The 50,950-nt window shown below is 60.5% G+C and carries 48 protein-coding genes (1 of these 48 only partly in view); 17 read left to right on the top strand and 31 right to left on the bottom strand.

Annotated elements, in window-relative coordinates; translation table 11 throughout:
- The first annotated feature begins 285 nt into the window (after positions 1-285).
- Positions 286-1,362, top strand: a complete 1,077-nt coding sequence (locus ACRZ94_RS14955) for a DUF2793 domain-containing protein (RefSeq protein WP_480654699.1) — start codon at positions 286-288, stop codon at positions 1,360-1,362.
- 90 nt (positions 1,363-1,452) lie between these two features.
- Here the strand turns inward: ACRZ94_RS14955 and ACRZ94_RS14950 are convergent, their stop codons facing one another.
- The 11 genes from ACRZ94_RS14950 to ACRZ94_RS14900 all read right to left on the bottom strand — a co-directional run bounded on the left by ACRZ94_RS14950 (position 1,453) and on the right by ACRZ94_RS14900 (position 10,435).
- Entirely contained in the window at positions 1,453-2,553 is a 1,101-nt protein-coding gene (locus tag ACRZ94_RS14950) for an alpha-hydroxy acid oxidase (RefSeq protein WP_480797694.1), read from the bottom strand.
- A complete protein-coding gene (gene comE, locus ACRZ94_RS14945) occupies positions 2,553-3,107 on the bottom strand; it encodes a sulfopyruvate decarboxylase subunit beta (protein ID WP_480797693.1) in 555 nt (184 codons plus the stop codon). Before comE ends, ACRZ94_RS14950 begins: the two co-directional genes overlap by 1 nt.
- Positions 3,104-3,610: a sulfopyruvate decarboxylase subunit alpha gene (gene comD / locus ACRZ94_RS14940; protein ID WP_480654693.1), complete on the bottom strand. Its 507-nt coding sequence runs from the start codon at positions 3,608-3,610 to the stop codon at positions 3,104-3,106. Before comD ends, comE begins: the two co-directional genes overlap by 4 nt.
- 47 nt (positions 3,611-3,657) lie before the next feature.
- Positions 3,658-4,068 carry a universal stress protein gene (locus tag ACRZ94_RS14935; RefSeq protein WP_480797692.1) on the bottom strand — a complete coding sequence of 137 codons (411 nt, stop codon included), beginning with the start codon at positions 4,066-4,068 and terminating at the stop codon, positions 3,658-3,660.
- Positions 4,069-4,091: 23 nt separating this feature from the next.
- Complete coding sequence (locus ACRZ94_RS14930; RefSeq protein ID WP_480797691.1) at positions 4,092-5,072, bottom strand: zinc-dependent alcohol dehydrogenase; 981 nt, start codon at positions 5,070-5,072, stop codon at positions 4,092-4,094.
- Positions 5,069-5,830: an SDR family NAD(P)-dependent oxidoreductase gene (locus tag ACRZ94_RS14925; protein WP_480797690.1), complete on the bottom strand. Its 762-nt coding sequence runs from the start codon at positions 5,828-5,830 to the stop codon at positions 5,069-5,071. Before ACRZ94_RS14925 ends, ACRZ94_RS14930 begins: the two co-directional genes overlap by 4 nt.
- Positions 5,823-7,130, bottom strand: coding sequence for a histidinol dehydrogenase (gene hisD / locus ACRZ94_RS14920; RefSeq protein ID WP_480797689.1), 1,308 nt, complete (start codon positions 7,128-7,130; stop codon positions 5,823-5,825). Before hisD ends, ACRZ94_RS14925 begins: the two co-directional genes overlap by 8 nt.
- Positions 7,131-7,142: 12 nt before the next feature.
- Positions 7,143-8,471 (bottom strand): TRAP transporter large permease, encoded by a 1,329-nt coding sequence (locus tag ACRZ94_RS14915; RefSeq protein WP_480654683.1) that lies wholly within the window; start codon positions 8,469-8,471, stop codon positions 7,143-7,145.
- 11 nt (positions 8,472-8,482) lie between these two features.
- On the bottom strand, positions 8,483-8,995 hold the full coding sequence (locus ACRZ94_RS14910; RefSeq protein WP_480654681.1) for a TRAP transporter small permease: 513 nt from the start codon (positions 8,993-8,995) through the stop codon (positions 8,483-8,485).
- Between the two features lie 84 nt (positions 8,996-9,079).
- The gene (locus ACRZ94_RS14905; RefSeq protein WP_480654679.1) at positions 9,080-10,225 is read right to left on the bottom strand and encodes a TRAP transporter substrate-binding protein; all 1,146 of its coding nucleotides are present in this window, start codon (positions 10,223-10,225) and stop codon (positions 9,080-9,082) included.
- Between the two features lie 24 nt (positions 10,226-10,249).
- Positions 10,250-10,435 carry a hypothetical protein gene (locus ACRZ94_RS14900; RefSeq protein ID WP_480654677.1) on the bottom strand — a complete coding sequence of 62 codons (186 nt, stop codon included), beginning with the start codon at positions 10,433-10,435 and terminating at the stop codon, positions 10,250-10,252.
- Between the two features lie 138 nt (positions 10,436-10,573).
- Here ACRZ94_RS14900 and ACRZ94_RS14895 point away from each other — a divergent pair, with 138 nt between their 5' ends.
- Positions 10,574-11,599, top strand: a complete 1,026-nt coding sequence (locus ACRZ94_RS14895) for a LacI family DNA-binding transcriptional regulator (RefSeq protein ID WP_480797688.1) — start codon at positions 10,574-10,576, stop codon at positions 11,597-11,599.
- Here the strand turns inward: ACRZ94_RS14895 and ACRZ94_RS14890 are convergent.
- Both ACRZ94_RS14890 and ACRZ94_RS14885 read right to left on the bottom strand, forming a co-directional pair.
- Positions 11,596-12,567, bottom strand: a complete 972-nt coding sequence (locus ACRZ94_RS14890) for a LysR family transcriptional regulator (protein WP_480797687.1) — start codon at positions 12,565-12,567, stop codon at positions 11,596-11,598. The two genes, ACRZ94_RS14895 and ACRZ94_RS14890, sit on opposite strands and share 4 nt — an antisense overlap.
- A 91-nt stretch (positions 12,568-12,658) precedes the next feature.
- Positions 12,659-15,094: a GcvT family protein gene (locus ACRZ94_RS14885; protein ID WP_480797686.1), complete on the bottom strand. Its 2,436-nt coding sequence runs from the start codon at positions 15,092-15,094 to the stop codon at positions 12,659-12,661.
- A 184-nt stretch (positions 15,095-15,278) separates the two neighbouring features.
- On the opposite strand from ACRZ94_RS14885, the gene ACRZ94_RS14880 reads away from it, so the two are divergent.
- Both ACRZ94_RS14880 and ACRZ94_RS14875 read left to right on the top strand, forming a co-directional pair.
- Positions 15,279-16,799 (top strand): trimethylamine methyltransferase family protein, encoded by a 1,521-nt coding sequence (locus ACRZ94_RS14880; RefSeq protein WP_480797685.1) that lies wholly within the window; start codon positions 15,279-15,281, stop codon positions 16,797-16,799.
- A gap of 69 nt (positions 16,800-16,868) precedes the next feature.
- Complete coding sequence (locus ACRZ94_RS14875; RefSeq protein ID WP_480797684.1) at positions 16,869-17,837, top strand: agmatinase; 969 nt, start codon at positions 16,869-16,871, stop codon at positions 17,835-17,837.
- Here the strand turns inward: ACRZ94_RS14875 and ACRZ94_RS14870 are convergent.
- The 4 genes from ACRZ94_RS14870 to ACRZ94_RS14855 form a co-directional block, all read right to left on the bottom strand.
- Positions 17,834-18,808: an arginase family protein gene (locus tag ACRZ94_RS14870; protein ID WP_480797683.1), complete on the bottom strand. Its 975-nt coding sequence runs from the start codon at positions 18,806-18,808 to the stop codon at positions 17,834-17,836. The genes ACRZ94_RS14875 and ACRZ94_RS14870 overlap by 4 nt on opposite strands.
- A 50-nt stretch (positions 18,809-18,858) precedes the next feature.
- Positions 18,859-20,448 (bottom strand): ABC transporter permease, encoded by a 1,590-nt coding sequence (locus tag ACRZ94_RS14865; protein WP_480654664.1) that lies wholly within the window; start codon positions 20,446-20,448, stop codon positions 18,859-18,861.
- Complete coding sequence (locus ACRZ94_RS14860; protein WP_480654662.1) at positions 20,441-21,478, bottom strand: quaternary amine ABC transporter ATP-binding protein; 1,038 nt, start codon at positions 21,476-21,478, stop codon at positions 20,441-20,443. Before ACRZ94_RS14860 ends, ACRZ94_RS14865 begins: the two co-directional genes overlap by 8 nt.
- Before the next feature lie 82 nt (positions 21,479-21,560).
- Positions 21,561-22,511, bottom strand: a complete 951-nt coding sequence (locus tag ACRZ94_RS14855) for an ABC transporter substrate-binding protein (RefSeq protein WP_480797682.1) — start codon at positions 22,509-22,511, stop codon at positions 21,561-21,563.
- Between the two features lie 548 nt (positions 22,512-23,059).
- Between ACRZ94_RS14855 and ACRZ94_RS14850 the strand changes: the two genes are divergently transcribed.
- From ACRZ94_RS14850 to ACRZ94_RS14825, 6 genes are all read left to right on the top strand, one after another.
- Positions 23,060-24,364 (top strand): extracellular solute-binding protein, encoded by a 1,305-nt coding sequence (locus ACRZ94_RS14850; protein ID WP_480797681.1) that lies wholly within the window; start codon positions 23,060-23,062, stop codon positions 24,362-24,364.
- 72 nt (positions 24,365-24,436) lie between these two features.
- A complete protein-coding gene (locus ACRZ94_RS14845) occupies positions 24,437-25,318 on the top strand; it encodes an ABC transporter permease subunit (RefSeq protein ID WP_480654656.1) in 882 nt (293 codons plus the stop codon).
- Positions 25,319-25,329: 11 nt separating this feature from the next.
- Entirely contained in the window at positions 25,330-26,223 is an 894-nt protein-coding gene (locus ACRZ94_RS14840; protein ID WP_480654654.1) for an ABC transporter permease subunit, read from the top strand.
- Between the two features lie 11 nt (positions 26,224-26,234).
- Positions 26,235-27,281, top strand: coding sequence for an ABC transporter ATP-binding protein (locus ACRZ94_RS14835; RefSeq protein WP_480797680.1), 1,047 nt, complete (start codon positions 26,235-26,237; stop codon positions 27,279-27,281).
- Positions 27,281-28,300, top strand: coding sequence for an endonuclease/exonuclease/phosphatase family protein (locus tag ACRZ94_RS14830; RefSeq protein WP_480797697.1), 1,020 nt, complete (start codon positions 27,281-27,283; stop codon positions 28,298-28,300). The genes ACRZ94_RS14835 and ACRZ94_RS14830 overlap by 1 nt, the downstream gene beginning before the upstream one ends.
- A gap of 187 nt (positions 28,301-28,487) precedes the next feature.
- Positions 28,488-30,545, top strand: coding sequence for an adenylate/guanylate cyclase domain-containing protein (locus ACRZ94_RS14825; RefSeq protein ID WP_480797679.1), 2,058 nt, complete (start codon positions 28,488-28,490; stop codon positions 30,543-30,545).
- Between the two features lie 59 nt (positions 30,546-30,604).
- Here the strand turns inward: ACRZ94_RS14825 and ACRZ94_RS14820 are convergent, their stop codons facing one another.
- The 5 genes from ACRZ94_RS14820 to ACRZ94_RS14800 all read right to left on the bottom strand — a co-directional run bounded on the left by ACRZ94_RS14820 (position 30,605) and on the right by ACRZ94_RS14800 (position 34,908).
- A complete protein-coding gene (locus ACRZ94_RS14820) occupies positions 30,605-31,519 on the bottom strand; it encodes a carbon-nitrogen hydrolase family protein (protein WP_480797678.1) in 915 nt (304 codons plus the stop codon).
- Positions 31,520-31,580: 61 nt separating this feature from the next.
- Positions 31,581-31,994 carry a GFA family protein gene (locus tag ACRZ94_RS14815; RefSeq protein ID WP_480654647.1) on the bottom strand — a complete coding sequence of 138 codons (414 nt, stop codon included), beginning with the start codon at positions 31,992-31,994 and terminating at the stop codon, positions 31,581-31,583.
- A 31-nt stretch (positions 31,995-32,025) separates the two neighbouring features.
- The gene (locus ACRZ94_RS14810; protein ID WP_480654645.1) at positions 32,026-32,736 is read right to left on the bottom strand and encodes a glutathione S-transferase family protein; all 711 of its coding nucleotides are present in this window, start codon (positions 32,734-32,736) and stop codon (positions 32,026-32,028) included.
- Positions 32,733-33,914 carry a CaiB/BaiF CoA transferase family protein gene (locus ACRZ94_RS14805; protein WP_480797677.1) on the bottom strand — a complete coding sequence of 394 codons (1,182 nt, stop codon included), beginning with the start codon at positions 33,912-33,914 and terminating at the stop codon, positions 32,733-32,735. Before ACRZ94_RS14805 ends, ACRZ94_RS14810 begins: the two co-directional genes overlap by 4 nt.
- Before the next feature lie 88 nt (positions 33,915-34,002).
- The gene (locus ACRZ94_RS14800) at positions 34,003-34,908 is read right to left on the bottom strand and encodes a LysR substrate-binding domain-containing protein (RefSeq protein ID WP_480797676.1); all 906 of its coding nucleotides are present in this window, start codon (positions 34,906-34,908) and stop codon (positions 34,003-34,005) included.
- A gap of 64 nt (positions 34,909-34,972) precedes the next feature.
- On the opposite strand from ACRZ94_RS14800, the gene ACRZ94_RS14795 reads away from it, so the two are divergent.
- A complete protein-coding gene (locus tag ACRZ94_RS14795; RefSeq protein WP_480654639.1) occupies positions 34,973-35,707 on the top strand; it encodes an MBL fold metallo-hydrolase in 735 nt (244 codons plus the stop codon).
- An 11-nt stretch (positions 35,708-35,718) separates the two neighbouring features.
- Here the strand turns inward: ACRZ94_RS14795 and ACRZ94_RS14790 are convergent, their stop codons facing one another.
- The 3 genes from ACRZ94_RS14790 to ACRZ94_RS14780 form a co-directional block, all read right to left on the bottom strand.
- Positions 35,719-37,332, bottom strand: a complete 1,614-nt coding sequence (locus tag ACRZ94_RS14790) for an SIR2 family NAD-dependent protein deacylase (protein WP_480654637.1) — start codon at positions 37,330-37,332, stop codon at positions 35,719-35,721.
- Between the two features lie 63 nt (positions 37,333-37,395).
- Positions 37,396-38,241, bottom strand: a complete 846-nt coding sequence (locus ACRZ94_RS14785; protein WP_480654635.1) for a macro domain-containing protein — start codon at positions 38,239-38,241, stop codon at positions 37,396-37,398.
- Positions 38,242-38,375: 134 nt separating this feature from the next.
- Positions 38,376-38,993, bottom strand: a complete 618-nt coding sequence (locus ACRZ94_RS14780; protein WP_480654633.1) for a TetR/AcrR family transcriptional regulator — start codon at positions 38,991-38,993, stop codon at positions 38,376-38,378.
- Positions 38,994-39,095: 102 nt separating this feature from the next.
- On the opposite strand from ACRZ94_RS14780, the gene ACRZ94_RS14775 reads away from it, so the two are divergent.
- The 6 genes from ACRZ94_RS14775 (at position 39,096) to ACRZ94_RS14750 (ending at position 45,759) form a co-directional block, all read left to right on the top strand.
- Positions 39,096-40,244: an efflux RND transporter periplasmic adaptor subunit gene (locus tag ACRZ94_RS14775; RefSeq protein ID WP_480797675.1), complete on the top strand. Its 1,149-nt coding sequence runs from the start codon at positions 39,096-39,098 to the stop codon at positions 40,242-40,244.
- Positions 40,245-40,247: 3 nt separating this feature from the next.
- Positions 40,248-43,376: an efflux RND transporter permease subunit gene (locus ACRZ94_RS14770; RefSeq protein ID WP_480797674.1), complete on the top strand. Its 3,129-nt coding sequence runs from the start codon at positions 40,248-40,250 to the stop codon at positions 43,374-43,376.
- Positions 43,373-43,792, top strand: coding sequence for a DUF2141 domain-containing protein (locus ACRZ94_RS14765; protein WP_480797673.1), 420 nt, complete (start codon positions 43,373-43,375; stop codon positions 43,790-43,792). Before ACRZ94_RS14770 ends, ACRZ94_RS14765 begins: the two co-directional genes overlap by 4 nt.
- Positions 43,793-43,798: 6 nt before the next feature.
- Positions 43,799-44,647, top strand: coding sequence for an ABC transporter six-transmembrane domain-containing protein (locus ACRZ94_RS14760; RefSeq protein ID WP_480797672.1), 849 nt, complete (start codon positions 43,799-43,801; stop codon positions 44,645-44,647).
- Positions 44,648-44,746: 99 nt separating this feature from the next.
- Positions 44,747-45,178, top strand: a complete 432-nt coding sequence (locus ACRZ94_RS14755) for a hypothetical protein (RefSeq protein ID WP_480797671.1) — start codon at positions 44,747-44,749, stop codon at positions 45,176-45,178.
- 110 nt (positions 45,179-45,288) lie between these two features.
- Complete coding sequence (locus ACRZ94_RS14750) at positions 45,289-45,759, top strand: Dps family protein (RefSeq protein ID WP_480654622.1); 471 nt, start codon at positions 45,289-45,291, stop codon at positions 45,757-45,759.
- 12 nt (positions 45,760-45,771) lie between these two features.
- Here ACRZ94_RS14750 and ACRZ94_RS14745 read toward each other — a convergent pair whose 3' ends face one another.
- The 6 genes from ACRZ94_RS14745 to fni all read right to left on the bottom strand — a co-directional run.
- On the bottom strand, positions 45,772-46,026 hold the full coding sequence (locus ACRZ94_RS14745; protein WP_480654620.1) for a DUF1289 domain-containing protein: 255 nt from the start codon (positions 46,024-46,026) through the stop codon (positions 45,772-45,774).
- Positions 46,027-46,164: 138 nt separating this feature from the next.
- A complete protein-coding gene (gene mvaD / locus ACRZ94_RS14740) occupies positions 46,165-47,160 on the bottom strand; it encodes a diphosphomevalonate decarboxylase (RefSeq protein ID WP_480797670.1) in 996 nt (331 codons plus the stop codon).
- Positions 47,153-48,055 (bottom strand): mevalonate kinase family protein, encoded by a 903-nt coding sequence (locus ACRZ94_RS14735; RefSeq protein WP_480797669.1) that lies wholly within the window; start codon positions 48,053-48,055, stop codon positions 47,153-47,155. The genes mvaD and ACRZ94_RS14735 overlap by 8 nt, the downstream gene beginning before the upstream one ends.
- Positions 48,052-49,170 carry a mevalonate kinase family protein gene (locus tag ACRZ94_RS14730; protein WP_480654616.1) on the bottom strand — a complete coding sequence of 373 codons (1,119 nt, stop codon included), beginning with the start codon at positions 49,168-49,170 and terminating at the stop codon, positions 48,052-48,054. The genes ACRZ94_RS14735 and ACRZ94_RS14730 overlap by 4 nt, the downstream gene beginning before the upstream one ends.
- Complete coding sequence (locus tag ACRZ94_RS14725) at positions 49,154-50,320, bottom strand: hydroxymethylglutaryl-CoA synthase (RefSeq protein ID WP_480797668.1); 1,167 nt, start codon at positions 50,318-50,320, stop codon at positions 49,154-49,156. The genes ACRZ94_RS14730 and ACRZ94_RS14725 overlap by 17 nt, the downstream gene beginning before the upstream one ends.
- Positions 50,314-50,950: the 3' portion of a type 2 isopentenyl-diphosphate Delta-isomerase gene (fni, locus tag ACRZ94_RS14720; RefSeq protein ID WP_480654612.1), read on the bottom strand. The gene runs 434 nt beyond the window's last position; 637 of the gene's 1,071 nt are visible here — the last part of the coding sequence; its start codon lies beyond the right edge, outside the window; its stop codon occupies positions 50,314-50,316. Before fni ends, ACRZ94_RS14725 begins: the two co-directional genes overlap by 7 nt.

Below are 50,950 nucleotides of genomic sequence, written 5' to 3'. Positions count from 1 at the left end.
AGAGCGTTTCGGGTTTTACCTGAATCACTCTGTGACACGAATGTCCCGAGAACGCCGCAGGCGTGGCAGGGTATTCGTGTCTCAAGTTAAATCCGAAACGCTTTAGCAGATCATCCAAACACTTAAATCCAAGCCGGGGTGCGATGCGCTCCGGCTTTTTTTGTTGCCTGCAAAGGTTATCAATTGGTGTGCGTGGGGTTCGTTTCGGTCAGAGGGTGTAAACACACGGCACCGCACTGTGGCGCGCAATCAAATTGCCGACTCGACAGCCTTAGGAGGACGCCCGTGTCACAGACTTCACCCCGATTGAACCTTCCGTTCCTGCAGCCCTCGCAAGCCCAGAAACACGTCACACACAACGAAGCCTTGCGGCAGCTGGACCTGATCACGCAATTGACGGTGGCCTCAACAGACGCCTCCACGCCCCCTGCGGTCCCGGATCAGGGTGAGGTGCACGCGCTGGGTGCCGCCGCCACAGGCGATTGGAGCGGACAGGCCGGAATGCTGGCGGCCTGGCTCGACAATGCCTGGCACTTTGTCTCACCCGGCATTGGCTGGCGCGCCTGGGATGAAAGCGCGGGACAGATCAAAATCTGGGATGGCAGCGCCTGGGTCGACGCGCCGGTTCCGATGCAAAACCTCGACGGTTTGGGGATTGAGACCAGCTATGACAGTACCAACCGTTTGTCGGTGCGGTCCCCTGCAACATTGCTCAGCCATGAGGGCGCGGGCCATCAGCTCAAGATCAACAAGGCTGATGCGGGCGACACCGCCTCCCTTTTGTTCCAGTCCAACTGGACAGGCCACGCCGAGATGGGGTTGGCAGGCAGTACCGGGTTTTCGATCAAGGTCTCACCCGACGGCGCCACATGGACGGACGCGCTCAGCTTTGATCCTGCGTCCGGGATCGCCAGCGGCGCCGCCATTCAGACCAGCGCAGACGACACGACAGCCGGCCGCCTGATGCGCGCGGATTACGGCTATGGCCCGGGCAATCTGCTGGGCGCAGTGGCTGAAACCAGTGGTGTACCGACCGGGGCAGTTATTGAACGCGGGTCAAACGCAAACGGCGATTATGTGCGCTTTGCGGACGGCACCCAGATCTGCACTATCGCCCTTCCCGCCACGGCCTGCACGAATGCCCAAGGCGCTCTGTTCGCCAGCGACGCGGCAGTTTGGGATTTTCCAATGGCCTTCGCCCCCGGAACAACCGTTGCGCTCGGCGGAAGTGGCGGTGCAAGCACCCGGTTCATGGGGTTTGATGCGCCGACCGGCACTCAGGTCGGCTACACGGTCCTGTCCACTGCAAATGATGCAACTGAATTGGCAGCGACGGCCACGGCCATCGGGCGCTGGTACTAAACGGCCAAAGTGCCCGGGTCACAGCCCGGGCTTTCCCAAACGCGAACACAAGCGCAACTTGCCCATGGGCATGCAGGGCACGCGGTTGGATCAGGGTTTCAGTTCGTTGATCGACGTCACCCCGATCTGGGCCATTGTGATGCTGAGCTCTTGGCTGAACACATCCCAAAGCTGCTGCAGACCCGCCTCGCCCGCTGCGGCCATGGCAAACTGCAGAACCCGGCCAAAGAACACAAAGTCTGCACCCGCAGTCAGGGCCTTGGCGACATCTTCTCCGCTTAGCAATCCGCTATCGTAAAACAATGGATACGCATGGCCCACGGCAGAGCGGATCTGGCGCAAGGCATCAAACGCCGCCGGGGCGCTGTCCAATTGCCGCGCGCCGTGGCTTGAGACCTGAACGGCATCCGCCCCAGCCTCTTTGGCGGCCAGTGCATCCTCAGAGTTCAGAATCCCCTTCACAACCAGCGTCCCATCCCAACGATCGCGAAGCTGCGCCAGCGTATCCCATGTTGCCTTTGCCCGGCTTTCCGTGCGGTCAAAGTCGTAGCCATCCATCAGAAAATTGCCCATCTGCGGCTTTCCGGCCTTCAAGGTCGCCAGAGACCATCTGGGATGCAGCGCGAAATCCACGAACTGACGCGGCCCGATACGGAAGGGCATCTTGAACCCGTGGCGCAGCTCTCGCGGGCGGCGGCCGACCTCGGGGACATCGACGGTCAGAACCAAGGTCTCGTACCCCGCCGCGCGCGCCCGGTCGACCAGCTTGAGCGTCCCCGCACCGTCCCCGCTGAAGTATAGCTGGAACCAGGCGTTGCCCTCGGCCTGCTCGATGATCTGCTCCATGGGGGTCGAGGCTACGGTCGACACCCCCAGCGGCACCCCATGGCGCGCGGCCAGACGCGCCAGCATCAGATCGGCGCCTGGCGCAGACAGGTTGCACATGCCCATCGGCGCGATGCCAAAGGGTCGCTGCGCGGGTTTGCCAAAAACCTGCGTTGCCAGTGACCGGGTGCTTACATCCCGCAACACACGCGGCTGCAACGTCATCGCATCCAGCGCGGCGCGATTGCGGGCCGCCCCGACCTCGCGCCCGGCGGCCCCGTCAATATAATCGAACACCATCCACGGAAGACGCCGCTGCGCCAGACGGCGGGCATCTTCGGCGCTGTGGATGGTGTTGGCCGGCATCAGCCCTCGACGGCTTTCATGAACCGGTCGCGGATCGCCACAGGGTCCATCGTGATCGGCGGCATCTTGGCATTGCCGCTTTCGCATTTGCTGACGATGATGGTCATCTGCTTGGCGTCCAGCGCCTCTTGCAGCACGCGGCCGGTGTCTTCGGCCTGGCATTCGATCACCCGCTCGCACCCTGCTGCCTCAGCCATTTTCGCCAGCGAGGTCTTTTGTCCGGCATAGGTCGGCTGATCCCCGGTTGAGCCATAAGAGCCATTATCCACGATCAGCAGGATGTAGTTGTCCGCCACGTTGTTCGCGATGGTCGGCAGTGTGCCCAGATTGGTCAGGATCGAACCATCCCCGTCGATCACGATCACCGGTTTGGGTTGCGACAGCGCCAGCCCCAGTCCGATGCTTGAGGCCAACCCCATGGTGCCCAGCATATAGAAATTGCTGGGCTGGTCGTCGATGGCGTGCAGTTCCTGGCTGGGGATGCCGATATTGCAGACCACCAGTTGGTCCCGCAGGATCGGGGCGATTTCTTTCAGAATCTCAGAACGGATCATTGGTCGCCATAGCCTCCCCAGAAATTGGCATCGGTCAGAATGGCGACCGGCTTGTTGCACATGAAGGTGTATTTCAGGATCGCATCCAGTTCCTCGACATCCTGCTGGTGGTGGAAGTGGTAGGTCGGGATGTTCAGTTGCGCCAGCAGCGCCTTGGTATGCACGGCCATTTCCACCTGACAGGCGATGGGTTCGCGCAGCTCTCCGCGATACGAGATCAGCATGGGCAGCGGCATCCGGTAGTACTGGATCAGCGTGGCCAGCGTGTTGATCGTTACCCCGATGGCGGTGTTCTGCATGATGATGGCGGGGCGCTTGCCGCCCATCCAGGCACCTGCGCACAGGCCCATACCTTCGTCTTCCTTGTTCGAGGGGATGTGGTAGATGCCCTCGCGCCGGTCAATCTCATCAATGACCCCGGCCAGTTGCTTGCACGGGACGGTGGTGACAAACGAAATACCGTTTGCCACCAGATCGTCGGTGATCCTTGTGTCTATATTCATCTGCGGTCTGTCAGTCCTGTTTGGGGCGCAAGGCGCGCGATTGGCGGTTAGATTTGGCGATGGACATGCACGGCACATCTGGCGTGGCGAACCACGCGCGATGCGGTCGAGCCCAGGAAATAGTCGCTCAGCCCCGGTTTGTGTGAACCGATGACGATGCAGTCGAACCCGTTTTCGTTGGCGTAGTCGATGATGGTACGGGCGGTGTGCCCCTTGACGATTTCGGGCGAGACGCCCTCAAGCCCTTCGGTCTTTTCGCGCAGCAGCATCGAAGCCGCGCGAAAGCCGTCAGCAACCATATCCTTGTCGAGATAGGCACTGACCGAGCCCTGCGGCATCTCATAGACATGCAGGGCTATGATCTCGGCTCCGGCGGCGGACAAGGCACGGGCCACTTCCAGCGTGTGCCCGGAAATGCCGTGATCCAAGGCCATGGGAACCAGAATTTTCTTATACATACATCCCTCCGTTTCTGCCGGGCCTAGCCCCAGGGGGCGAGGATGACTTTCGGGGCCGCCACATCCCCCTTGCGCAGGTCGCGAAACGCCTGTGATCCTGCCGAGAGGGGGCGTTCCTCGATCCAGTCGAGCGCACCCAGACGGCCGTCAAAAATCGCCTGAGCAGTTTGGCGGAAATCCTTGGCCGTATAAGTATAGGTGCCGATAAACGTGATCTCCTGCAAGGTCATACGGCGAATATCCAGCCCTCCGGCGTCTTCGCCCAGCCCGACATGCACGATCACGCCCCCCGGCTGCACCAGGTCTGAGGCGGTGGTGCGCGTCGCTGAATACCCCACCGCGTCGATCACCAGAGGAAAGTGATCCTGAACCGCACTGACCACGTGAAACGCACCTGTATCTTGCAGATAGGCCCGCCGCAGGTCGCTGGGCTCGGTGATCACGACCTCTGTGACCCCCATCGCGGATAAGGCCAGCGCGGCGGCAACCCCGATGGCCCCGCCGCCGATCACCAGCGCCCGGCGATCCATTGACGGGTGCAGAGCCTCAAGGCCCAATCGCACGGCGTGCCAGCCCACGGCCAGCGGTTCCGCCAGGGCGGCTTTGGCGAAACTCACATGGTTCGGCACCTCAACCAGATTGGTTTCAGGCATGGCGACATATTGGGCAAAGGCCCCTTCGCGCGGCGGCATCGAGATGATCTGGCGCGTCGGGCACAGGTTCTCGCGCCCTGCCAGACAGGCCGCACATGTGCCACAGGTGACCAGCGGATTGATCGTCACCCGCACCCCGTCGCGCGGGCCTCCGACGATGATCCCGGCCGCCTCATGCCCCAGAATAAGCGGGGCTGGGCGGCGCGCGTCGTGGCCCAGAAAGGCGTGCATGTCCGAGCCGCAAATGCCAACGGCCTCGACCCGGATCAGATGCTCACCGTCGCGCGGGTGGGTGTCGGGCACATCCCGAAACGCCACTTGTTCCACAGCTTCATAAACCAGCGCCTTCATTTCGCCGTGAACCCCCCGTCAACCATCAGCACCTGCCCGGTGACATAATCCGAGGCACTTGAGCACAAAAACAGGATCGGCCCGTCAATGTCTTCCAGCCGCCCGTTTCGCTGGATACAGGTCTGGGCGGCGTTGCGGGCCGCGCGGTCGGGGTCATCGAATACGGCTTGCGTCAGCTCGGTCGGAAAGAACCCCGGCCCGATGGCGTTGGCGGTGATGCCGTGAGGGGACCACGCTTCGGCCATGGCGCGGGTCAGTTGGCCTATGCCTGCCTTTGTCGCGCCATAGGCGATGCCACCGGGAAAGGCGCGCGTGGTTTGCAGGGATGCGAAATTCACGATCCGCCCCCAGCCACGCTGCTTCATCGCGGGCACCATCGCCTGGCTCAGGAAGAACGGCGCGCTGAGGTTCAGCGCCACGGTCGCATCCCACCCTTCGGCCGAAACATCATCCGCCGCCTCGCGGGTGTTTATGCCCGCCGCATGAACAAGAATGTCCGGCGGGCCGAATTTGGCCCCAACCCGCGCGACAAGCGCATCCATGCCGGACCGATCCGCAACATCGGCGATGACGGTATCGGCCGCCTCTCCCAGTTCGTCCTGCAGGTCGGCCAAAGCCGCGGCGCGGCGGGCCACGCCGATCACGCGCGCACCAGCAGCGGCCAGCGTCACAGCCACCCGACGACCCAGACCAGAACTGGCCCCGGTGATACAGGCCACCCGCCCCGTCAGGTCAAAAAGCTGTCTGGGGTCATCCATCTGCGGTCAGGTCGAACTGTTCGTCGGGGAAATACTTGGCCAGACGCACATCGGCGGCGCGGGCATGCCCCTCCATCCCTTCCAGCCGTGAAATCCGCGCGGTCGCCACGGCAATGGATTTTGAGCCTTCGCGCGTGGCACGCTGCCAGGTGACGATCTTCATGTATTTATGCACGCTCAGCCCGCCCGTATAGCTGGCCGCGCCCGAGGTCGGCAGTACGTGGTTGGTGCCGGTGGCCTTGTCGCCATAGGATACGGTCGTCTCTTCGCCCAGAAACAACGAACCATAGCAGGTCAGCCGGTCCAGCCACCAATCCAGATCATCGGCCTGAACAGTCAGATGTTCGGGGGCGTATTCGTCGGAACAGGCGGCCATTTCTTCGCGGTCGGAACACACGATAACCTCGGCATAGTCCCGCCACGCGGCGGCGGCGTTTTCGCGGTTCAGCTCGGGCAGATCGTCGATCAGCGATGGCACCAGCTCCATCACCTTTTGCGCCAGCGCGCGATCATCCGTCACCAGCCAGACGGGCGAGTTGTAGCCATGCTCGGCCTGACTGACCAGATCGGTGGCCACCACATGCGCGTCGGCGCTGCTGTCGGCCAGGATCAGACTGTCGGTCGGGCCTGCGATCATGTCGATGCCGACCTTGCCGTAGAGAATGCGCTTGGCCTCGGCCACGAACTGATTGCCGGGGCCGACAAGGATGTTTGCACGCGGCAAACCAAACAAGCCATAGGTCATCGCCGCCACGCCCTGAACACCACCCATGGCCAGAATGCTGTCAGCGCCGCAGATATGCGCGGCATAGACAATTGCGGGCGCGACCCCCTCGCCCGGTCGGGGCGGAGAACAGGCGGTGATGTGGCGGCACCCGGCCACCTTGGCCGTCGTCACAGTCATGATCGCGCTGGCGATATGGCTGTAGCGCCCGCCGGGCACATAGCATCCCGCCGCATCCACCGGGATCGCCTTTTGACCGGCGACAAAGCCCGGCACGATCTCCATCTGAACATCCGACACGGTGGCCTTCTGCGTTTCGGCAAAGCGGCGCACGTTGTCATGAGCAAAGCGGATGTCTTCCTTCAGCTTCTCGGGCACCAGCGCGATAGCGGCGTCGATCTCGTCCTGGGTCATCAGGACGTTGCCCTCGAACTTGTCGAACTTGGCGGCATATTCCAGCGCCTTGGCATCGCCTCCTGCCTCAATATCGGCCAGGATGGTCTTGACCGTATCATGCACCTCAGTGGCATGAGATTGCGCCGTCAAAGTCGCCTTTTTGAGATAGTCACGGGGCATAGTCAGCAGGTCCTATTGGTAGATTTCAGGAAGCAAAGTGGTCGACACCGCAGGCACATAGGCGATCAGGATCACCACGATCAGCATGGTCAGAACAAAGGGCACGGCGCGGGCCGCGATCTTGAGGATGGACTCGCCCGTGATGCCCGAGACGACGAACAGGTTCAGCCCCAGCGGCGGGGTGATAAAGCCCACACCCAACGCGGTGATCATCATGATGCAGAACTGGATCTCATTCATGCCGATGTTGTCCGCCAGCGGTTTCAGGATCGGAGCAAGGATCACGATATTCGGTGTCGTCTCCATGACACAACCCGCGGCGATCAGGATGCCGATCATCAGCAGGATCAGCAGATACGGATCATCGGTCATCGAAGTCACGGCAGTCACAAAACCCTGCGGCACGCCCATGATCGCCAGCGCCTCGGCCAGCGGGGCCGAAAAGGCGATGATCGGCAGGATCACCCCGTTCACCTTGGCCGAACTCACCAGCATCGACGGGAAATCAGCCAGTGTCAGCGTGCGCAGGATGAAGCCCATGATGATGGTGACGACCACGGCGGTCGCGCCCGCCTCGGTCGGCGTCAGGCGGCCCGAGAAGATGCCGTAGAAGATGATCCCCGGCACGATGAACGCATACCAGCCGGATTTCAGCGCTTTGCCCAGATTGGCCAGCCATTCGCCCATCGTCATCATGCCACCGCCCTCATAGGCGTAGATGCGGTTCATGATAATGTTGGTCACAAGGATCGAGATCAGAATGGCCAGACCGGGGATCAGCGCGGCCAGAAACAGCGTGGATGCCGAAATCCCCAGCACAAGACCGATGATGATATAGGCGATCGAGGGCGGGATCAGGATGCCGGTACAGGCCCCGGCGGCCACCAGCGCACAGGCATAGGGGCGGGGATAGCCGCTTTCGACCAGTCGGTTGATGGTCATCCGACCCACAGCAGCCGCGCCCGCGGCGTCCGAACCCGAGATCGCGGCGAACATGCCACAGACCAGAACCGTAGCCGATCCGAAACCGCCCTTGGCAAAACAGGTCAGCGCCTCGGCCACGTCCAGAAACTTGCGCGACAGGCCAGTGCGGACCAGAACGTCGCCCGTCAGGATGAACAGCGGCACGGCGGTCAGGGCAAAGGCGTCGATACCAGTGAACAGGCTTTCGCCCACAAGGCTCAGCGGCAGGTCGCCGGACATGACCAGCATGACGATGGCCGCTGTGCCGATGGCGGCCCAGACGGGCACGGCCAGCGCAATCAGGCCAACGAACAGGATGACAGGCAGGTAGAAATCCCAACCCAGTTCAACAGTTTGATTGAGGGAACCCCAAAGCATCGTGATCTCCCTCAGTCAAACAGCTTGTCGCCTTCGAAGACGGGCTTGCCCTCCCTCAGGCATTTCAGATCGCGCATCAGGGACTGGATCAGCCGCCAGATCATCAACGCAAAACCGGTGGGCACGGCCATCAGGAACCAGACCTTTGACACCCGCAACCCATCCGTGACCGATCCGAACTTGGCCGAGACATGCACCGCCTCATAGGACCAGTAGAGCGCAATGACCGCCACACCGAACATCACCAGATCGCCAAAGATATACAGCAGCGCCTTGGGGCGCGGCCCGAGGTAGTGCATGATCACGTCGATGCGAATATGGGCGCGTTCCTTGACCGCCGCCGCAGCGCCGATCCACGCAAGGTAGATAAAGGAATAGCGGACGATCTCTTCGCCCCAGATCGACGAGAATGCAAAAATCTCGCGCCGAAGGACCTCGATGGCCATGGTGATGACCAGCATCACGTAGAACACCAGCAGCAGCCAGCGCTCGGCATTGCGGTCTATGTTTTGAAGTAGGGTCATCTGTTCCCTCGGCGTGCGGGCAGTCAGGCGCGCCTTCTGGTCCGGGCGTTTACCGGCCTGACTGCATGAGGTTGTGGCGGGCGATCAGGCGTCGTGGACGTAGTATTTGCCCTGCGTACCTGCGGCCTCGACCAGTTTTTCGAACGCATCCATCGATCCGGCGAGTTCGGTCTTGAACGGATCCCATTCGGCGTTCTGATAGCCACCGACGCTTTCCCATTCGGCCAGTTGATCGGAACTGAGCGAATGGAACTCGACCCCTGCCTTGTTCAGCTCGGCCATCGCATAGGCGCGGGCCGACGGCACTTTGGCCAGGTTCTGATGGCTGGTCATTTCCGCACCCCACATGATGCCTTCCTGCACATCGGCGGGCATCGAGTTGAACCACTCCAGGTTACAGGAATAGACCTGACTGTCCGGCACCGCCTGCGTGAAGGTCACGTGGCTGAGGATGTCCTTGAAGCCGAACACAAACAGCGCGCCCACCGAGGGATCGAGCGCATCCGCCACACCCTGCTTGATGGCCGAGGGCGTCTCACCCCAGGCAACCGGCGTCGGGTTCGCGCCCGCCATACGGTAATATTGCTGCAACATCTTGGAACCCGGAACGCGGAATTTCACACCGCTCATGTCGGCTGGCGTAATAATGGCGTTGCCGCCCTGACGCACCGCAACCACGCGCGGGTCGATCACCACATAGAACAGCGCCTTGAACCCGGCGGCCTCGACCTTGGGGTGCACTTCGTTCTTCCATGTGTCGGAGGTCACAAGATTAGTGAATTTCTGGTTCGAGCCGCACAGATACGGCATGTTGATCAGGTCAACGGTCGACGCAAAGGGCGCGAAATTCGACAGCGAATGCTGAGCCGCCTGAATGGTGCCGCCCTGAACCTTTTGCACCAGCGATCCGCCCGCACCCAGCTGACCACCCGGCGCCAGTTTCACATAGACTTTGCCGTTCGTGGCGTTCTGGATGTTTTCCTTCAGGTCCAGCTGCATGATCGGATAGCTGCGCGACGCGCCCAGCACATAGGCCGTGGCGATGGTCATCACGTGGTCGGCGGCCTTTTCACGCTCGCTTTCTTCCTTGGCGGTCTGCGCTGCGGCCTCGGACGACCACAACACGCCCCCCGCCCCGGCAACCAACGCCGCCGTAAATGCACCCGTAGCGCTGAGTTTCAGAAAGTTGCGGCGCTCTGCCGAGGCCAGTTCAGTTCTGTCGTCATTCATTGATTGCCCTCCCAAGCAAAAAAGTCAGCTGTCGCTTTCTGCGTCGCGGTCAGCCTCCTTTTTCAGAATTGCGACAACGAACAGGATCGACGCCGCGAACAGGACCAACATTTCTCCGACATCGCCAAGAAACGCGCCGCCCGCAAAAGCCCCCATTGCAACATTCGCAAAGTAGATCACGAAGACGATGATGGATGCGGTCAGAAACATTTTCCCGGACTCTCCCAAGATTCGGTCCAAGGTCATTTGTAAGCGCTTACATGCAAAATGCAAGCGCTTACATATTTGCTTTCATAAAGCCCCCATTGCGTCTACACTTATAGGCAAATGCAAATGGCAGGTTTGAGAATGTCAAAACTTCGAACGGCACCGACGCTGGATGATGTTGCCAAAATGGCCGGAGTTTCGACCGCAACCGTGTCGCGCTGTCTGAACTCTCCTGACCGGGTGGTCGAAGCGACGCGCCAGCGGGTTCAGTCTGCTGTGGATGCGCTGGGGTATATGCCCAACTTTGCCGCGCGGGTGATGGCGGCCAAACGCAGCCTGACCATCGGGGCCATCATCCCAACCATGGAAAACGCGATCTTTGCCCGTGGTCTGCAGGCGTTTCAGGAAGAGTTGCACGCACACGGATACACGCTGCTGGTCTCAAGCTCGGCCTACAAACCCGAGATCGAGGAAGAACAAATCCGAACCCTCATCGCGCGCGGGGCGGACGCGTTGCTGCTGATCGGCCATGACCGCGACCCGCAGATTTATCAGGAGCTTGAGCGCCGGAAAATCCCCGCCCTGATCGCGTGGTCGTTTCTGCCGGATGCGCAATTGCCGTCGGTCGGGTTTGACAACCGCGCCGCCATGGCTGAGCTGGCAGATCGTGTGATCGGGCTGGGGCACCGACGGATCGGGGTGATCTCGGGCATTCGCGAGGGCAATGATCGCGCGCGGCTGCGGATCAAAGGGATTGAGGATGCGATCTTTCGCCAAGGCATGTCGCCATCGGACCTGACAATCATCGAAACGCCCTATGAAATCGAAAACGGCACTGCGGCGTTTGACACATTGATGTCGCAGGGCGTTCGGCCCACCGCGATTCTGTGCGGCAACGATGTTCTAGCCGTGGGGGCCCTGCATCGGGCGCGCGAACTGGGGCTGAACGTGCCGCGGGATGTGTCGATCACCGGGTTCGATGATATTGAGCTGGCACGCATTGCCTTACCCGCCCTGACAACCGTTCACGTTCCGCATCGGGAAATGGGGCGCAGGGCAGCTCTGGAACTGGTTTCGATGCTGGAAAAGCAGTCGGACGGAACGGGCGCGAGATTGACCACGCATATTGTCGACCGTCAATCGCTCGGACCGCCGGCCACGCCCTAGGCGGCCTCGGCCTCCATAGTGCGGAAATCGGTCCTCAGCCAGTTGTGGCTGTTTCCCATCGGGTCGGTAAAATGCTGCCGGATCAGCTGAGTCATCACCTTCTGGATCAGCTTTGAGGTCGTTTCGGGATACACCTCGGTCGTGAACAGCGACACCGTCCGCACAAAGTTGCGCCCCGGAAACGGGATGGCCTTGACGCTGTCGTGGAACCGTTGGGCGCGGTGGAAACAGGCGGCTGTCGTGATCGCCCAGCCGCTGCCCTCGGCCACCAACCCGATGATCGAGTGGTTGCACTCCATCTCGAACCGGTTGGGCAGGTTGTATTTGCTGCGGGTCAGCTGAATCTCAATCTGTTTGCCGATCATGTAATCCCGCGAATAGCGCAGCAAGGGCAGTTCCGCGTCGGGCTTGAACAGATCTTCGGGCGCGCCATGGTAAGAGTTGGGCAAAATCACGATGAACGGATCGCGCATCAGCGGGTATTCGATCAGACCTTCGGTCCGTTCCGAGGGGCGCGTGGCGACCCCGGCATCCAGCTTATGTTCCTGCAGATTGGCGATAATTTCATGGCTGGGGCGAGTGTAATGGCGAAAGCTGCAGCGCGGCAGGGCCTGCGCCAGAAAACGGAACAGATCGGGGGCGATCTGATTGTCGAAATCATCGATCAGAGCCAGGCGCAGATCGGTTGCATGTTGCCAGTTGCCTGACCGTATTTCAGCCTCGCCCCGCTTCAACACGGTCAGCCCGTCGCGCACATAGCGGGCAAAGACCTCACCCGCTGGTGTCAGGCCCATCGGTCGGCGTCCGTGGTCGACCAGTTCGACCCCCAGCGCGCTTTCAAGGCTGCGCAGGTGATTGGACACGGTACTGATCGACAAACCGGTTTCGGAGGCGACTTGTTGAATTGATCCCGATTTGGCGACCAGCCGGAACACTTCCAGCCAGCGCAGGCTAAGAGACTTCGACACGGACCTCACCCATTGTTTCGATTTCTTCGAAACGGAGCCAAGCAGAGTTTTTGGCCTGCGGCAATGGGGAACTTCGCCAGAGAGACGGAAATCAGGCTCTCATCCGTTCAAATCCGGGATCATAAGGCGAAGGGGGAATGACCGTGGCGCGCACCATTTGGCCGCAGGAATCCAGCTCGATTTCAGTTCCGACCTCGGCCAGAGCTAGATCGACAAAGGCATGCGCAAGGTTCAGGCCGGTTCGATGCCCCCAATCGCCCGAGGTGACAGTGCCAACCACCTGACCACCCTGCATCAGCGACGCGCCGGGGTGGGCGGGCCGGTCTGTTGCGTGAACCTGCAGGGCGACCAGCTTTTTGCGCGGGCCTTCGGCGTGCCGTTTCAGCAGCGCATCGCGCCCGATGAAATCTCTCTTGTCCAGCTTCACAAAGCGCGCCAGACCGGTTTCAAGGGGATCAAACTCCGTGATCAGGTCTGACTTCCAGTGCAGAAAGCTCTTCTCCATCCGCATGGACTCGACCGCGCGGGCGCCAAACAGTTTTAGCCCGTGCGCCTCGCCTGCCTGCCGAAGCGCCAGATAGGCCGCGTAAAGCGAGGCGTTGGGGACATGAATCTCATAGGCAAGTTCCCCGGAAAAGCTGACAGCCATCACCGTGGCCGGGGCAAACCCGACATAGCATTCGCGCAGGCTGAGCCATGGGAACGACCGCGCGGACCAATCACCGCGGGCGCAGGCCGACAGAACTTCGCGCGATTTCGGGCCAGCAAGGATCAGGATGGTCTGGTCATTGGTCAGACTGCGCAACTGCACGTCTTCGCCCACGCGGATATGTCGGGCCAGCCAGTCCATATCGTGGAATTCACTGGCCGCCGCTGACCCGTACCAGACCCTCTCGGACCCCCGGTCACTGGCGGGCAGGTTGGCAACGGTGGCCTCGGCCTTGATCATGCCGTGGTGGTTCAGCAGATAACCCAGACCAACCCGACCACTCCGCCGCGTGACGGTGCCACAAAACATCCGATCCAGAAAACTGTGCCGGTCCGCGCCGGTGATCTCAATCCGGTTGAAGCCGTTGACCTCGGCCAGCCCGACGCCATCGCGAACATTGGCAACCTCAGCCGCGATCAGATCAAAGGTTTCGTCAAAATCGAAACTGAGCGACGGCGTGAATTCGGACGAGGGCTTGATGTAGTCCACCCTCTCCCACCCGTTGACCACCGTGAACTCGGCGCCCTCAGCCGACAGAACAGGGGTCAGAGGCGTCGTCTTCGCCGGTCGTCCGGCAGGGCGGTGTTCATGGGGAAAGTGAAAACGGAACTCATTCTGATAATCTTCGATGGCTTTCAGCGCGGTCAGTTCCACATTCGCATGACCGGTAAACCGACGCGGATCAAGGCACCATGTGTCATAGCACGCCTCGCCATGCACGATCTGCTGCGCCAATAGCCAGCCATGCCCACCGCCTTCGCCCAAGCCCGCCCGCAGGCCGATGATACAAAACGCGTTGCGCTTTCCGGGGATCGGCCCGACCAGCGGCGCGCCGTCGATCGTATAGGTGATCGGGCCATTGACCACGGTGTGAACCCCGACCTCCATCAGGGCGGGCATGCGGGCAAAAGCGCCCTCCAACACGTCGGTCACTCGATCCAGATCGTCGGGGCACAGCGCATTGACGAAATTCGGATCGATCCCGTCCATGCCCCAGGTCTTGCAATTCTGTTCGTAAAACCCCAGCAGCAGCCCGTTCTTTTCCTGCCGACAGTAATAGTCGCTGATCGGGCAGCGCAGCAGGGGCATGCGGTGACCCGCATCGCGGATGGCCGGGATTTCCTCGGTCAGGAAATACTGATGCTCCATCGAGGCGACGGGATGATGCACCCCCATCATCGCGCCGACCTCATTCACGCGGTATCCGCAGGCATTGACTACAACATCACAGTCAATATCGCCATGTTCGGTATGCACGGTCCACGTGTCGTCGCTGTGCTGAGTCAGGGCGGTGACGGGGGTGTTACGATAAACCTCGGCCCCAGCTTTGCGGGCGCGGCGGGCTAAGACCTGACACAGCTGTGCGGGATCGATGTCACCATCCAGCGGGTCCCAAAGCCCGCCGATCAGGTTGTCGGTCGAAATCAACGGATGCCGCCGCGCGCATTCCTGCGCATCGATCACCTCAAAATGCACATCCATGCCTCGCGCCATCGAGGCAAAGTGGCGATAGCCCTGCATCTGTGCCTCGGTATTGGCCAGACGGATCCCCCCATCGCCGTGGTGGTAGTTGATCGGATAGTCGGGATCTTCGGCCAGTTCCTTATACAGCCGGATCGAGTGTGACTTCAGCCCCACCATCGTCTGGTTCATGCCGAAATTCGTCACCTGCGCCGCAGAATGCCATGTCGTGCCCGAGGTCAGCTCGTTCCGTTCCACCAGAACAACATCTGTCCACCCTTCCTGCGTCAGGTGGTACAGGGTTGAACACCCGGCGATCCCTCCACCGATCACAACGGCTTTGGTGCGTGACTTCATTGGCTCTGCTCCCTTTGGTCTGCCGCCAGTTTTGCGTAACAACAAAGCGATGCGACAACAGGGGCGTGGCCTGTGTGGAAAAATCGAAACTGCGATTGAGGATTCTGAAATTCGCACTTCGCCTTTGCCGAGCGCCCAATTTGCCGCTTAGGCTTTGCCTGACGAACACTTGGAAAGGGGCAGGATGGCAACGGAAGGCAGCAAACGCAGCGGTCGCAAAGCACGCCACGCCCAGCGTGCGGCCAAACCTGTGGTCGATCCCTGCCCACCGGGCCAAAAGGGGGGCGCATTCAAACCGCTGACAGTGCAAGAGCTGGAACACATCTTTGAAACCGCCCTGCGCCTTTTGGAAACGCTGGGCATGGGCAATGTGCCGGACCGTCTGGCCGCCGATCTGCGGGCCGCCGGCGCGCAGCCGAGGGATCAGGACAGGCTGGTCTTCCCACGTGAAATGGTACAGCGATCCATCCAGACGGCGGCCAAGACCTTTACCTTTCATGGGCGGGATGAGGCGCGCTCGATCCAGGTGGGGGGCGACCGCGTGTATTTTGGCACCGGGGGCGCGGCGGTTCAGACGCTGGATATGGATACGGGGCTGTATCGCCCGTCGACCCTGGCCGATCTGCACGACTTTACCCGTTTGCAGGACACGCTGCCGAATGTCAGTTGGTTCACGCGCTGCTGCGTGGCGACGGATGTGCCTGATGTGCGCGATCTGGACATCAACACGGCCTATGCGCTGGTGCGTAACACGACCAAACCGGTGGCGACCTCATTCACGCTGGCCGAAAACGTGGCCCCGATTGTTCAAATGCTGGACATCGTGGCCGGTGGCCCGGGTGAGTTTGCCAAGCGTCCTTTCCTGAAGGCCCATATCAGCCCGGTGATCTCTCCGCTGCGCTATGGCGAGGACGCGGTGGATGTGGTCTATGAATGCGTGGCTCACAATATTCCGATGTCCTGCATCACTGCCGCGCAGGCGGGGGCGACAGCACCGGCAACACTGGCCGGGTTTCTGGCGCAGTCTTTAGCCGAAACGCTGGCCAGTCTGGTGATGGTCAACACCATCCAGCCGGGCTTTCCCATGGTGTTTTCGAACTGGCCCTTTGTCGTGGACCTGCGCACCGGTGCCTTTGCGGGCGGCAGTGGTGAGACCGCCATTCTGAACGCGGCATCGGCCCAGATCATCAACTGGCTCGGCCTGCCATCCGGGGTGGCCGCATCGATGACAGATGCCAAAGCAATTGACGCGCAATACGGGGTGGAAAAGGCCATGACCTCTCTGGCTGCGGCACTGGCAGGGGGGAACCTGATCTATGAAAGCTCGGGCATGACGGCGTCGCTGCTGGGGGCCAGTTTCGAAGGCTTTGTGCTGGACAACGAAATGCACTCGCACACCTACCGGGCCTTGCGCGGGATTGAGGTGACCGAGGAAAATCTGGGCTTTGAGGCGATATGCCAGTCCGTTCTGGGGGATGGGCACTTTCTGGGCAGCGCTCAGACCTATGAGGCGATGGAGCGGGATTACTTTTATCCGGCAATTGCCGACAGAAATGCACCGCGCACCTGGCAGGAAGAGGGGGCAACCGACGCGTGGACCGCGGCCCGGGAACAGGCCAGGGACATTCTGGCCACCCATCACCCCAACTATCTGACACCCCAGCAAGACGCCGAGATCCGCGAACGGTTCAACATCTTGATCTGAGGACCTCGGTCATTCCCAAGCGGCATTTCTGCCGTTAGGCTCGCGTCAGGACAAGGGCAGAGGCACCATATGACCAACGCGTTTTTTCAGCCGGTTTCGGCGATGGATCTGGCCCGGTTTGCGGGCATCCCGACCTTCATGCGGTTGCCGGGCATGACGCTGGATCATGACCGCATTGCCGAGGTTGAGCTGGGCCTGATCGGTATCCCCTGGGATGGCGGCACCACCAACCGCCCCGGTGCGCGGCATGGGCCGCGCCAGCTGCGCGATTTCTCGACGATGATCCGTGCGATGAACCCGGTGACGGGTATTGCGCCGTTTTCGATGGTCAATTGCGCCGATCTGGGGGATGTCGCGCCGAACCCGGTGGATATTGAGGATACGTTGAATCGGGTGACGACCTTTTACACCGACCTGCACGCGCGCGGCATTACCCCGCTGACGGCTGGGGGCGATCATCTGACCACCCTGCCCGTCCTGCGGGCGTTGGCTAAATCCGGGCCGCTGGGTCTGATCCAGTTCGACAGCCATACGGACCTGTTCGACACCTATTTCGGCGGGCATAAATTCACCCATGGCACCCCGTTCCGGCGCGCGGTCGAAGAAGGGCTGGTGGACCCCAAACGCTTTGTCCAGGTTGGCATTCGCGGCACCGCATACAACACCGAGGATGTCGAATGGGGCGAGGCGCAGGGCATCCGCATCATCCGCATCGAAGAGCTGTTCGACAGGGGCATCCACGACGTGATGGCCGAGGTGCGCACCATTGTGGGCACCAAGCCCACCTATTGCACCTATGACATCGATTTTGTGGACCCGACCTTTGCCCCCGGCACCGGTACGCCCGAAATCGGCGGACCGAACAGTTTTCAGGCCCAGCAGGTGATCCGCCAGATGGCCGGTGTGAACCTTGTGGGTGCCGATCTGGTTGAGGTCGCGCCCCCGTTTGATCCCGAAGGCGGCACCGCATGGCTGGGAATATCGCTGATGTTCGAACTGCTCTGCGTTCTGGCGCAAGCCGTGGAGGCACGCCGCTAACGGACGTTTTCGGCAATCATCGAGATCATTTCGAACATCACCGCCGCAGCGGTCAGGGCGGTGATATTGTTGGGGCTGTCCTTGGTGGGCATCATGCAAACCACGTCTCCGCCCACGATATTCAGCCCGCGCGCGGCCCGCAAAATTCCCACCGCCTCGTCAATGTCGAACCCCTTCTCGCCCGGTTCCAGATTGGACACCGCAGGCGCGATAGTCGGGTCAAGGCAATCCAGATCGAAGGTGATATAGACCGGACGATCACCCAGCACCTCGCGCGTCTGCGCCACCACGTCCTCTAACCCGCGTTGACGGAATTCGCGCATGGTGACGATGTTATAGCCATAGTCGTAAGACGGTTGCAGCCAGTCCAGACTGCGCGGGTGGCCCCGCAGCCCGATCTGCATCGACCGCGTGGGATCAACCTGCCCCTGATCGGCCAGATACGCGCCCCAATGGGCCGCTGATTTTTTGGCCCCCAGAAAGTGATCGACTTTGGTGAACACATCCGTATGGGCATCCAGATGCAAAAAGCTGATCGGCTCGCCCCCGGCCAGTTGGCCCCGCCCCAGCGCTTGCACGATGCCGCCGGTGATCGAATGATCTCCGCCCACTGACACGGGCCGCGCGCCTGCCGCGTCGATGTCTTTGTAAAAACCCGTGATACGCTCGATACAATCCTCATTGTCATTCGCACGTGGGAAGGGCACATCGCCCACATCGGCGATCTTGGCGCTATTCCATGGGTCGATTTCGAATACCGAATGCACCCTGCGCTGTACGGCTGAGACATGGCGCAAGGCGCGCGGGCCAAGATGCTGATCCCGCTCGGTCGTGCCGTTGCCGGTGGAATGGGGCACCCCGACCAAGGCGATGTCCTGCCCCTCGGGGCCGGTATTGGGACAGCGGAACAGGGTCGGTATGCCCCACCAGTAAAGATTGTCCATCATCGACTGTTCGTACCGGTCGGCCATTTGCACCCCCTTCAATAAAAAACGCCCCCGGCTGGCGGGGGCGTCTGTGTTCAGATTTTCTCGTCTTCTCGCCGGAAGGCCCCCTGTACGATCCGGTCGATGACCATGGCGCAGAACAGGATGGCAAAGCCGCCCAGCAGGCCCGGACCCTTGGCTGCGTATTGCAGCGCCTCAAGGATTTCCTTGCCCAGACCGCCGCCGCCGATAAGCGAGATGATCACAACCATCGACAGACACATCAGGATGGTCTGGTTGACCCCCGTCATGATCGAGGGCAGCGCCAACGGGATTTCGACATCCTTCAGCAACTGCCATTTTGAGGCGCCAAAGGCCACGGCGGCCTCTTTGATGCTGTCGGGCACCCCGCGCATCCCAAGCGCGGTCAGACGAATGACCGGCGGCATCCCAAAGATGATCGTCGCCAGAATACCCGGCGGGTTGCCGGTGCCAAAGAACGCGATGATCGGGATCAGATAGACGAACGCAGGCAGCGTTTGCATCAGGTCCAGCACCGGCTCCGCCGCGCGGTAGGCGCGCTGGGATTTGCCGAACCAGATGCCCAACGGAATGCCGAACACCACGCATAACAGCACCGCAGCACCAACCAGTGCCACCGTCTCCATCGCCACATCCCAATAGCCAAGCAACGCGATATAGGCCAGGGACGAGGCGGTAAAGATCGCCACCCGTGGCCCTGCTGCGCGCCATGCGGTCACGCAGATCACCAGCATCACAACCGGCCACGGCGACCCGATCAGGGCAATCGTCAGCGCATCCAGAACCGAGCGGACCCCCGCCACGATCCCGTCAAACACATCGCCCCCCGCAAGGGCGGCGGCGTCGATCTGCGCCTCCATCCAGCTGGCGATATTGGAAAACAGCGTGCCTTGCCCTTCGCCAAGGATCAGGGCCGAGACCTCTTTTTCGGGAAAGGCGTCCAGCATCGCAAGCGAGGCGTTGACGGTGAATTTATAGATGATCAGGGGCGCAATTGCGGCCACCAGAACAGCACCCAGAACGGTGTTGCGCGTGGACCGGCCGCTTTCGGTGCTGTCGGGGTCGATACGCCATCTGGAATACTGTTTCTCGTAGATACGATCCGCGTAGAATCCCTGTATCAATTTAAACACCACAAGCATCACCAAACCGGTCAGCATGATCCCCGTGGCCTCGGATTGTGCGGCTGCCGCCCGTTCCAGGCTGGTATCGGCTGCCTTTTGGATGTTTTCGGCAAGGCGCGTGAACCGGTCGATATCCGACTGCTCGGTCGAATTGGCCGCCCGTTCCAAAAGTTCCGCGGCGCGGTCCAACTGGCCCGCGGCCCGGTCCGAAAACTCGGCGCCCGGATTGCCCCAGGCGCCGCGCCCGATCTGCACCCAGGCGATGATCTCAAGGATCAGGAACGCCCAGAACATCCCCCAGATCGCACGCGAAGCGGACCAAAGCGGCCCCAGCACCGCGGCCCAGGTGTTGAACGTATTGGGCACCGCGCTGGTCGCGTCATGGATTTTGTGGAAGGCGTTTATGTAGTAGTCACCGTTCGGCCCGGCGAACTCTTGAATCGAGCTGTCCAGCGCGTCGCGGTCGACCTCGATATCGGAGGCCGCTGTTACTTGTACTTCGGCGGTTGCATCAGTCATTTTTGCCCCCCTGAATTCCGCGCAGCAGGCGTGGTTTGGTCACGACGCCCACGTCGCTGCCCGCATCCGTTATGACAACTGGCAAATCAGTTCCCACCGCCAGATCGATCAACTGATCCAAATCCGATCCTTCATCCGCACGCGGCGCACCGTCGAGCGGCCCGGAATAGCTGCCGATCGGCTCCATGATCGAATGCGCCTTGACCAGTTTGAGCTTTGAGATGCCCTGAACAAACTCGCGCACGTAATCGTCCGCCGGGTTCATCACGATGTCTTCGGGCGTGCCGATCTGGACGATCACACCGTCCTTCATGATGGCGATCCGGTGGCCGATGCGGATGGCTTCGTCCAGATCGTGGGTAATGAACAAGGTGGTCTTTTGCAGCTGCGCCACAAGCGCCTTGAACTGATCCTGCAATTGCAGGCGGATCAAAGGGTCCAGCGCCGAGAATGGCTCATCCATCAGCAGGATTTCGGGGTCCGAGGCCAGCGCGCGGGCAATGCCAACCCGCTGCTGCATGCCGCCGGACAGCTCTTTGGGCAGGCGATCCTCGTACCCCGTCAGGTTCACAAGGCCGAGCGCGTGATCCGACACCGCCCACCGTTTGGATTTGGAAATTTTGCGGATTTCCAGAGGGTAGGCCACATTGTCCCGAACGGACCGGTGCGGCATCAGCGCCATATGCTGGAACACCATCCCGATCTGCTGGGCCCGGATACGGCGCAATTCATTCTCGGAGATTTTCGAGACGTCGTGACCCAGAATCTCGATCTTGCCCGCCGTCGGCTCGATCAGCCGGTTGACATGGCGCACCAGAGTCGATTTGCCCGACCCCGACAGGCCCATGATACAGAAAATCTCTCCTCTCGGGACTTCGAAGGTCGCGCCTTGTACGCCGACCACGCAATTGAATCTTTCAAGAACTTCGGGTTTGCCAATCCCTTCGGCCCTTACGGCTGCCATGGCTTCTTCGGCGCGCGCACCGAAAATCTTCCAGACATTTTCTAGTTTTACGACTGGTTCGTCCATATGTCCCTCATCAGGCGGAGTTTCGCCCGCAGATAAGAAAAGGGCCGCCGCGAGAGGTCGCGGCGGCCCGGCTATCTGCCATTTAGTTGGTTAGCCAGTTGATGACGGTGTCTTCGTTGGCATCCACCCACTGACGGGCAAAATCTGCGGCTTCCACATTGTCCACCGCCAGCGCCTTGCCCATCGCGCTCAGATCATCGCCACTCATCTGATAATTGCTGAACAGGGCAGCAACTTCGGGATAGGCTTCTTCCAGCTCCTTGGCATAGTGCAGGTGCAATGTCGCACCGTTCCAGGCCGAAGACGCTTCGGACTTGGACAGCCAATCCGGGTCGTCGGTCGGCTGCACAATCGTCCAGGTCGCCGGGTCATGCGGCGGCTCTTCCAGAACGGTCAGGTCCTGCGTGACAAAGATGTAATGCGGGCTGTAGCAGAACCCGATCCACGGATCGCCGGCCTTTGTGGCATTTGCCAGATTGGCATAGGCAATGGTTTCTTCATACTCGGTCAGGTCAAAGATCTGGTCATAGCCGTAGGACTTGGCCCGGATCTTTTCAACAACGGTCGACGCCCAGCCGGGTGCACCGATCCACACTTCGGGCGTGCCGTTTCCGTCGGTGTCAAAGATCGCCATCTTGTCGGGATCGCTCAGGTCATCGATCGATTTGATGTCATACTGTTCCGCGATACTGGTCGGGACACACATGCCCTGCTCGGCCTGTACCGGATTCTGGTTCATCACGACCGTACCGTTGTCTTTGACATAGGTGTCGTGCAGGTTTTGCTGGTTGGGCATCCAGACCTCGGGGTGCACATGCATCGACCCGCTGTCCATTGCCTCAAAAACAATCGGGTTGGTCCCGTTCTGCAGCTCAACATCCAGGCCGAGGTTTTCTTCGATCACCACCTCAAGGATATGCGCTGTCGCGTTGACCGACGCCCAGTTTGGCACGCCGATCACAATATCCGCCGCCAGTGCCGGTCCGGCGATCACGGCAGATGCGCCACCTAAAAGCGTTGCAATTTTCTTCATTTGATATCTCCATGTTGGTCGTATTTGGTGCTGTTTTTTGATCCCGGCGGGACCGTTACGCACCTTTTGGTATTCTGGGGAAAGTCAGAGCTTTCCTTGTTTTTTCGGCCGCAGGCAACAAGCGCCGGATGGCTCGAAAATTGAAGCATGCCGGTATGCCGCGCATCAAGTGTCTGGCGCAACAAACTGAAGCATCCGGTATTATCGTAGTTTAGTTTTGGCTTTTTGCAAATTGCGCGTGATCACTCAGCCCGACAGGACAACCGCATCTGCAACGGCTTGTACGTTGCGCAGTAGGATTCTTTGACCGGGATTGCTGGTGTCAAAGGCGACCAAAAACGGTCCCCGGCACCCCGCAATTTGTCAATTCTGCAACAAAAGCTTCACCGAACTGTCACAGGCCCCGCGTAGGTGCCCTCCTGTGCACAAACCGTGCATTGCGTCCGGGCTTTTCCCGTTTGCATCAGACTTTTCACGCTCAGCGGCCTGTCCCCTCGCACCGGCCTGTTTGCCAATTGTCGGGGCTGCTCCCGAACCGGAGGATCGAAATGACCAACTTCAAACTCAGCGCAACTGCTGCCGCCGTCGCCTTTTCCGCGACCGCCGCTTTTGCCGAAACCGAAATCACCTGGTGGCACGCGATGGGCGGTCAGCTGGGTGAAACCGTCAACAAAATCGCCGAGGATTTCAACGCCTCGCAAGACGAGTACAAGATCACTCCGGTCTATAAAGGCAGCTACGAAGAGACGCTGACCGCAGGCATCGCCGCCTTCCGCGCGGGCGAACAGCCCAACGTCATGCAGGTGTTCGACGCCGGTGCCGCCACCGTGATCGGCGCCAAGGGCGCGACCGTTCCGGTTCAGGACCTGCTGGCCAACAATGGTGTCGAATTCGACATCAACGACTATATCGCCGGCGTTCGCTATTTCTATGCCGACAGCGACGGCAAGATGATCGGCATGCCCTTCAACTCGTCGACGCCGATCCTGTACTATAACGTCGACGCGCTGGAAGCCGCTGGTGTCACCCCGCCGAAAACATGGGAAGAGTTCCAGTCGACCACCGCCCCGGCGCTGAAAGACGCAGGCTACATTGCGCTCAGCCAGTCGCACCTGCCCTGGATCTTCACCGAAAACTTCATGTCGCGCCACGACCTGCCGTTCGCCACCAACAACAACGGCTATGACGGCATCGACACCCAGATTCTGGTCAACAACGATGCCATCAAGGCGCATTTCACCGCCGTGACCGAGTGGAAAGACAACGGCATGTTCGAATGGTATGGCACCGGCTGGGGTGACAACCAGAAGCCGTTCGAAGAAGGCAAAGTGGCCATGTGGCTGGGCTCGTCCGGCTCCTTTGGCGGTCTGCTGCAAAAAGACCTGCCGTTCGAGTTCAGCGCGACCGAGCTGCCCTATTGGGAAGCCGTCACCGCCGAGCCCACCCAGACCTTCATCGGTGGCGCAGCCCTGTTCGCAATGTCCGGCAAATCGGACGAGGAAAACAAGGCAACGGCCGAGTTCTTCCGCTTTCTGACCGCGCCCGAGACCCAGTATTTCTGGCATCAGGAAACCGGCTATGTTCCGATCACCGAGGCCGCTTATGAGGCCGCCAAGGCCGATGGTCACTATGACCGCTTCCCGGCTGCCGAAGTTGGCGTCAACCAGCTGCAGGCCAAAGCGGGCGACAACACCAAAGGCTACCGCATGGGCTTTTACGTCCAGATCCGCGACATCATGAACCGCGAATATGGCCGTATCCTGACCGGTGAAACCGATGTCGAGACCGCCTTTGAAACAATCGAAAAAGAAGCCAACGAGCTGCTGGCCCGCTTTGGCAAAACCCAGGGCTAACCCCCGGGATCAATCCCAGGATGGTCGTGCCCCCGGGCGCGGCCATCACTCTTTTTTCGGACTGGACCACTCATGAAACGCGCGGGCTTTGACACGATCTGGCTGCCTGTGGCGCTGTTGCTGCCGCAGTTGATGATCATCGCCATCTTCTTTTACTGGCCTGCGGGCTGGGCCTTGCAATCGTCGTTCTTTCTGCAGGACCCGTTCGGGTTCGGGTCGACCTATGTGGGCGCAGAAAACTATACCTCGCTGCTGGGCAATGATCAGTACAAGCGCATCGCGTGGTTCACGATTGTCTTTTCCGTTCTGGTCACCTTTTTCTCGCTGGCCATCGCGCTGCTGCTGGCGGTCAAGGCCGACAAGGTGATCCGGGGGGCCAAGACCTATCGCACCCTGCTGATGTGGGTCTATGCCATTGCCCCGCCGGTCGCAGGCTTTCTGGGCATCCTGTTTTTCGACCAGAGCACCGGCCCCATGACCAAGTTTTTTCAGATGTTCGGCTGGGATTTCAAACTGGGCGTGGACTATAACGCGACGGCGACCGCGATGATTATCGTGTCGGTCTGGAAACAGATTCCGGTCAATTTCATCTTTTTCCTCTCGGGCCTGCAATCCATCCCGCGCTCCGTGCGTGAGGCGGCGATGATCGACAACCGCTCGGCCACCGGGCGGTTCTGGCAGGTGACCTTCCCGCTGCTGGCCCCCACCGCGTTTTTCCTGCTGATCATCAACATCACCTACGCGCTGTTCGACACTTTCGGCGTAATCGATGCGCTGATGAAGGGCGAGCCGGGCAACAACCCGATGACGCTGGTCTACAAGGTCTATCTGGACGGGTTCCGGGGCAATGACCTTGGCGGCTCATCCGCGCAATCGGTGATCCTGATGGTGCTGGTGCTGATCCTGACCGTGTTTCAGTTCCGCCTGGTGGAACGCCGGATTCACTATACCTGAGGGCTTTGGACATGGCTGAGACGACACTCGACACCCCCACCGTGGCCCGCCGCCCCCGTCGCATCAAATGGGAGGCGATTGGCGACCACACCGTCCTGATCCTGGGCGCGCTGCTGATGATGTTGCCGCCCTTGCTGGCGCTGATCACGGCCAGCCATGACGCGGTGACCATTCACCGCGAAGGGCTGCAACTGACGCTGGGCGACGATCTGGGCAAGAACTTCCACGCCGCGATGTTCGAAAAGGGCGGGTTCACCCAAACAGTGGATGGCACGCTGATGCTGATGAACTCGTTCATTCTGGGCATCGGTTTTGCGGTGGGCAAGATCATCATCTCGATGATGGCGGCTTATGCCATTGTCTATTTCCGCCTGCGCTTTGCGACGCTGGCCTTCTGGGTGATCTTCACCACGCTTCTCTTGCCGCTTGAGGTGCGCATCCTGCCATCCTACGAGGCGATCCAGAAACTGGGCCTGACGAACACCTATACCGGCCTGATCGTCCCGCTGATCGCATCGGCCACCGGCACATTCTTTTTCCGGCAGTTCTTTATGTCGGTCCCCGAGGAACTGGCCGAGGCCGCCCGCATCGATGGCGCGGGCCCGTGGAAGTTCTTTGTCGACATCCTTGTGCCGCTCAGCAAGACGATGATTGCGGCGATCTTCATCATCATGTTTGTCTTTGGCTGGAACCAGTATCTGTGGCCCACGCTGATCACCACCGATGAGAGCTTTTTCACCCTGGTCCGCGGCATCAAGCAGATCGTTCTGACCTTCACCGACAGTCAGATCCCCGATTACGGTCAGGCCCTGATGCTGGCCATCGTGGCAATGATCCCCCCGGTGGCGGTCGTGGTCTTTTTCCAGAACTGGTTCGTCAAGGGCCTTACAGAATCCGACAAATAAGGAATACGCGCATGGCTCAGGTCACATTAGAGGGCATCCGCAAGGTTTATCCCAACGGCTTTCACGCGGTTGAGACCACCAGTTTCACCATTCAGGATGGCGAGTTCGTCGTGCTCGTCGGCCCCTCGGGCTGTGGCAAGTCCACCCTGCTGCGGATGATCGCAGGGCTGGAAGAGATCACCGAAGGGGTGCTGAAAATCGGCGACCGGGTGGTCAATGACGTGGACCCGGCGGACCGGGACATCGCGATGGTGTTCCAGAACTATGCTTTGTACCCGCATATGACTGTCCGCAAGAATATCGGCTACGGGCTCAAGAACCGCGGCACCCCGGCCAGCGAGATTGCAGCCAAGGTCGAAGACGCCGCCCGGATGCTGAACCTGACCGAGTATCTGGACCGCAAACCGGCGCAGCTGTCGGGTGGTCAGCGTCAGCGCGTAGCCATGGGCCGCGCAGTGGTGCGCGATCCGGCCCTGTTCCTGTTTGATGAGCCGCTGTCCAACCTTGACGCCAAGCTGCGCAACCAGATGCGGATTGAGATCAAGGCCCTGCAACGCCGCCTTGGCACCACCGCCGTCTACGTGACCCATGATCAGGTCGAAGCGATGACGATGGCCGACCGCATCATTGTTCTGAACGCGGGCCGGATTGAGCAGATCGGCACCCCGTCCGAGATTTACCACAACCCGGCCTCGACCTTTGTCGCCTCGTTCATGGGGGCCCCGCCGATGAATCTGATCGAGGCTGAGGTGGACGATGCGCAGGTTCGGCTTAACGGCTACGATGGGCTGATGCCCGCACCGGGGTCCTATGCCGGGCCCGTGACCATGGGCATCCGCCCCGAAGATGTCGCGCTGGACGCGCAGGGCAATATCCCCTTCCGCGTGGACATTCTGGAAGAATTGGGGGCCCACCGCCTGCTGCACGGGGCCATCGCCGATCAGCCCTTTACGGTGATGGTCGGCAAGGATGAACACGTCCAGACCGGCGAAACCCGTGTGACCCTCAGGCCCGAAGCCCTGCGGCTGTTCGATGCGGAAACGGGACGAACCCTGTGATCACTGATGTTTTGAACGCCTTGCCCGCCGTCACGCCGGATCAGCGGCAAGCGATCGTCTCCGCCCCCCGCACGGCTGAGGCGCATCGTGAGCTTCTCGCCATGCTTCCCGCCATGAATGCCGTGCAACTGGGGGGCGCAGCCTCGGCCACCCAACTGCCTGACCAGTTCACCGTAGCTGCCTGGAATGTGGAACGTTGCCTGTTTCCCGAAGACACCGCCGCCCATCTGAGCCAGATCGCCCCGGATGTGGTTCTACTGTCCGAGGTTGATCACGGTATGGCCCGCACCGCGCAACGCCACACAACCCGGGATATGGCGCACGCATTGGGTATGACCTATGCCTTTGGCGTCGAATTCCACGAACTTGATCTGGGCGGCGCGACCGAGCGCACATTCTGCACCGATGATTTCAACGCTCTGGGCTGGCACGGCAATGCCATCCTGTCGTCGGCCCCGTTCGAGCGGACCGCCCTGATCCGTCTGGACGACCACGGTCACTGGTTCGTACCCGAGGCCGGCGCGACCGATCCCGGCCAGCCCCGCGTAGGCGGACGGATGGCGATTGCTGCTGTTGTGCCCACTGTGTCCGGCCCCGTCTGTGTGGTGTCCACGCATCTGGAAAGCAACGCAGACGCCGCCCACAGACACGCCCAATTCGGGCTGTTGCTGCAAGAGGTTAACCGCTTCGCCCCCGGAATGCCGGTTCTGATCGGTGGTGACCTCAACACCGGAAACCACATTCCGCCCGATTTTGACTGGCGACGGGAAACCCTGTTCAAACTGGCAGAAGATCAGGGCTATTCCTGGGAGTTCACGGCCCCCGGCGATACCACACGGCCCAGTCTGATCACCCCCCACCCCGAGCGGAAGATGAAACTGGATTGGCTGGCGGGGCGTGCGCTCAAACCGCTCGGATCGGGTATTTTGACGTCCATCCCGGCCTCTGGAACGCCACTGTCGGATCACGATTGTGTCTGGGCCACAGTTTCCGTCAAAGGCGACTCAGCGCCGCTTTGAATGGCAGGCAAATGGAAAGGCGGCCCATTGCGGGCCGTCATCCTGTGGCAAACCCGAACCTACCGTGACTGTTTGCGCGCACAAACCCTAACAGATGCGTGATATTTGCCGTGTTTTCCCACGCAGCCTTTGCCATTCGGCTATTCTCGTTCCAATGCTGTAACAGCTGAAGCTTTCAGGAGAAACGATGCGCGTCAGCGTCGGCATTGCTGTTTCTGTTCTTGTGGCCCTGTTCATCGGTGTGTCCACGGTCATTGTGCATACCCTGTGGTGGACAACGGCGCGTGACAACAGCCGCATGCTGGCGGCTGAGATCAACAGCCAGATCGTCAATACGGTGCGCATCGAAGTTGGCGCAACCCTAAGGTCCGCCGAGGCCGCATGGTCGGCTGTGCGCACGATCTTTGTTCAAAACGTGATCGCAACGCGCCAAGCTGATAAGCGCGAGTTTGTGTTTCTGTCGCAATTGCAGGCGCAGCCTAATATCTCGTGGATTTTCTTTGGCTGGCCCGATGGGAATTTCTTTGCCTCGCATCGTCTGGGGGATGCCGGGCTTGAGATGATCGAGATCGACAAGGACATCCGCGCGCGCCAGTTGCGCACCGACCGTTACATCTTCATCCCCGGCGATATCCAGTTCGAAGAACGCAGCTTTGAAGACACCGCTTATGATCCCCGTGAACATGCGTGGTTCGGAAATTTCATCGGCCTGAACTCGCCCGGCTGGATCGAGGCGTTTGGCCTGCCCGGCAGCAACAAGACCGTCTACGCCTATGCCGGCCCGATTGACGTCAACCGCGGGCGGCAGGGCGTTCTGGCTGTTGCAATTGAAACGGACCGACTGTCGCGTTTTCTGGCCAGCCTTCACCCGGGTGAGTTCGGTGCGGCCTATATCCTTGACGCCGACGGCAAGGTGATCGCGGTCCCTGATGCCCTGGCGGATGAAACCACCCCCGCCCGCATGGGTGAGGGCGAGCTGTACGAGGCCGCCATGATCTCGGGCGAACGTCTGTTGGGGGATGCCGGGCGCAACCCTTCGGGCGGCGCGACCACACGCGTTGTGATTGATGGCGTGCCCTATGCGGTCGCGCTGAGCCCGCTTGGGTTCTACGGCTGGCGGGTGGCGACCGTCATTCCGGAATCGGCCTTTTTGTCCGGCATCGACAAGACGCTGATCAACTTGCTCTACATCCTGATTGCCGTCGTGCTGGCAGCAACGGGGATGGCGATCTGGTTGGTGCGCAGGGTTGTTGCCAACCCGCTGGCGCGCATTGCCGAAGACCTCAGCAAGATCGAACGATTTGATGTTGAGCGGATTTCGCGCAGACCCTCAAAGCTTTCGGAACTGGCCAACCTCTCGGCCGCCACGGCCAGCATGGCGGCGGGGCTGTCGGCGTTCCGCAAATACGTCCCCACCGATCTGGTGCGCATGCTGGTCGCCGAGGGCATCAAGACACAGCCCGGCGGCGACATGAAGCAAATCTCGGTCCTGTTTTGCGATGTCACGGGCTTTACCGGAATTTCGGAAAAACTGGGCCCCAGAATTGTCCAACTGATGGAGCCGTTCTTTACCACAGCCTCAGCCGCCATCGAGCGCCACGACGGCACCATCGACAAGTTCATGGGTGACGCGGTGATGGCCTTTTGGGGCGCCCCGCGTCAGGATGAAGACCACGCAGTCAACGCCTGCCGGGCGGCGCTGGACCTTGTCAAATCCGTGGCCGAGGCCGGGGTCACCGATGGGTCGGGCGGGCCGCTGCAACTGCGGATCGGGGTAAACAGCGGTGAGGCTCTGGTCGGCAATATCGGTTCGGAACAGCGATTGAACTATACCGCGATTGGCGATGCGGTGAATGTCGCCAGCCGTCTGGAAGGCGCAAACAAGGTCTTTGGCACCCGCATCCTGATCGGCCCCGAAACCCGCCGAGATGCCGGGGATGCCATCATCGTGCGTGAACTGGATACGGTGAGCGTTGTAGGCCGCCAGGAACCGCTGGTCGTTTATGACCTGATTGCGATGGCCGATGAATTCGACGGCTCGACAGATTGGATTGCCTTTTACGAGCAGGGTTTGAAGCTCTACCGCAACAGGCAATTTGAGCAGGCGCTCAAATCCTTCGAGGCCGCCGATCACGCCTGCGGCGGCGATCCGGCCTCAGCCGCGATGCGGGGCCGCATTCAAGAGCTGATGCAAAACCCGCTGCCAAAGGATTGGCACCCGGTTACAAACACGGACAAAACCTGACACACCCCTTGCTACGGGGCACGTCTGTCAGAAATGCAATGCCGTTAAAAAGCCGGGGCCTAGCCCTGATCCAGCCGGTTCCGGTTATGGGACAGGCTCAGGATATCGCGGCGGCTGTAGTGGCCTGCCGGATCCAGTTTCAGCCGGGCCGAGGTCACGGCGTCCACATCGATATCGGCATATAACGTAACCTCTTCCCCCACCGCCGGACCGGCAAGCAAAGCGCCGCCGGGGGCCGCAATCATACTGCCGCCATCGTTGATCAAATCCCGCCCCTCGGTCACATATTTCCGCAGCGGGAAACTGTCGGGAATATCGGCGCTGCGCAGCAGGCCTGAGACGGATACCACGTAAACCCGCCCCTCCATCGCGATGAACTGGGTGATGTGATCGGTGACATCCAGATCGCCGGGCCATGTCGCGATATGCAACTGCTCGCCCTGCTGATACAGCGCCTGCCGCGCCAATGGCTGCCAGTTTTCATAGCAATTGAGACCGCCGATCCGGACCCCTTTCCAATCCTGCACCGTCAGCCCGTGACCATCGCCATCTGCCCACAGCAGACGCTCGTGAAAGGTGGGTTTCAGCTTGCGATGCGCGTTCACCACGCCCTTGTCCGGCAGGATGGTGACCAGCGTTGCGTAGACCGACCCGCCCGAGCCCGAGCGTTCGACAATGCCGGTCATCACGGCCACACCCAAGGCGGTCGCCTCGGCGCAGATGGCGGCGATTTCAGGGCCGTCGGTGGTGATGGCCGACTTCAGATAAGCCAGATGGCCGACCTTCAGCAGTTCATCATTGTGGGCTACAGCCGGCGCGCGCAGCCAGACGGGATAGCCTGACAGGAACACTTCGGGGAAAACGACCAGTTCTGCACCCTCAGAAGCAGCGGCCCGCAACAAGCCGATCAGCTTGTCGGTGGTGGCTTGCGGGTCAAGGAAAACCGGGGCGGCCTGAACCGCAGCTATCTTCATATTCTATGCTCCTGTCTGGGTCACGCCCACGTCGGACACGTGGCGCTTTGTGCAACTCGGCTTAGCCCGGGTTGGCTGGCGCCTTGGCCATGTCATCACTGAGCGTACTCCAGGGCTGCGACGAATCGCACCAGATTTGAATCGTGGGCTTAACCCAACTGCTGTCCTCAAGGGTCCCCGCCTTGACCGCCGCCAGATTGTCGAACGCAGGCAGTTCCGTTGCCAGAGGTGAGCCGCACTTGTTGCAGAAATTCCGCGTCACCGGCTGACCCGAATCCCCATTGACGACATACTGAGTGAGACTGTCCCCGGTAAAGGTGATCGATGAGGTCGGCACCAGAACATTGGTGGAATAGCCGCAGCCGCTTTGTTTCTGGCAATCGGGGCAGTGGCAGACAACCATCATCGCCGGTTCTTCGGCGCTTGAGCTATAGGTGACCTGACCGCACAGGCAGCTTCCTTCGATCTTTGGCATTGGGTTCTCCTTGCTGGTTGGTGTTTTTCTTTCAGGCGGGTTTCTTGTGTCCTTGCATCAAATGGGCCGCGGATTGGTTGAACAGCGTTGCGTTCTGCTCGGCCGTGGCCGTGCCCGAGAATTGCGCGTCCTTGTGCAGATTGATCGCATCGATTACCGCCGGGCGCGTTTTGATCCGCTGACGCCACGCCGCGACGTTCGGGAAGGCGTCCAGCGACACGCCCAAAGGCTTGGCGATAAAGGCCCACGGGAAACACATCATGTCCACGATCGAATAGCGGCCCATCATATAGTCCCGCCCGTCGAGCCATGTTTCCATCACCGCCAGCGCGCGTTCGAACTCACCCTTGTAGCGTTTGTGAGAATAGGTCTGGCCCTCGGGGCTGTAATTGACGAAATGGCTCAGTTGCCCGCCCATCGGGCCCTGATTGGCGGCCTGCCAGAACAGCCATTCGTTAAAGGCGATACGTTCAGCCGGCGTTTGCGGCCCGAACTGGCCGGTACGTTCGGCCAGATACAACAGGATCGCGCCGCTCTCGAACACGGTTTGCAGACCGTGTGGCGCGTCGTGATCGACAATGGCAGGCATTTTCGCGTTGGGGCTGATCGCCCGGAACGCCGGCGTCAACTGGTCACCCGCACGCAGGTTCATCAGGACCGTGCGATGCTCCAGCCCGGTCTCGCCCAGCATGATCGCCACTTTCCAGCCGTTCGGCGTGGGAGAGTAATAGAAGTCGATCATGAGGCATCCGCCAGCTTGGCGGCCCCTGCCTCGGCCCGTACCTCATCCGTATGCTCACCCAGTTCCGGGGCCGGGCGCAGGTCGGTTGCGGGCGTGCCATGAAACACCGCCGCCGGGCGGGTCTGGCGCAAGCGGCCAGCCGTGGGGTGGTCATATTCCACAATCGTCCCGTTGGCCTGCAATTGCGGATGCTGGCGCATTTCGCGCCGGGTCAAAACCGGGGCGCAGGGCACACCAGCTTCTTCCAGCGCGGCCAGCAGAGCGTCCCGGTCCACGTCGCGCACAATGGTCTGAGTCAGCTCCAACCGCTCGTGTCGGTTAACGTCGCGCAGTTCGGTCGTCTTGAACCGTTCATCGTCCAGAATGTCGGGGCGACCGGTGGCATGCGCCAGTGCCTCCCAATGTTTGTTCTGCATGATCGAGATGCTGAGATAGCCGCCTTTCACCTGATAAATCAGATCGTGGAAAGACTGGCTTTCCTCTTTATCCATCTCGTCACCCACAAACGTGTGCCCGTTCATGTCCGAGGCCCACAGGAACGCCGCCACTGTGTCCAGCATCGACAGGGTCACCTTTTGCCCCTTGCCCGTGCGTTCACGCGCAAACAGCGCGGCGGTCACGGCCTGACTGGCCTGCACGGCTGTCAGCTTGTCGGGCAGAATGGTCCGCACCAGACGCGGGCGCTCCTCATCCGATCCGGCCTGAACCGTGGTCAGCGCCGACAGCGCCTGAATCAGCGGGTCATAGACCGGCTTGTCCGCCAGCGGCCCATCAAAGCCAAAACCCGAGATCGACATGTAGACCAGACGCGGATTAAGCGCGCTCAGCACCTCATAGCTCAGCCCCAGACGGTCAACGACGCCGGGGCGGAAATTCTGGATGAACACGTCTGCATCCGCCACCAACCGCTTGATCATCGCAATATCGTCGGGGTTTTTCAGATCGGCCACCACCGAGCGTTTATTGCGGTTGTTGTTCAGATAGGACGCCGCATGCCCGCCGCGCCTTGTCGCGACATGGCGGGTGAAATCCCCGTCCGCGCGTTCGATCTTGATGACATCCGCGCCCTGATCGGCCAGGATCATCGTGCTCATCGGGCCAGAGACGACGGCGCTCAGGTCAATAACCCGGACACCTGAAAGCGGTCCGTTTCGAACAAGGTCGTCGTTCTGTGTCATCGCCAAACTCCTGTGGTCCTTGCCTTGACGCTAAACGCCGCGCGTGTCCGAGCGTAGTGCAAAAATCTCAGGTGCAGTTGAAAAAAATTCAACTCGTGTGCCGCATCAACCAATCGTGAAACCGCTTTAGATCGGACCGCATCGCGTCGTTGGTCCGCACAACAAAATAGGCCATATTGTCGACGTCAGGGACATCGAACGGCGCCACAAGCACACCCATGTCCAGCAAGGGATCGACCAAAGGCCGCCGCCCCAGCGCAATCCCCAGACCGTCCTGCGCGCCTTGTATGGTCAGCTCATAGGTCTCAAGGCTATAGCGCTGCTCGACGCCGGGCACATCCATCCCGCGCGCAGAGCACCACCGGTCCCATTCGCCATCAACGGTCGTGTTCACAAGGATGCGCTGAGATTTCAGGACCTCAGACAGCGGCATATCCTGTACCTCAGCCGCCAGGCTGCGCGACATCACCGGCACGATGGTTTCATGCAGCAGCGGCAGAGCAACGGCCTCGGGCCAGTCCCCGGTGCCCCGCCGAATAGCCAAATCAACGTTTTCGCGCTCCAGATCGACGACGCGTGTCGTTGTGACCAGATTGACCTCAAGATCAGGGTGGCTCCGCTCCAGACCGGCCAGCCGTGGCAACAGCCAGCCAGCCGCAAAGGACGGGGTCAACGTCAACGAGACGCGCTTGCGGCCGGGCATTGAGCGGATCGCCTCGGTCGCGCGCAGGATTTCCGCCATCGGGCCCTTGATCCGGTCGAAGAACTGGCTGCCATCGGGGGTCAGGTACAGCCGCCCCTTGCGGTTTTCGATCAGGCGCACGCCCAGTTCGGATTCCAGCGATTTCACCTGATGACTGATCGACGAAGGCGACACGTTCAGCCGCGCCGCCGCCTGCACTGCACTGCCCGTCAGCGCCACTTCATAAAAGGATTTCAAACCGCCGAACGGCGGAAAGTAGTCTTGCGGACCAAAGGTTTTTTTCAACGACATTTCACCGTTTTATCCTGGAAAAAATCGTAACATACTGAGGCATCTACCTTGGAAAGGGCGCGCCATGCTGTCAATTTTATGCTTAGGGGTCGGCAAAGGCGCAACGAATTTTTTGACGGGCGAGCCCAGCACGGCCTATGTCCTGAAACGGGACGGAAACCCGGTTCTGCTGCTGGATTGCGGCGCGGGTGTGGCGCGGTCCCTCAGGTCGTTTGTTGGGGATGCACTGCCACGCCACATCTATATTTCGCATAACCATAACGACCATACTGGCGATCTCCCCGTCTACATGGCCATCCAGCATGGCCGAACCGGTCAGCCCATCACGTTCTTTGGCCACCCCAATGTACTGGATTTTGTCGCCCGACACCGTCTGCACGAACTCAGCTACGCGGATCACCCAGCTATGAGCATTGCCGAATGGAACGCGCCGGACGAGACCACCCCGCTTTCAGTCGCGGGTCTTAAGCTTGAGGTTTTGGAAACGCGCCATTCCTATCTTTGCTTTGGGTTCCTTGCCACAGATGCGGTCAGCGGGCATCCGGTGTTTGGCTGGACAGCAGACAGCGCGTTTGACCCAACGCTCTATGACCGGATCGCCACAGCGCCGGTGGCCATTGTGCATGGGCGGGCCGAGCACAGTGCCGACCATGCCTCATTCGATGAAATTGACGCATTCGCGGCCAAACATCCAAACACCCGGTTCTACGTGTCCCACTATGGCAGCTCAGATCATGTGTTCGGCAGCCCGAACGTGTGCCTCTTGAAAACCGGGACCGAGGTTGTGTTGCAGGAGTAATCCGTTGCGACCTATTCAGGCCCATCGCACACAACACCGCGCGCTTGCAAACCGTCGCGGATCACCTGTGCGCTTGCGATGCTGGGCATCGCGCGGGCCCATTCGCGTTCGAAGATCACAAGCATGTCCTTGGAAAACTCGGTGTTGACCTCAAAGACATGAGTGTTGAACGTGACCTCGGTCGCCTGGGTGGCGTAGGCAACGGCGATGTCACTGCCTGCCCAATCGCCGCACATCAGGGATGCAAAGCTGGTCAGGCTGACGGAATCCTCGGTCTTGGTGAACAGGCGCAATTCCACATCAGCCTGTGGGTCCTCAAGCCATTTCAACACATAGGCATAACGGTCCAGAACAAGCTGTGATCCGGTCGCAATGTCGTTGGTCAGCTTCTTGGCGTTGCACAGAATACGCGCCTCTGCCCCGGCGCGCAGCCGGGTGACAAAGGTGTTTGTGCGCGAATGCATCCGGGACATGACACTGTCGGACCATTCCGGCCAGTCCTCGGCGCCTACCACGCCTTTGAATTCATCCAGCGTGTCGGGCACAGCGGCATTCAGGTACTGATGCGTTGCAAACCCGTTGGTCAGCGAAGGTGTGATGAACCGAAACACATCCGTATGCTGTTCGAACTCATCCTGCATCCTCAGGTAATCGGGCCGTGCCGCACTGGGAAAAAATGTTCGCGCAACCCCGCCGGGCGTTGGCGTGAACCGGGTCGGTTTAGGGATTTGGCTAAGGAATTGCCACAAAGCCCGGAACGGGTCGCCATCTTCGTTGTCGGGATCCAGATCAAACGGCAGAAAGGTGATGCCCGCCTTGTCCTCCAATTCCGCCCGATCCGGGACCGAGGCAAGCGCACCGCTTTCAAGCAAGGCAAAATGGGGTCGACGATCAGCGCCGAGCGCATCCCCGGTTTCAATCAACAAATGACGATAATCCGGATCACCAAAGGAATACCCCATGAACAGGATCGAATGATCCTGCATGATCTGACGAAACAGCTTTGCAATCGTCTGGCCCAGCTGCGTTGTGACATCAAAAAGGCCCAGCGTGTCGGCCTGCCCCAGAACAATCGTGGGCGGGGCCGCCAGATCGCCGTTCAGCTTGAAGATCTTAGGCGCCTCGTCCTCATGAAAAAGCGAGTCCCGGTCGCTGAGCAATGCCCGCAGCGTATCGCCATCGCGATAGGTCAAAACCTCGGGCCGGGGGCGCACGATCTGATCCAGAACCCGGTCGTAATTCGTGGTCAGAAAGACCGGGAACTTCATCAGGTTCAGCATGACGTGGTGCTGAGAGGGGCGCGGGCGGGTGCTGCGCAGCAGATCGCGCACCATCAGGGTAAAGTCGTCCTGCGGAACCTCAGCACGCAGCAACATGGCCGCTGCCTTGAAATCCTCGGCTTCGACCTTTTGGGCAATGGCATCCCATATCTCGGGCGGGCGGGTGACACGCTTCTTGGCGGCGTCCACCATCAAGAGAATCAGCGCGCCATAGCCGGGCAGGCTGGTCTTACCGACAATCGCGCTGGACAGACCTGATCCGACCCAGGGCAGCAAACGGTTTTCCGCGTGGGCGGTTTTCAAAATCTCGGGCGGGTTGGGGACATTGAATTTGGATTCAGCCAAAGCGCCAATCCTCCCAGAGATTTTGCAAGGCGCGGCGACGGGCCATCTTTGCGGACCGGGCGATCACGCGCTCCCCCAGTTTCTGACGTAATTCTTCAGGTTGACGTCACGGGCGATGGCTTCGGGCAGGATGATTTTAATGTCCTCGGTAACCCGGCCAGCGCGGCTTTCTTCCAGAATTCCGGTAATGATCAAATCAACCAGAACCGAGCTTTTAATGCCAACCCGCGCGAAACGGGACCCCATCAGCGGGATGACCAGAGGCTCCATCGAACAGACGGCTCTGGCCTCAGCCACCAATCCGCGGATGGCTTTGATCAGCATCTCGGCGTCGGCAGAACAGACGTTGTTTGTTGTGTCGGTTTCACCCAGCGCAACAAACAGGAACTTCTGCTCACTGCTGCAGGCGCTAGCGGTCGTCCCGATGGGATAGCGCGTCCGTTTGCCCTTTGCCCGCGCTTCCTTGACCCCGTCTATTCCGCTCAGCGACCGCTTGACCTGCTTGTCCCAGTCTTCCTGCTTGTCCGGCCAATGCGTTTTCAGAACCTGACCATGCAACGAGTCTGCTGCCACCAGAACGTCATCCACGGAACTGTCGAAAAAATCATTGACCGCAATGGCCTTCCAGCCATCCTGCTGGAACAAATCCCCGAATTTAATGATGACTTTCGTGTCGTTATTGGGGTCCCGGATTTCGACCTGCCGGCGCAAAAAGCCGCGCACCTTGTAGCCGTCCACAAAGAAAACCAGAACGCCGGGCAATATCCCCAGAACGACGAACCAGACAAAAGAAACCGTGACGTCCTTGTTGGTCAGAACTTCGTAGGATTCCAATCCCAGAAAAATGGCACCAAAGGACACAAGAACGGATCGAACAAAATCCCGCCAATGCTCCAATATCCATTTCATTACTCTGTTCCACATGCTGCCTGACACGTCTTACCGGATTACCAACGCCAGCGTAGGACAGCAAGAAAAATACAAAAAAAGGATATTTTTTATTTTAAAAATAGGGGCTTATAAACCCCGTCGCGAAGCGTACCTTACCGTTTCGCCAACAGTGACGTTAGAACGAAATCCTCGACCCCCTCAAGGATATCGGCCATCGGTACTTCGGACAGAACGCTGCGATAGGCGCAGCCTTCTAGGGTTTCGATCACCAATTGCGCGGCCTGATGGGTATCGGGAACCGCTCGCAGATCACCGTCCCGAATGCCTTTTGCCAGAACAGCCTTTAGCGCATCGGTCAACAAGGCGCGGTTTTCCACGAACAACTGCGCAATATCGGGCTGGCGAATGGCTTCGCTGCTTATCTCCAGCGTCAGGATGACGTTCTCTGGTGCGGCCAGATAATTGGCATAGGCGCGGATAAATACGGTCAGAGCCTCCGGCGCAGGTGATCCCGTTTCCAGAAGGGTCAGAAACCGCTCAAGATCACGCCGTTCAAGCATGGCAATCTCGACCAACACATCATGCTTGCCGCGAAAATGGTTGTACAAATTGCCCAAGCTTACGCCTGCCTTGGCCGCGATATCGCGCACCCCGGTCTGGTGATAGCCACGCTCCAGAAAACAGATGATCGCAGCCTCAAGGATCTGGTTCCGCCTTTTGGCCGCTGCCCGTTCCCGCGACGAGAGTTTGGATTTTTCGGTTTCAGACATTTTTCAACCACTCTATTGAACGAACGTTCGTTCATAATATATGACACCAGACCACAGATCGCAACCAAATACCGATTCGGAAACGTGGAAAGCTTTGGACATATGACCGACCCATCCCCGACCCATACGACAAAACCGGCCCGCCAATGGCTTTGGGTCGGGGTCTCTCTGGTTTTGTTGGTCGGAGTGGTAGGCCTGCTGTTCGACACTCAGGACACGATCGATGTGCAGGTAACGGCCGCCCCACCGGAACCGCCGACCGTCTCGGTTGTTCTGGCCGAGCCCGAGACTGTTGCGGCGCAGGTCACGGCCTTTGCCGAGGTGCGGCCCAGATGGGACGCTCAGCTGCGTTCCGCCGTGTCCGGGCGCATTCTGGCGGTGCATGATGCGGCGCTGAGCGGCGCTCAGGTCGCGCGCGGTGCGCCGTTATTTACAATCGAAGACGCCCCCTATCAAAGCGCTGTTGCTGCTGCTGAAATGGAACTGGAACAGGCCCGGCTGGCCCTACTGCGCGCCAAAAACAATGTGACCGTCGCACAACGCCAGTTTGAACGTGACGGCGTCGACCCTCCGAATGAGCTGGCCGTGAACCTGCCACAACTGCGTATCGCCGAAAAGACAGTCGCGACCGCCACCGCGAACCTTGAGACCGCGCGCAGAAATCTGGCGGATACCGAAGTGATTGCGCCATTTTCCGGCTTTGTGATCGACCGTTTTGTCAGCCTTGGCCAAACGGTTACCCCGGGCGAGGCGCTGATCCACCTGTCCGATGACCGGCATTTCGAACTTGTGGCTGAATTCAGTCAGGCCGATTGGGCGCTGTTGGATCATCCCGTATCCGGCGGCACCGCCCAGCTGCTTGACCGCAGCGGAAACAGGCTCGGGCACGCGCAGGTGCGCCGCGGAGGTGGGTTTCTGGACCAGAACACCCGGCAGGTACGCGTGTTCCTGGATGTCACCGCACCGGACGGGCGAATCCTGGCCGGGGATTTTCTGCAGGTCCGCCTGCCCGGACGCAGGCTGGACAACACCCTGACCCTGCCAGAAAGCGCCCTGACCCGCGCCGGGTATATCTGGCTGGTCGGGGCCGATGATCACCTGCAAAGGCTGCGCCCGGAACTGCTGTTCCGCAGCCAGGGCCGCATCACCATCGCGGCGCCCGAGGGGCCGGGGCCGTGGCGGGTGGCGCGAACACCTCTGGCCTCGTTCCTTCCGAGTCAGCTTGTGGCCCCGCAGATGGTTGGGGGTTAAGCCATGCACGCCCTGACCGCATGGTTCATCCGCAATCCCGTCGCCGCCAACCTGATGATGGTGCTGATCCTGTTTCTGGGCGTCCAGACCCTGCTGACCATCCGCATCGAAGGCTTTCCCCGCATCCCGCCGGAAAGCGTAACCATCGCGATTGAACTGCCCGATGCCACCGCCGAACAGGTGGATGAGTTGGTCACCCAAAAGGTCGAGCAGGCGCTTGAGGGGCTGGACGGAGTGCGCAGCGTGACGTCTCAGTCGCAAAACGACCTCAGCGTGGTGACGGTGCGCCGCGCCGGGGGTGAGGCGCTGCAGGACATTCTGGACCGGGTCCGCATTCGCATCGACGGGTTGACCGACCTGCCCGACACCGCCCGCCGACCGGTGATCGAGGCTGAAGGCTTCGACTTCCCTGCCCTGTACCTCAACCTTTATGGTCAAACCGACCCGGCCACCCTGCAAAGCCTGGCACAACGCCTGAAAGAAGAGCTGCTGGCGCAGCCAGAGCTGTCGCGCCTGCAAATCTGGGGCCTGATCCCGCGCGAATTGCGTATTGAGATCGACCCGGCCGTGCTGCGCCACTATGGGCTGACCGTCTCGGACGTCACCCGTGCCATCGCCGAGAACTCTTTGACCTTTCAGGCGGGCCGCCTGCGCACCGAAGGCGGCACCATCTTTCTGCGCGCCGATGACCGGGCCAAATACAGGCCGGAATATGAGGCGCTGCCGATCATCCAGCGCGATGACGGATCCTATGTGCCCCTGGGCGACATTGCCCGGATCGAGGACGGCTTTCAGGACGGCGACTACCTGTTTCGTCTGAACGGCAAGCCGACCGTCGGGCTTGAGGTTCTGGTGGGGCAAAAGGAAAACCTGCTGGAGATCAGCAAGGTTGTGCGCGCCACCGTGGATGATTTCAACCGCCAGCTTCCGCCGCAGGTACAGGTCGAGGTCTGGGGCGACAGCGCCGACTATATCTCGGACCGCTTGGCCCTGCTGCGATCCAACGGGGTGCAGGGCCTGATTCTGGTGACGTTGATGCTGTCGGTGTTTCTGAACGTCCGGCTGGCCTTTTGGGTCGCGATGGGTATTCCGATCTCGGTTATGGGGGCCATTGCGGTGTCGGGTTCGAAATGGGTCGATTACTCGCTGAATGATGTGACCACCTTTGGCCTGATCATCGCCCTTGGCATTCTGGTCGATGACGCCGTTGTGGTGGGCGAAAGCGTCTATGAGGAACGGCACAAGGGCAATGACCCGATCAGGGACACCGAACGGGGCGTCAACCGCGTTGCCGTGGCCACCGTCTTTGGTGTGCTGACCACCATCGCGGCATTTTTCCCGATGCTGCTGATCGACAACCCGCTGGGCAAAGTTCTGGCCGGGTTTTCGGGGATCGTGATTCTGGCGCTGATCTTTTCGCTGATCGAAAGCAAATTCGTCCTGCCCGCGCATCTGGCCCATTCCCCCATGGGACGCGAACGCCGCTATCTGATCACCCGCCTGTGGGGCCGCGTACAGGATGCGGCGCAAGGGGGGCTGTATCGGGTGCGCGACCGCATCTATCAGCCCATTCTGGCCGCCGCCCTGCGGCACCGTTATGCGGTTCTGATCCTGTTCCTTACTGCTGCGATGCTGGGGCTTGGGCTGATGTACAAGGGCAAGGTCAGAACCGTGTTCTTTCCCGAAGTCCCCGGCCAGATCATCACCGTAAACCTTGAGATGGACGCCCGCGCGCCCTTTGCGCTGACCCGCGCCAATGTGAACCGGATCGAGCAGGAGCTGAACGACTTGAACGCCGAACTGGCCGCCGAGGCCGGCATGGAAACCCCACCCGTTCAGACCGTCTTCACCATCGTCAACAGCGCAGGCAGCGCTCAGATTTATGCCGAGATGATCCCGGTGGCCCAACGCCCCGATGTTCCGATCCTGACCGTGGTACGGACATGGCGGGACCGGGTTGGCGCGGTCGAAGGCGCGACTGAACTGGAATTCACCGGCTCGGAATCCCTGGCGGGTGGGTTCCGCCTTCGGCTGGCGTCCAAGGATGAGGACCTGCTGCAACAGGCCAGCGACGAGGTGAAGGACTTCCTGTCCAATATCGAAGGCATGTCCAACCTGCGCGACGGGTTGGTCGGCGGACAGCCCGAGCTAAAGCTGCGACTGCGCCCCGACGCCCGACACCTTGGCTTTACCAGCGAAAGCCTGGCCCGGCAGATCGGCTTTGGCTTTGGCGGCGCCGAAGTGACCCGTGTCCGGCGCGACGGGTCCGAGGTGCGCGTGGTGGTTCAAAACGCCCGTGAAAATCGCGACACCTTGGCCGATCTGATGCAAACCCAACTGCGCAGCGCCTCTGGCGCGTGGGTGCCATTGGACACGGTGGCCGAGATTGAGGGCACCTATACCTCGGGCACCGTCTATCGCCGCGACGGCAAGCGCATGAACATCGTCGCCGCCTCTGTCGACCGCGATCTTGTTGCGCCTGAAGAGGTCGGGCAGGCCGTCTTTGAACAGCTGGCCCCCACCCTGCGCGCCAAATATCCCAGCGTGACCATCCTGCCTGCTGGTGAGCTGGAGGAGATGGCCGAGATCAGCGACGGCCTCAAAGGCGCGCTGCTGCTGGCGGCGGTGCTGATCTATGTGCTGATGGCCGTGCCGCTCAAAAGCTATTGGCAGCCTTTTGTCATTCTGGCCATCGTGCCCTTTGGCTTTATCGCCGCCGCCGTCGGGCATCTGATCATGGGCGTTTCGCTGTCGCTGTTTTCCTTCTTTGGGATGCTGGCCCTGACCGGCGTTATCGTGAATGACAGTCTGGTCATGATCACCCGCTACAATCAGGCCCGGGCCGAGGGTCAGACAACCCAAGCCGCCCTGCAAGAGGCGGGCATCGGACGGTTCAAAGCCATCTTCCTGACCACCGCCACAACCGTCATCGGGTTGCTGCCCTTGCTGACGGAAACCTCGGAACAGGCGCAATACCTGATCCCGGCTGCCATCTCGCTGGCCTTTGGTGAGTTGTTCGGCACCGCGCTGATGCTGGTGCTGGTGCCCGTGCTGATCGCCATCACCGAAGACGTCCTGTCCGTCTTCAAACCCACAGCTCATCCCACACACGCAGAAAGGACATCCTCATGACCAGGGCATTGATACAGGCGGCGTTTGTCGGCCTGACGCTGGCCACCCCTTTGGCCGCGGACGGTCTGAACGTGATGGTCGAGGGCATTCGCAACGGCAAAGGCAATATCGTGATCCTCGTCTTCGACAATGCCCGCGCCTTTGACACGCTGGATGTCTGGGGGGCAGTCGATTACGCGCAGGTCCCGTCGCGCAAAGGCCGCGTCAGCCACGCCTTCCCGGACCTGACCGATGGCCCCTACGCGGTCATGCTGTTTCACGACGAAAACAGGGATGAAGACCTGAACATGACCGAGACGCACTTGCTGGAGGGGATCGGGTCAACCGGGGCACCAAATCCGCAGGATAACCCCGATTTCGCCGCCGCCTCGGTCTGGCCCGAGGATGTGCGGGTGCGCATCCACTACGATCAGTAACGTCCCGTGCTGACGGACCGCAAACTGTCGATCCGGGTGCTGCTCAGCGTGTTTCGCTGGCGCGTCGGGGTGACATGGGGCCTGATCCTGCTGGAAACCGCGCTGACCGTGCTGATCCCGCTTTCGATGGGATTTGCCATTGACGGTTTGTTGGATGGCAGGTTCGAGCCCTTTGTGCATCTCGGCCTGCTCTTGACCGGCCTGACCCTGATCGGAGTGATCCGCCGGATTTACGACACCCGAATCTATGGTACGATCCGCGTCGAACTGGGCAAATCCCTTGCAGCGCGCTTTGCTGCGGCCCCCGTCTCGGTGCTGAACGCCCGTATCGGCATGGGGCGCGAGCTGGCCGATTTTATGGAAGACACCCTGCCCACCGCCCTTGCCGGTATCGTTCAATTCGCGGTCTCTGCGGCGCTGCTGTTTTATTTTTCACCCATGCTGGCCCTGTCCGCCTGTGGCGCGCTGATCGGGATGATCTGCGTCTATGCCCTGTTTCACGCAAAGTTCTGGCATTGGAACCGGGCGCTGAATCAACAGATGGAGCATCAGGTCACCATTCTGGATCAGCGCAAAAGCCGCCCCCTGACACTCCATCTGGGGAAACTCCGCAGGTACGAGATCAAACTCTCAGATACCGAGGCGATTCTCTACGGCGCGATTTTCATTCTGTTGATTGCCCTGATCCTGTTCAATCTGTGGTTCGCGACCCAACACCTGAACGCGACACCCGGGGCGATTTTTTCCATCGTCAGCTACACTTGGGAATTCGCCGAGGCCGCGCTGGCCCTGCCGATCGCCCTGCAATCCTGGTCGCGCCTGTCGGAAATCACCACCCGTCTGCAATGCGACTGACGGGGGATGCAAATCCACCTCACTTTTTAGACAGAAACGCTTGTTTCCCCTATACCTTACCACTATTGTCAGGTTTGAAAAAAGAAGCGAGCCCATGTCATGATGCAGGCAATCAGTTTCGAACAAGCATATCACAGCCCTGCGCCGCGCAAACCGCAGTTGCAGGACAGCACCCTGCAGATCATCAATCATCTGCGTATGGTTGCATTGCAATGTCGTGCGTCGTCACGCGTGGATCTGGATCAGGCCTGTGCCCTGCTGCTGGCAGACCCCGGCGACGCACATATGCGCCATGCCGAAACCCTGATGCGCGGCTTTCGGCAGGCCGTCTCAAAACGCCCCGTCTTTTTTCGCCCCGGAACCCCCGATTTGTCCTTTGATGAGGCCTGGCTGGGCCGTCTGTTCGAAGCGGTTCAGAGCAAGGATGACGACAGTTTCAACTTCCTCATCCGCTCACGGGTTCCGCGCTGGACCCAACAAAATCTGGCCTTTCTGATCCGGTCGATTTCCGAGCAATTTCATCGGTTTTAGAATAATTCTAAAAAGTTCTTGGAATCCTCTCGCGATCCTCTAAATATGGGTTATCGCTCTGTTTATTTATCGAACGGCGCACCCAAACCAGAGATTCAAGGGATTTCGAAATGACCCAGACAGCCATTGACCTGACCGCTGACGCACGCGCCGCTGTGGCCGACGCGCTGAACCAATCCGTTGCCGAAACCGCTGTTGCGACAATGCTGGCTCAGAACTTTCACTGGAACGTCACCGGCATGGCCTTTGGCCCGCTGCACGACCTGTTCCAGAAGATTTACGAAGATCACTTTGTGGCTCAGGATGATCTGGCCGAGCGGGTCAAGGCGCTGGACGCCCATGCAGAAGGCACCCTGGCGGGTATGCTGAAACGCTCGAAGGTGAGCGAGTTTGAAGGCACCGCCACCGACAAAGAAATGATCAAGATGATGATGGAGGCGCAAGAGACGCTGGCCGCAACCCTGGCGGGTGCGGGTGAGATTGCTGCCGGTCACGGCGACACCCTGACCGAGGATCTGTGCATCAGCCGTGGCCAGACCCATGAGAAATTCGCGTGGTTCCTGCGCGCGATGCTGCGCTGACGCGATCGCGACCTAGCTGGCCAGGGGGATATTCGCCTTGGCCTTCTTCTTTTTCAGCTTTTTCAGATAGGCCGGTCCCCAATGGGTGTACCGGCCCATTTTTTCCTGCTGGCCCACCAACATCTGCACAAAACCTTCCTGCTGATCCGCACGCTTGATCGACTTGAACAGCTTTTTCTGACTTTTGGTCATCGAACACCCGATGCAATGCCCCTCGCGGCGGAATTTGCAGACATCGATACAGGGGCTCGGGATCTTTTTGCTCATGAACGGAACTCGCTGTGGCACCGGGCGTGGCGCATTGCTGGTAATAGATGACTGTTTTAGTCAGATAGTCGTTCAGCCCCACCCCGCCAAGCCCTTATCGGCATCCATGGGCGCAAACATCGCACCCTTGACCTGCGGTCAATGATCAAAGGGTTGGATGATCACGGCATCGGGGAAAAGGCTCAGGATGTCCGCCTGAGCATGTTCCAGAAACACCAGCTTGATATTCGCGCCCGCATCCATCGTGGCGTAGGCATCCAGCCCCTCGCCCCGCGCCTGCCAGAGGCATTCCAGTACAGTCCAACTTTGCGGGGTCAGATAGGTCAGGGCGGGCCGCGCCGCCTGCATCGTGGCGTGCATGGTCAGTGCGTTCGCCTCGGCGGTTTTGCCCAGCGTCTGAAAATCGTGGTTGGCAATCGCGGTTTCGACGGTCTGGCAATCCTGCTCGGCCAGCGCGGGCCAGCTTGCAAATAACGGGCTGGTATCGACCGTATGGTTCATGCCATCGCGCGACGAATGCGACTTGGGCGCGGTATCCACCTTGATGATTGCGATCCGAAATTGGGGCCATTGCACATCCAGCGGCACGCCATGGCTGTCAGAGCCATCCTCGGACACGCCCATGTTCCAGCGCACAAACCCATGCCACAGAGACCGCGTAGCGCTGCCACTGCCCAGCCGGGCCACACGGCTCATGTCAGGATCGCTCAGCCCCAGCCCGAAGCATCCGCACAGCGCGCGGGTCAGCGCCGCGAACCCCGACGCGGATGAGGCCAGCCCCGCCGCCGTCGGAATCGTATTTCTGGTCGCGATCTCCAGCGGCATGTCCCGCCCCGCGCGGAACAGATCGGCAAAGGCCAGCGCCTTGCGGGCAAACCCCGTCTCAGCCGACAGCACCGCCCCATCCAGCAAGACCTGATCCACCCCGTCCGGCGCCGGACCGACGGTGGTGTAAGACCCCCACTCGGCCAGCGAGACCGACACCGAGCTGTTCAACGGCAGGTTCCGCGCCCTGTCCCGCTTGCCCCAGTATTTAGACAGGGCAATATTGCTGGGCGCATAGGCGCTAAAGCTGCGCGGTGTGTCTGCGTGCTCCATCGCATGTGCAATCAGGTTCCGAACCGCGTCAGTCATGGATGATAAGCCCTTCTTTGGCCAAGGTTACCGGAACGAAATCCGCAGGCACCGCACCCACAGCCAGCACACAATCCCCCAGCCCCGAGCCCGAGATTTTGGCGGTCAGCACGTCTGGCGTCTGCCGCGCCCCGCGGATGAGGTCGCGCAAGTTGTCATCGCTGACGCCCAACGCCTCCATTCTGGTTTGATATTGGGTCAGTGCCTCGGCGAAACCGACCCAGTCCTGAGTTTCGGCCGCAGAAATGGCCGTTTCCGCCAGCGCACCCATGGACGCGTATAGCCGGTCATACTCGGCCTCGTGCCCCTGCATCTGATCCGCGATCTTCTGCAAAACCACCGCCGTAGGCGTCTTGTATCCGCAATAGCGCAGGCTCAGCTGTGGCGGAACCGGCAGCGCGGTCATCTCGGCCAGCGGCGGCGCGCGATAGGCCAGCATCCCGCCCATCAGGCTGGCGGCCAGATCAGCCCCGCTGCCGCGCCCCTGAATGTCGTGAATGATCCTGTGCGCCTTGGCGTGCAACCCGGTCAGCGGCATCCCGGCATGGGTCAGAATGGCCCCCAGCCCAGCCACCGTAACGGCCGCCGACGACCCCAGACCCAGCGTCGGATCGATCTGCGACGAGATGGTCAGATCAAACCCGGTCTCAATCTCGTCTTGATGCTGTGCAATAGCGGCCAGCAGGAACTTATACGGCCCGTCCATCTCGATTTGGTCCAGCGCAACCGACAGCGGCGGCGCAATGTCTGAGGACAGGCGAACCACCCTGTCCGCGCGCGGCTGCAGGGTGACCGTCAGCCTTTGTTCGATGGCGGCGACGATGGCCCGGCTGCCGTAAACGACCGCATGTTCGCCGGTGATCATGATCGATCCCGGCGCGCTGGCGCGGATCATGTGTCACCTCCGACGGGTGCAGGTCCCAACGCGGCCCCTTGGGCCGCCAAACGCAGCGCGGACCAGGACAGGCCCGGGTGATCTGCCATGAACCGTGCCATTTTGTCGGCGTCCTCCATATGCACCAGAACCACGCCGCCAGCCTCACCCCGTATCGAACCGGCACCGCAGATTTTGCCCGCGCCGCCCGCTGCATTCACTGCTTTGACAAAGGCACACGCGGGTTCGGGCACGACGCCGATCCGCTCCAACAGCATCTGGTTTTCACGGATCGCGTCATCGGGGTCATCGCCCTGCGAGATCGCGCGGGTGAAGGCGGTCGTGCACTCGCTGAACTGCTGCCACAGCGCGCTGTCCTGCGCATGCGCGGCGCGCACGGCGCTGACACATTCGCCGGTGCTGCTTTCGGGTTTGCCATGCAGAACCCAATACCATCCTTCACCGCTCAGCAACCCATGGCCCTCTGGCAACTCGGGCGCGTCAATGCCCGCGTCGCCTGCGCGCACCAAACCGCCACGCACCACGGCAGCGGCATCGATGGGCCCGGCTCGCCCGTGTTTGAGCCGCTCGCAGAACCGCACCCTCTCATACCGCTCGTCCAGCGTCTTGGGCCGGTCCAGCAGATGTTCGAACAGAACCGTTGTTGCCGCCACGATCGCGGCGGACGAGCCCATGCCGGACCCGATCGACAGCTCGGACCGGCTGGCCAGTTGCCCCGGTGCCAGCATGTGATTCATCGCCCCGATCCCGGGAATGGCCGTACTTGTGGTGCCAAGGTTCTCATGCAGCAGCGATGCCAGCGTATAAACCGCCAGATCATCGGGGCGCGTCAGGATTTTATGTACATCCAGCTCACCGCGCAGAAACTGATCGAACCGCTGATCCAGCGATGACTTGAACTGCGACAACAGTCTCAGCGGATAGACCTCGCCCGCCGACAGGTTCTCGAACGCGGTTTTCAGCCCTTCGCCAAGCCCCAGTGGCTGAAATGACACTTCGGTATAGCGCGCGACCGCCATGGCCAGGGCGGGGGCCCCATAGAGAACCGAGTGTTCGCCGGACAGAATCAGCTTGCCCGGCGCATGCGCCCGTGTGACCTCAGGCGTTCCGGTCAATGTAGATGCGCTTGTGATCGTCAATGCTTGCAAGCCTGTAGCGCCCGCGGGCCTCATCCGGCATCAGGCCGTTGTGGACGCCTTCCTCACCGGGCGGATGCCACAGCGTGACATAATCGTCATAAGAAACCGGGTCACGTTCATCCAGGTTTTTTCTGTGCGACGCGTCAAACAGGTAATCGCGATACCCCGCGGATACCGTGGCATCAAAGAATTCACCTGTTGCGCCGGACCCGTAGGAAAACAGCCCCAGCGTCTTACCGGTCAGGTCCTGTTCCGCATTCTCCAGCGTCGACAGGATCGCCAGATAGACCGAAGCCGTATAGCTGTTGCCAACCTGACGGTTATACAGCATCCCCGGCAAGGCGGTCGCCATATCCACGGTGGCACCGGCCTCTTTCGCCAGATGGCGATGGGCTTTTTCGCCCATGCGCGTGAACGGAAGATGATAGCAGAAATGCGCGAAATCGTCGTAGCTTTGACCGCCATTGGCCTGATAATCCCGCCACGCTTCCACCAGCGCATTCAGATAGCGCAGCGCCGAGTATTTGCCATCCACCAGCGGGGTGCGGCGATGGTTCGGACGCCAGAAATCCATGATGTCTTCTGAAAACAGACCCGAGACCGAGCCGATTTCCAGCAGCTTGGGATCGGCCGTCACCAGCATCGCCACCGCAGCCGCGCCCTGCGTCGCCTCGCCCGAGCTGTCCAGATCATAGCGCGCGATGTCCGACGCAATGACCAGAACCTTGCGGTCGGGTTTGCGCGCCACATGGGCGCAGGCCATCTGCAAGGCCGCCGTGGCGGAATAACACGCCTGTTTCAGCTCAACATTGCGCACATTGGCGGGCAGGCCCAGCAGACCCTGCAGGAAAATCCCCGCCGATTTCGACTGATCGATCCCGGTTTCGGTGGCGAACATGATCGTGTCGATCCCGTCGGTGCCGAACCGGTCGATGATCGGCCGCGCCGCCTCAGCCGCGAGCGTGACCACGTCCTCGTCATGGCCGGGCATGGCGATCTTCTCCTGCCCGATCCCGCGCGAAAACTTCTCGGGGTCGATACCGTGGTGCTGAGCCAGCGTATCCAGCGCGATATAGCGATGAGGGGTGAAAAAGCTCATCGCGCTTATACCAGTTGAAACTACCAAAATTTTGTCCTTGATCGGATCAGTGATGAATTGCCCTTGAGCTGAGATATATCTGCGCAGCTCAAAAGGAACATCGCCGTCTGGAATTCGCGACGTAATGCTTCAATTTTTCGTATGACGCGCGCGCTGGATTCCTGTGCAGCGGTCAGAAAAGGGGCAGCCAGACCGCAAACATCCGCGCCGAGAATAATAGACTTTGCCATATCCAAACCGTCTCTGATACCGCCGCTGGCGATGAGTGTTGTTGGATCGGTCTTTTTGCTCAAGACGTCCCGAGTTTCAAGCAGGCTTTCCACTGTTGTCAGGCCCCAGTCCTGAAAGACCAGCCCCAGATCGTCATCGTCATCCGCCCGGCGGTGGTATTCGATCCGGCTCCAGGATGTGCCGCCGCGCCCGGCCACATCGAAATGACGCACGCCGGCCTGATAGCACAGATCGACATCCCGGCCCGACAGACCCGCACCCACCTCTTTGACCAGAACGGGCACCGGCATTGCGGGGATCAGTTCGGCGATCCGCCCGGTCAGGTTGGAAAAGTCGCGGTCGCCTTCGACCTGAACCGCCTCTTGCAGCGGGTTGAGGTGCAGGTACAGCCCATCCGCACCCAACGTTTCAACCGCCTCAGCGCAG

This window comes from Ruegeria sp. CH10 (genome assembly GCF_056537125.1).
Note: the sequence above shows the minus strand (reverse complement) of the source record. Positions and strands in the feature narration are given on the sequence as shown.

Bases quoted from the DNA above. Each gene is read 5' to 3' on its own strand.
- ACRZ94_RS14950 (WP_480797694.1), bottom strand. From the start codon at position 2,553: ATGCCGGCCAACACCATCCACAGCGCCGAAGATGCCCGCCGTCTGGCG.
- comE (WP_480797693.1), bottom strand. From the start codon at position 3,107: ATGATCCGTTCTGAGATTCTGAAAGAAATCGCCCCGATCCTGCGGGAC.
- comD (WP_480654693.1), bottom strand. From the start codon at position 3,610: ATGAATATAGACACAAGGATCACCGACGATCTGGTGGCAAACGGTATT.
- ACRZ94_RS14935 (WP_480797692.1), bottom strand. From the start codon at position 4,068: ATGTATAAGAAAATTCTGGTTCCCATGGCCTTGGATCACGGCATTTCC.
- ACRZ94_RS14930 (WP_480797691.1), bottom strand. From the start codon at position 5,072: ATGAAGGCGCTGGTTTATGAAGCTGTGGAACAAGTGGCGTTTCGGGAT.
- ACRZ94_RS14925 (WP_480797690.1), bottom strand. From the start codon at position 5,830: ATGGATGACCCCAGACAGCTTTTTGACCTGACGGGGCGGGTGGCCTGT.
- hisD (WP_480797689.1), bottom strand. From the start codon at position 7,130: ATGCCCCGTGACTATCTCAAAAAGGCGACTTTGACGGCGCAATCTCAT.
- ACRZ94_RS14915 (WP_480654683.1), bottom strand. From the start codon at position 8,471: ATGCTTTGGGGTTCCCTCAATCAAACTGTTGAACTGGGTTGGGATTTC.
- ACRZ94_RS14910 (WP_480654681.1), bottom strand. From the start codon at position 8,995: ATGACCCTACTTCAAAACATAGACCGCAATGCCGAGCGCTGGCTGCTG.
- ACRZ94_RS14905 (WP_480654679.1), bottom strand. From the start codon at position 10,225: ATGAATGACGACAGAACTGAACTGGCCTCGGCAGAGCGCCGCAACTTT.
- ACRZ94_RS14900 (WP_480654677.1), bottom strand. From the start codon at position 10,435: ATGTTTCTGACCGCATCCATCATCGTCTTCGTGATCTACTTTGCGAAT.
- ACRZ94_RS14895 (WP_480797688.1), top strand. From the start codon at position 10,574: ATGTCAAAACTTCGAACGGCACCGACGCTGGATGATGTTGCCAAAATG.
- ACRZ94_RS14885 (WP_480797686.1), bottom strand. From the start codon at position 15,094: ATGAAGTCACGCACCAAAGCCGTTGTGATCGGTGGAGGGATCGCCGGG.
- ACRZ94_RS14880 (WP_480797685.1), top strand. From the start codon at position 15,279: ATGGCAACGGAAGGCAGCAAACGCAGCGGTCGCAAAGCACGCCACGCC.
- ACRZ94_RS14875 (WP_480797684.1), top strand. From the start codon at position 16,869: ATGACCAACGCGTTTTTTCAGCCGGTTTCGGCGATGGATCTGGCCCGG.
- ACRZ94_RS14870 (WP_480797683.1), bottom strand. From the start codon at position 18,808: ATGGCCGACCGGTACGAACAGTCGATGATGGACAATCTTTACTGGTGG.
- ACRZ94_RS14865 (WP_480654664.1), bottom strand. From the start codon at position 20,448: ATGACTGATGCAACCGCCGAAGTACAAGTAACAGCGGCCTCCGATATC.
- ACRZ94_RS14860 (WP_480654662.1), bottom strand. From the start codon at position 21,478: ATGGACGAACCAGTCGTAAAACTAGAAAATGTCTGGAAGATTTTCGGT.
- ACRZ94_RS14855 (WP_480797682.1), bottom strand. From the start codon at position 22,511: ATGAAGAAAATTGCAACGCTTTTAGGTGGCGCATCTGCCGTGATCGCC.
- ACRZ94_RS14850 (WP_480797681.1), top strand. From the start codon at position 23,060: ATGACCAACTTCAAACTCAGCGCAACTGCTGCCGCCGTCGCCTTTTCC.
- ACRZ94_RS14845 (WP_480654656.1), top strand. From the start codon at position 24,437: ATGAAACGCGCGGGCTTTGACACGATCTGGCTGCCTGTGGCGCTGTTG.
- ACRZ94_RS14840 (WP_480654654.1), top strand. From the start codon at position 25,330: ATGGCTGAGACGACACTCGACACCCCCACCGTGGCCCGCCGCCCCCGT.
- ACRZ94_RS14835 (WP_480797680.1), top strand. From the start codon at position 26,235: ATGGCTCAGGTCACATTAGAGGGCATCCGCAAGGTTTATCCCAACGGC.
- ACRZ94_RS14825 (WP_480797679.1), top strand. From the start codon at position 28,488: ATGCGCGTCAGCGTCGGCATTGCTGTTTCTGTTCTTGTGGCCCTGTTC.
- ACRZ94_RS14820 (WP_480797678.1), bottom strand. From the start codon at position 31,519: ATGAAGATAGCTGCGGTTCAGGCCGCCCCGGTTTTCCTTGACCCGCAA.
- ACRZ94_RS14815 (WP_480654647.1), bottom strand. From the start codon at position 31,994: ATGCCAAAGATCGAAGGAAGCTGCCTGTGCGGTCAGGTCACCTATAGC.
- ACRZ94_RS14810 (WP_480654645.1), bottom strand. From the start codon at position 32,736: ATGATCGACTTCTATTACTCTCCCACGCCGAACGGCTGGAAAGTGGCG.
- ACRZ94_RS14805 (WP_480797677.1), bottom strand. From the start codon at position 33,914: ATGACACAGAACGACGACCTTGTTCGAAACGGACCGCTTTCAGGTGTC.
- ACRZ94_RS14800 (WP_480797676.1), bottom strand. From the start codon at position 34,908: ATGTCGTTGAAAAAAACCTTTGGTCCGCAAGACTACTTTCCGCCGTTC.
- ACRZ94_RS14795 (WP_480654639.1), top strand. From the start codon at position 34,973: ATGCTGTCAATTTTATGCTTAGGGGTCGGCAAAGGCGCAACGAATTTT.
- ACRZ94_RS14785 (WP_480654635.1), bottom strand. From the start codon at position 38,241: ATGAAATGGATATTGGAGCATTGGCGGGATTTTGTTCGATCCGTTCTT.
- ACRZ94_RS14780 (WP_480654633.1), bottom strand. From the start codon at position 38,993: ATGTCTGAAACCGAAAAATCCAAACTCTCGTCGCGGGAACGGGCAGCG.
- ACRZ94_RS14775 (WP_480797675.1), top strand. From the start codon at position 39,096: ATGACCGACCCATCCCCGACCCATACGACAAAACCGGCCCGCCAATGG.
- ACRZ94_RS14770 (WP_480797674.1), top strand. From the start codon at position 40,248: ATGCACGCCCTGACCGCATGGTTCATCCGCAATCCCGTCGCCGCCAAC.
- ACRZ94_RS14765 (WP_480797673.1), top strand. From the start codon at position 43,373: ATGACCAGGGCATTGATACAGGCGGCGTTTGTCGGCCTGACGCTGGCC.
- ACRZ94_RS14755 (WP_480797671.1), top strand. From the start codon at position 44,747: ATGATGCAGGCAATCAGTTTCGAACAAGCATATCACAGCCCTGCGCCG.
- ACRZ94_RS14750 (WP_480654622.1), top strand. From the start codon at position 45,289: ATGACCCAGACAGCCATTGACCTGACCGCTGACGCACGCGCCGCTGTG.
- ACRZ94_RS14745 (WP_480654620.1), bottom strand. From the start codon at position 46,026: ATGAGCAAAAAGATCCCGAGCCCCTGTATCGATGTCTGCAAATTCCGC.
- mvaD (WP_480797670.1), bottom strand. From the start codon at position 47,160: ATGACTGACGCGGTTCGGAACCTGATTGCACATGCGATGGAGCACGCA.
- ACRZ94_RS14735 (WP_480797669.1), bottom strand. From the start codon at position 48,055: ATGATCCGCGCCAGCGCGCCGGGATCGATCATGATCACCGGCGAACAT.